Raw genomic sequence first — 55,180 nt, 5'->3', positions numbered from 1 at the left:
GCCTCGGTCAGGCCCTTCGGGTCGCTGTCGCCGAGCGCGCGGTACAGCGCGATGCCCATCAGCAGCGACAGCCCGACGCCGAGCAGGATCGCCACCATCCGCTGGCCGCGCAGCGTCTCGATCAGCGAGTCCGAGGAGTCGCGACCGACCAGCATCAGCACGAACAGGAACAGCATCATGATGGCGCCGGTGTAGACGATGATCTGCACCATGCCGATGAACGGCCCGGCCTGCAGGACGTAGAACACGCCCAGGCACAGCATCGAGATCACCAGGAACAGCGCGGAGTGCACCGCGTTACGGGCCCAGACCATGCCGAGGGCGCCGAGGACCGCGATCGGGGCGAGGATCCAGAAGGTGGCGGCCTCGCCTCCCTTCACGTCTCCGGCGGCGGCCAGCAGCTCCAGGGAGAGGTTCATGCCTGACCCCCCTTGTAGTGCTCGGCACCCGCGGACGTGCCGGGGTTCTCGAGCGCGCCGACGTAGTAGTCCTTCTCCGTCTCGCCGAGACGCATGTCGTGCGGCGGGCGCTCCATGCCGGGCAGCAGCGGCGCGAGCAGCATCTCCTTGGTGAAGATCAGGTCGCGCCGGTTGTCGCGGGCCAGCTCGTACTCGTTGCTCATGGTCAGCGAACGCGTCGGGCAGGCCTCGATGCACAGACCGCAGAAGATGCAGCGGGCGTAGTTGATCTGGTACGTCTGGGCGTAGCGCTCACCCGGCGAGAAGCGCTCGTCCTCGGTGTTGTCGGCACCCTCGACGAAGATCGCGTCCGCGGGGCAGGCCCACGCGCACAGCTCGCAGCCGATGCACTTCTCCAGGCCGTCCGGCCACCGGTTGAGGATGTGCCGGCCGTGGTACCGCGGGGCCGGAGGCTTGCGCTGCTCCGGGTACTCCTCGGTGACCACCGGCTTGAACATGTGCGAGAAGGTGACGCCGAACCCCTTCAGGGTGCCGCCGATGCTCATGCCGCCGCCTCCGCTTCGCTCCAGCGTCGGCCTGAGCCAACCTGCCATCCCGATGAGCGACCCGAGCCGCTCCGCTGGTCGCTCATGCTTTCTCCTTGCCGGTCGAGACAGGCTCGCGCTCGGCGATCACAAGTTTGGCCCGCGGGCTGGGCGGCACCTCGAGGTTCATGGGCGGCAGCGGGAAGCCCTTGCTACCACCGACCCGGCCGCCCGGATGCGCCTTCGGGATCTCGACGACCGTGACGTTGCGGCGCGACATTGCGATCGCGACGAAGCCGAGCGCCAGGGCCGCGACGATGATCGCGACGGAGACGCCGAACTTGCCGGGTCCGCTGAGGCTGTCGCTGTTGATCGTCAGCAGGATGCCGGCGAGCGACAGGATCCAGATCAGGTTGGCCGGGATCAGGACCTTCCAGCCGAACCGCATGAACTGGTCGTAGCGCAGGCGGGGCAGCGTGCCGCGCAGCCACACGAAGACGAACAGCAGCAGCAGGACCTTGATGGTGAACCAGAGGACCGGCCACCAGCCCTGGTTGGCGCCGTCCCACAGCGAGATCGGCCACGGCGCCCGCCAGCCGCCGAGGAACAGCGTCGTGCACAGGCCGGAGACGGTGACCATGTTGACGTACTCGGCGAGGAAGAACAGCGCGAACTTCAGCGAGGAGTACTCGGTGTGGAAACCACCGACCAGCTCCGACTCGGCCTCGGGAAGGTCGAACGGGGCCCGGTTGGTCTCGCCGACCGCGGCGGTGAAGTAGATCAGGAAGCTCGGGATGAGCAGGATGCCGTACCAGGCGGGCAGGTCGGCGTGCCAGCCGCCGATGTTGACGGTGCCGTTGCCGGCCTGCCCCTCCACGATCTGGGAGGTCGACATCGTGCCCGAGACCAGGAAGACCGAGACGATCGACAGGCCCATCGCGACCTCGTACGAGATCATCTGGGCGCTGGAGCGCAGGCCGCCGAGCAGCGGGTAGGTCGAGCCGGAGGCCCAGCCACCGAGCACGACGCCGTAGATGCCCATCGACGAGCAGGCCAGCACCAGCAGGACGGCCACCGGGATGTCGGTGAGCTGCAGCGGGCTGTGCGTGCCGAAGATCGAGACCGTCGGGCCGAACGGGATCACCGAGAACGCGGTGAACGCGCAGATCGTGGAGATCACCGGGGCGAAGAAGAAGACGACCTTGTCCGCGAGGCGCGGCATGATGTCTTCCTTGAACGCCAGCTTCAGGCCGTCCGCGAGGGACTGCAGCAGGCCGAACGGGCCGTTGCGGTTCGGGCCGGGCCGGACCTGCATCCGGGCCACGACCTTGCGCTCGTACCAGATGGCGAAGAGCGTCATGACGACCAGGAACGCGAAGATCACGACGACCTTGGCGAGCACCAGCCACCAGGGGTCTTTGCCGAACTGGTCGAGGTTCTCGGCGAGGATCATGATTTGGTACCCCCAGTGCTGATCTCGACCAGCGCACCTTCGGCGACGCCGAGCGTGCGGCGCAGGGTCGAGCCGGGTGAGTTCGTCGGGACCCAAACGACCCCGTCGACCATGTCGGTGACCAGCGCCGGCAGGGTGATCGCGCCCCGCCCGGTGCCGACCGTCACCGCGTCACCGTCGGCGACCCCGAGGTCGGCCGCGGTGCTCTTGGAGATCCGCGCGACCGGCGTGCGGGCGGTGCCGGCCAGGTGGCCGTCGCCGTCCTGCAGCGAACCGTTGTCGAGCAGGTGGTGCCAGGACGCGAGGACCGCCTGGCCGCTGGTGGGCGCGGCGGCCGCGCCGGCGGCCACCGTCGGCACCGCGACCCGGACACTGCCGCGCAGCGCGGTGCCCGCCTCGGCGGTTCCGGGCAGCGGCAGCTCCGCCAGCGCGGCGAGCTGCGTCCGCGCGGCGGCGACGTCGCCGACTCCCAGCTCGAGGCCGAGCTCGCGGCCGAGCGCGTCCAGGACGCGGGCGTCGCTCATCGCGGCGGTCTTGAGCACCGTGCCGAACGGGCGGACCCGACCTTCCCAGTTGACATACGAGCCGGTCTTCTCGACCGCCGGGGCGATCGGCAGGACCACGTCGGCGCGCTTCGCGACGACGCTGAGCCGCAGCTCCAGGCTGACGACGAAACCGACCGCGTCCAGCGCCTGCTCGGCGGCCTGCGGGTCGGCCAGGTCGGCCGGGTCGACGCCGCCGACGAGCAGCGCGCCGAGCTGGCCGGCCTTGGCGGCGGCGATGATCGCGTCGGTGTCGCGGCCCGAGGCGCTGGGCAGGACACCCGCGTCGAGCTGCCACGCGGCCGCGACCTCGCTGCGGGCGGCCGGGTCGTAGACCGGGCGGCCACCGGGCAGCAGGGTCGGCAGCGCGCCGGCCTCGACCGCACCGCGGTCACCCGCGCGACGCGGCACCCAGGCGAGCTTGGCGCCGGTCTCCTCGGCGATCCGCGCCGCGGTGGACAGGCCGCCCTCGACGCTCGCCAGCCGCTCGCCGACGAACAGGATCGCGCCGTCGGCCGACAGCGCCTCGCGCAGCTGCTCGGACTCGCCGAGCACCTCCGCCTCGGCACCGGGCGTGGTGAGGATGACGGTCGCGCCGAGCTTCTCGAACCCGCGGCTGACGAACGGGGCGACCGCGTAGCTGGCCAGCCCCCGCTTCAGGTAGGTCTTGCGGGCCCGCAGGAAGATGATCGGGCACTCCTCCTCGGGCTCGAGCCCGACGAAGACGACCGCGCCGGCCCGCTCGATGTCGGCGTACGTGACGTCGACCCGACCCGCGACCGACGAGCCGAGGAACTCGGTCTCCTCGCCCGACAGCGGACGGGCCCGGAAGTCGATGTCGTTGGTGCCGAGCGCGACCCGGGCGAACTTCGAGTACGCGAACGCGTCCTCGACCGTCAGCCGGCCACCGGTCAGGACGCCGACGCCGCCGTTGTCCTTCGCGGCGGCGAGCCCAGCGGCCGCGACCGTGAGCGCCTCGGGCCAGCTCGCCTCGCGCAGCTCACCGGTCTTGCGGTCGCGGACCAGCGGCTTGGTCAGCCGGTCGGTGGCCTGGGTGTACTGGAACGCGAAGCGACCCTTGTCGCAGTTCCACTCCTCGTTGACCGCCGCGTCGTCGCCCGCCAGGCGGCGCATGACCTTGCCGCGGCGGTGGTCGGCCCGCTGGTCGCAGCCGGCGGCGCAGTGCTCGCACGCGTTCGGCGTGGAGACCAGGTCGAACGGCCGGGCCCGGAAGCGGTACTGCGCGCTGGTCAGCGCGCCGACCGGGCAGATCTGGATCGTGTTGCCGGAGTAGTACGAGTTGAACGGCGCGTCGTCCTCGGGCGACTCCGGGTTGCCCCGGAAGACGCCGATCTGCTCGTTGGACGAGCGCTCCATGAGGTCGATGAACTTGTCGCCGGCGATCTCGTCGGAGAACCGGGTGCAGCGCTGGCACAGCACGCACCGCTCACGGTCGAGCAGCACCTGGGTGCTGATCGGCAGCGGCTTCGGGTACTCCCGCTTGTGCTCGACGAACCGGCTCTCGGACTGGCCGTTGCTCATCGCCTGGTTCTGCAGGGGGCACTCGCCGCCCTTGTCGCAGACCGGGCAGTCCAGCGGGTGGTTGATCAGGAGGAACTCCATGATGCCCTCTTGGGCCTTCTTGGCCACCTCGGAGGTCATCTGGGTGCGGACCACCATGCCCTCGGCCACCGGCTGCGTGCACGAGGCCACCGGCTTGCGCTGGCCCTCCACGTCGACCAGACACTGGCGGCACGCGCCGGCCGGGGCCAGCAGCGGGTGGTCGCAGAAGCGGGGGATGGAGATGCCGATCTGCTCGGCGGCCCGGATGACGAGGGCGCCCTTGGGTGCCTCGACCTCGATGCCGTCGATGGTCAGCTTGACCGTGTCGACCTTCGGAACGACGTCCGTCATCAGTGGGCTCCTACCAGTTCGCCCTTGAACATCGGGGTCTTGCGGCCCTCGATGTAGTCCAGGTAGTCCTGCTTGAAGTACTTGATCGAGGACGTCACCGGGCTGGTCGCACCGTCACCGAGCGCGCAGAACGAGCGCCCGAGGAGGTTGTCGCAGGCGTCCAGCAGGGTGTCCAGATCCAGGACGGTGCCCTGACCGGCGAGGATGCGGTGCAGGATCCGCACCATCCAGTAGTTGCCCTCCCGGCACGGGGTGCACTTGCCGCAGGACTCGTGGTGGTAGAAGGCGATCCACCGGTACGTGGCATACACGATGTCGTCCTGGTTGGAGAACACCTGGACGGCGGTCGTGCCGAGCATCGTGCCGACGCCCGCCATGCCCTCGAAGTCCATCGGCACGTCGAGGTGCTCGTCGGTGAGCATCGGCGTCGACGACCCGCCCGGCGTCCAGAACTTGAGCTCGTGGCCGGCCTGCATGCCGCCGGCCAGGTCGATGAGCTGCCGCAGTGTGACGCCGAGACCGCATTCGAACTGGCCGGGGTTGTTGACCCGCCCCGAGATCGAGTAGATCTTCGGGCCGGGCGACTTCTCGGTGCCCATGCTGCGGAACCAGGCCGAGCCGCCGAGGACGATGTACGGCACGCTGGCGATCGTCTCGACGTTGTTGACGACCGTCGGCGACGCGTAGAGCCCGTGCGTGGCCGGGAACGGCGGGCGCAGCCGGGGCTGGCCGCGGTAGCCCTCCAGCGAGTCGAGCAGCGCCGTCTCCTCGCCGCAGATGTAGGCGCCCGCTCCACTGTGGACGACCAGGTCCAGGTCGAAGCCGCTGCCCAGGATGTTCTTGCCCAGGTACCCCTTGGCGTACGCCTGCTCGACCGCGGCCCGCAGCCGGCGGGCGGAGTGGACGGCCTCGCCGCGGATGTAGATCGCGGCGAAGTTGGCCCGGATCGCGTAGGAGGCGATGATGACGCCCTCCACCAGCGAGTGCGGGTCGGCCATCATGAGCGGCAGGTCCTTGCAGGTGCCCGGCTCGCCCTCGTCGGCGTTGACCACGAGGTAGTGCGGCTTGCCGTCGTTCTGCGGGATGAAGCCCCACTTCATGCCGGTGGGGAAGCCGGCGCCGCCACGGCCGCGCAGGCCCGAGTCCTTGACCAGCTGGATCAGCTCGTCAGGGTGGGCCTTGAACGCTTTGCGCAGCGCGGTGTATCCGTCGAGCCGCTCGTAGACGTCGATCTTCCACGCGTCGGGCGACAGCCAGCGCTTGGTGAGCACCGGCGTCAGCTTCGACAGCGACTCCTGCGAGGGCTGGTAGTCGAGGGTCACGGCTTCGCCTCCTCTTTCTTCTGAGGCAGCGGGCCGTCACCGGCCGGCTTTCCGTCCGAGGCGGCCTTCGGCAACGTCTCGGTCGGCTTCGGTGCTTCTTCGGCCTTCTTGGTGATCGGCGTTTCCGGGTCGAAGCCGGGGACGGCGATGCCGAACCGCTCCGCGAGCCGGTTGCCGGCCAGGGTCGGCTCGCCCGCGGGGCCGTCGGCGATGACGTCGTCGCCCCGGTCGTCGGCGAAGCCGGCCAGCTGGACCGCCATCTCCTTGAGCGTGCACAGCCGCGTGCCGCGGGTCGGCTGCGGCCGCTCACCGTTCTGCAGCTGCTTGACCAGGGTGAGCGCGCTGTCCTCGGTGATCTGGTCGAAGAACTCGTAGTTGACCGTCATCACTGGCGCGTAGTCACACGCGGCGAGGCACTCGGCGTGCTCGAGCGTGATCTTGCCGTCCGACGACGTCTCGTCGTGGTCGACGCCCAGGTAGTCGCGCAGCGCCTCGAACGCCTTGTCGCCGCCGAGCACGCCGCACATGGTGTTGGTGCAGACGCTGACGAGGTAGTCGCCGGTGGGCTTGCGCTTGTACATGGTGTAGAACGTCGCCACCGCGCCGACCTGCGCCTTGGTGATGTCCAGGACCTCGGCGCAGAAGGCGATGCCCTCCGGCGAGACGTAACCCTGCTCCGACTGCACCAGGTGCAGCAGCGGCAGCAGTGCCGAGCGCGACCGGCCTTCCGGGTACCGCGCGATGATCTGCCGCGCGCGTTCGCGCGTGACCTCACTGAACGCCATTAACGATCACACCCACCCATGACGGGGTCGAGCGAGGCGCCGCCCACGATGACGTCGGCGAGCAGCCCGCCCTCGGCCATCGCCGGAATCGCCTGCAGATTGATGAAGCTGGGCTCGCGGTAGTGCACCCGGTAGGGCCGGGTGCCGCCGTCGGAGACCGCGTGCACGCCGAGCTCGCCGCGGGGTGCCTCGATCGGCACGTACACCTGACCGGCCGGCACCCGGAAGCCCTCGGTGACCAGCTTGAAGTGGTGGATCAGGGCCTCCATCGACTGGCCCATGATCTTCGCCACGTGGTCGAGGGAGTTGCCGAGGCCGTCGCCGCCGATCGCGAGCTGCGCCGGCCACGCGATCTTCTTGTCCGCCACCATGATCGGGCCGGGCTCGAGACGGTCCATGGCCTGCTGGATGATCCGCACCGACTGGCGCATCTCGTTGAGCCGCACCATGTATCGACCCCACGCGTCGCCGGTCGGCTCGGTGGGGACCTCGAAGTCGTAGGTCTCGTAGCCGAGATACGGCTGCTGCTTGCGGACGTCCCAGCCCAGACCGGCGGAGCGCAGCACCGGGCCGGTGATGCCCAGCGCCAGGCAGCCCGTCACGTCCAACACCGCCACGCCCTGGGTGCGCTCGCGCCAGATGGTGTTGCCCGAGAGCAGGTCCTCGTACATGTTGATGCGGTCGGGCATCCAGCCGAGGAACTCACGGATCTTGGCGAGCGCCTCCTCGGGCACGTCCTGGGAGACGCCGCCCGGCCGGACGTAGGCCATGTTCATCCGCAGCCCGGAGATCATCTCGAAGATGTCGAGGATGTACTCCCGCTCGCGGAACCCGTAGATCATCATCGACAGCGCACCGAGCTCCATGCCGGTCGTCGCGAGCCACACGAGGTGGGACGCGACCCGGTTGAGCTCCATCATCAGCACGCGGATCGTCGTGGCGCGGGGCGTGATCTGGTCCTCGATGCCGAGGAGCTTCTCCACCGCCATGCAGTAGCCGGTCTCGTTGAAGATCGGCGCCAGATAGTCCATGCGGGTGACGAACGTGGTGCCCTGGGTCCAGTTGCGGAACTCCAGGTTCTTCTCGATGCCGGTGTGCAGGTAGCCGACGACGGTGCGGGCCTCGATGACCGTCTCGCCCTCGAGCTCCAGGACCAGGCGGAGCACGCCGTGGGTCGACGGGTGCTGCGGGCCCATGTTGACGACGATGCGCTCTTCGGAGCCCGCCTCGTTGACGACCGTGTCCCAGTCGCCGCCGGTGACGGTGAAGACCTTGCCTTCCGTGGTCTCCCGGGCGCTGGCGTAATCGGTGCTCACTGGTAACTCCTCCGCTGGTCCGGCGGTGGGATCTCGGCGCCCTTGTACTCGACCGGCACGCCGCCGAGCGGGTAGTCCTTCCGCTGCGGGAAGCCCTCCCAGTCGTCGGGCATGAGAATGCGGGTCAGGTTGGGGTGGCCGTCGAAGACGATGCCGAACATGTCGTACGTCTCCCGCTCCTGCCAGTCGGCGGTCGGGTAGATCTGCGTGACGCTCGGCAGGTGCGGGTCCTCGGCGGTGACCGCGGCCTCCAACCGGATCCGGCGGCGGAACGTCATCGAGGTCAGGTGGTAGACGGCGTGCAGCCGCCGGCCGTCGGAGCCCAGGTAGTCGACCCCGGACACCGACGAGAGCAGCTCGAAGCGCAGCGCCGGGTCGTCCCGCATGGTCTGCGCGACCTCGGCGATGCGCTCGGGCACCACGTGCAGCGTCAGCTCGCCGCGGTCCACGACGACCCGCTCGATCGCGTCGGCGAAGCCGGGATACGCCTCCTCCAACCCGTCGACGACCTCGTCGAAGTAGCCGCCGAACGGGCGCGGGGAGTCCAGCTCGACCTCCCGGCGCCGGCGCAGACCGCCGAAGCCGGAGGTGTCACCCGTGCCCTGCACGCCGAACATGCCCCGCCCGGCGCCGCTGGACGGCGGAAGCTGCGCCGGGGCGCCGAGCTCGGCACCGGCCGGTTCTACCTCAGTCACTTCGCTCCTCCGGACAGGTTCGCCCGCTCTTCCATCCACTTCTGGATGCGCAGCTGCTCCTCGCGGCCCTGAGCGACGGCCTTGGTCCACTCGGCCCGCTTGGCCTTGTCGAACCGGTAGCTCGACGGCATCGCGCCAGGCGCCACGATCGGCGGCCCGTCGCGCTCGACCCGAGCCTCGATCATGCGGCGGCGACGGTCACCGAGCGGCTCGGCCATCACCTTGTCGTGCAGCCGCAGGATCGCGTCGATCAGCATCTCGGGCCGCGGCGGGCAGCCCGGCAGGTACATGTCGACCGGCACGATGTGGTCGACGCCCTGCACGATCGCGTAGTTGTTGAACATGCCGCCGCTGGACGCGCAGACACCCATCGACAGCACCCAGCGGGGCTCGGGCATCTGGTCGTAGATCTGGCGCAGGACCGGGGCCATCTTCTGGCTGACCCGGCCGGCGACGATCATCAGGTCGGCCTGGCGGGGGCTGGCCCGGAAGACCTCCATGCCGAAGCGCGCCAGGTCGTAGCGGGCGGCGCCGGTCGCCATCATCTCGATGGCACAACAGGCAAGACCGAACGTGGCAGGCCAGAAGCTGGCCTTGCGCGACCAGTTGACCAGCTTCTCGACGGTGGTCAGCAGAACGCCGGTCGGTACCTTTTCCTCGATGCCCATGGCTCAGTCCCAATCCAGCCCGCCGCGCCGCCACACGTAGGCGAACGCGACGAACACCGTGACGATGAACAGGACCATCTCCACGAACCCGAACACCCCGAGCATGCCGAAGTTCACGGCCCACGGGTACAGGAAGATGATCTCGATGTCGAAGACGATGAAGAGCATTGCGGTCAGATAGAACTTGACCGGGAAGCGACCACCGCCGACGGGCTGCGGAGTGGGCTCGATGCCGCACTCGTAGGCGTCGAGCTTCGCCTTGTTGAAGCGGCGCGGCCCGACGAACGGCGCCGCCGCCACCGAGAACAGCGCGAAGCCTGCGGCGAGGGCGAAGAGTCCGAGGATAGGTACGTACGGCGCGAGCGACACTGTGCTGCTCCGTCCTTTCGGCGAGCCCGGCGGGGCTGCCGCCCCTGGGGACCACTCAAGCTGTATGCGGTTTAAACACTATTCGGTGAGGTCCGGACCACTTCGTCCGGGGCTGTGCTTTTGGCTGGTCAGTTGCGCTTTCCGGGTTATGCCCGTGTTTGTCAGGCCGCGGGTGCTATGCGGGTCATCGCGTTGATCACACGGTCCATGGCGTCGCCGCCACGCGGGTCCGTGAGGTTGGCGAGGAGCTTCAGCACGAACCGCATGAGCATCGGGTGCGGCATGCCGTGCTTGGTGGCCATCCGCATCACCTGCGGATTGCCGATGAGCTTCACGAAGATGTTGCCGAGCCGGTAGTAACCGCCGTAGCGCGCCTTGAGCTCGGCGGGGTAGTTGGCGAGCACCCGCTCCCGCGAGGTGCCCTGCGGGCGGGCGAGGGCCTGGATGGCGATCTCCGCCGCCAGCTCGCCGGACTCCATGGCGTAGGCGATGCCCTCACCGTTGAACGGGTTGACCATGCCACCGGTGTCGCCCACCAGGAGGACACCCCGGGTGTAGTGCGGCACCCGGTTGAAGCCCATCGGCAGCGCGGCGCCCTGCGGCTTGCCTTCGGCGTTGGCGGGGTCCGACAGACCCCACTCCGCCGGCGTGTTGTCGACCCAGTCGGACAGCAGCGTCTTGTAGTTGGTCTTGCCATACGCCACGCTGCTGTTGAGCACGCCGAGGCCCACGTTGACCCGGCCGTCGCCGAGCCCGAAGATCCAACCATAACCGGGCAGCAGCTTGTCGCCGGACTCCCGGCTGCGCAGCTCCAGCCACGACTCCAGGTAGTCGTCGTCGTGCCGGAACTCGCTGCGGAAGTATTGCCGGACCGCGACGCCCATCGGCCGGTCCTCGCGCTTGGCGATGCCCAGCGCGAGCGCGAACCGGCCGGAGACCCCGTCGGCCGCGATGACCAGCGGCGCCCGGAACTCCAGCGGCTCCTTGTCGGGTCCGGTCGCGGTCACGCCGACCACCCGGCCCGTGCGGTCGAGGATCGGGCCCGTGACCGGCGTGCCCGTGCGCAGGGTCGCGCCGGCGGCGGTCGCCGCGGTCGCCAGCATGTCGTCGAAGTCCATGCGGGTGCGGGTCAGCCCGTAGTCGGGGTAGCTCGCGAGGTCGGGCCAGTCGAGCTCGAGCCGGATGCCGCCGCCGATGACCCGCAGGCCACGGTTGTGCAGCCAGCCCTTGTCCTCGGTGGTGTCGATGCCCATCTTGATCAGCTGCTTGACCGCGCGGGGGGTCAGACCGTCGCCGCAGACCTTTTCCCGGGGGAACTCGGTCTTCTCCAGCAACAGCACCCGCAGCCCGTGCCGGGCCAGGTGGAACGCGGCCGACGACCCGCCGGGGCCCGCGCCGACGACGATGACATCCGCATCGTTTTGAGTGTCGGTCACAGCCGTCACCTCCTGCCCTTTCGTCACGCTGACCGGTGGTTTCCGGCTCGTGAAAGTCTTCACAAAGTCACTCTGGTGCGAGTCTAGAACCGTTCAGAGGTCGTCTGTCGGTTAGGTGACCCTAAGTTGTCACCCGAGCGGTCACCTAGATCGGCAAATCGGACGACAGGGCAGCGGTCGGTCGGCTCCGACGCTCGACAAGCAGTGATCATGGCGCTGGGTTATCCACAGAAAATTGTTGTGCGTCGACAGTCAGGTCGGGCATGACAATCCTCGGACATCATGAACCCCGGGCAGCCGGACCGTGACCGGCTCGACGCACACGCCTCGGACCAACGCGGACTTTTTACTCGTGCACAGGCGCTGAGCTGCGGATATACGAGTCCGCGAATCAGGACGAAACTGCAGACCGGCGACTGGGCTCCGATCCTCCGCGACGTCTTCGCCGACCGCGGACTGCCGGTCACCCCACGCCTGCGCGACGTCGCCGCCCAACTCGCCCTTCCAAGCGCCGTGCTCGCCGGCCCTTCCGCCGCCCGCTGGCACGGCTGGGACGTGCCGAGCACCGAAACCTTCGTGGCGTTCGAGGCCCGCAGGCCCCGCATCCGGCACGTGCACGTCCTGACGCGGGAAGTGCCGGAGACCGACATCTGCGTCGTTGACGACAGGCGCGTCACGACAGCCGAGCGCACCGTCTACGACTGCGCCCGCCTCCTGCCCGACGGCACGGCCACCGCTCTGCTCGCCACCGCGCTGCAGGAGTGCTGGACGACCATGCCCGACCTGGCCACCCGCATCCGCGACGCCACCGGCCGGCACGGCACCCCACGGCTGGTGCGCCTGATCCGGTCCGTTGCCATGGGCAACCGCACCTCCGCCCAGCAACTGGCCGGCCGGCTCCTGCAGCGGGCGGGGATCTGGGGCTGGTCCCCACAGGAGCCGATCAGCGACCGGTGGGGGCTGATCGGCCTCGGTGACATGGTGTTCCCCGAGGCGAAACTGGTGATCGAGCTCGGCATCGAGGAGCTGGAGCCGTCCACGCCACTGCGAAACCGGCACACCCGCCTCGCCGCCGCAGGCTGGACGGTCGTCAGCTACACCTGGAACGACCTGACGACCCGGCCCTCTGACCTGGTGGCGGAGCTGCGGCAACACCTGGACCGCTTGACCCCGGTCCGCTGGTGACCACGATGCTGTCGCCACACTCCCGAGCGTCACTCCGGCGGGCGCTGCCCTGGCAGGCGTCGGTCCAGGTGCCGTCGGTCCGGCTGCCGTCGTTTTGGGAGGCGTCGCTCTGGCGGGCGTCGCTCCACCGAAGGCCGCACCCGGCGCCCCGCCCACCCCCGACCGCACCCCGGCGCCCCGACGGGCCCGGCGGGCCCGTCGGACGGCACTGGTCAGGCGACGCAGCGCTGACAGCACCGCTGGGACGGCACCGCCCAAGGACACAGCCCGGACGGCGCTGGTCGGACGGGCACTGGTCGGACGGCGCGGGCCGAAGGCGCTGGTCAGGCGACGCAGCACTGACAGCACCGCTCGGACGGCACCGCCAAAGGACACAGCCCAGACGGCGCTGATCGGACGGGCGCTGATCGGACGGGCGCTGGCCGGACGAGCGCTGGTCAGGCGACACAGGGCCGACAGCACCGCTCGGACGGCACCGCCAAAGGACACAGCCCAGACTGCGCTGGCCGAACGGGACAGGGCTGACGGCACCGCCCAGAGGACCCGCCCAGACGGCACCGCTCAGACGGCGCTGGGCGGCCGGCGCTCGTCGTGATCCCGAACGGTTCCGGCAGCCCGGCCGAGACCGCACGGGATCACGGTCGGGTGGGCCACATCGGCACGCCGTTCGGTTCGGCGTGCTCGGCGCAGCGTCCTCGGCCGGGCATCTGGAAGGTCACCGACCGAGCATGGTGCGAGGAGCGGACGGTCAGATGCGGAAGCCTCGGTGCAGGGCCACCACGCCGCCGGTGAGGTTGCGCCAGGCGACCTTGCGCCAGCCGTTGGCGGTGACGCGGGCGGCCAGGCCCTCCTGGTCGGGCCAGGCGCGGATGGATTCGGCCAGGTACACGTAGGCGTCGGGGTTGCTGGAGACGCGCTTCGCGACCTGGGGAATGGCCTTGACCAGGTAACCGAGGTAGGCACCGCGGAAGGGTCGCCAGGTCGGGTGGCTGAACTCACAGATGACCAGGCGGCCGCCGGGCTTCGTGACGCGGGCCATCTCGCGGAGCGCGGCGTCGGTGTCGACGATGTTGCGCAGGGCGAAGGAGATGGTGATCGCGTCGAAGGTTTCGTCGGCGAAGGGCAGGGCGAGGGCGTCGCCGGCGATCAGCGGGACCGCGGGGCGCTTCGCGTGGCCGGCCTGGAGCATGCCGATGGAGAGGTCGAGGCCGACGGCCTGGGCGCCGGACTTGGCGAGCTCCTCGGTGGAGACGCCGGTGCCGGCGCCGAGGTCGAGGACGCGTTCGCCGGGCTTGAGGCCGAGGGCGAGCCTGGTCTCTCGGCGCCAGATGCGGTCCTGGCCGCCCGAGATGACCGTGTTGGTGAGGTCGTACCGCTTGGCCACGCCGTCGAACATCGCGGCTACCTCGTGCGGCTGCTTGTCCAGCGAGGCGCGGCTCATGACGACACGGGGGTCAGCGGGATGGAGCGGCCGGCGCCGCCGCCGGGGATGGCGATCGAGGAGAAGTGTGACTGCACGCGGTCGTCCGTGGGGTCGTCGGCGGGGGTCCAGTGGACCTGCAGGTGGCGGTACTGGGTGTCCCGCTGCGCCGGGATGCGGTCCGAGTCGCGGATCATCTGGACCAGCTCGGTGAGGCGGGAGCGGTGGCGGGCGCCGGCGGAGGAGATGACGTTCTCCTCCAGCATGATCGAGCCGAGGTCGTCGACGCCGAGGTGCAGTGACACCTGGCCGACGTCCTTGCCCGTGGTGAGCCACGAGGACTGCAGGTGGGCGATGTTGTCGAAGAACAGCCGGGCGACCGCGACGATCCGCAGGTATTCGAGGCTGGTCGCCTGGGTGCGGCCCTTCAGGTGGTTGTTCTCCGGCTGATACGTCCACGGGATGAACGACCGGAAGCCACCGACCGTGCCCTCGAGATCCGCTGAGGCGGTGTAGCCGTTGGCAACGGCCTTGTCCTGCACGTCGCGGATCATCCGCAGGTGCTCGATACGCTCAGAATTGGTCTCGCCGGTGCCCATCATCATCGTCGCGGTCGAGGAGACGCCGAGGCGGTGCGCCTGGGTCATGACCTCCAGCCAGCGCTCGCCGGACTCCTTGAGCGGGGCGATCGCCTTGCGGGGGCGCTCGGGCAGCATCTCGGCGCCGGCGCCGGCGATGGAGGCCAGGCCGGCGGCCTTGATCCGCAGGATCGCCTCCTCGATGGAGACGCCGGAGACCTTGGCCATGTGCAGGACCTCGGACGGGCCGATCGAGTGGATCACCAGGGTGGGGAAGGCCTGCTTGACCGCGGAGAACAGCTGCTCGTAGTACTCGACGCCGTAGTCCGGGTGGTGGCCACCCTGCAGCATCACCTGGGTGGCGCCGAGGTCGACGGCCTCCTGGCAGCGGTGCAGGATCTCCTCGGTGCCGTGGGTCCAGCCCTCGGCGTGCTTCGGCGCCCGGTAGAAGGCGCAGAACTTGCACGCCGTCACGCAGACGTTCGTGTAGTTGATGTTGCGGTCGATGAGGTACGTGACGATGTTGTCCGGATACCGGCGGCGACGCACCGTGTCCGCCGCCTCGCCCAGCGCGTGGAACGGGGCGTCGGTGTAGAGCAGCAGCGCCTCTTCCGCGCTGATCCGCCCACCGTCGGCCGCCCGCTGCAGGATGTCGCTGATCACCGGTGTGTCCGTCACGTCATCGAGACTACGTGGGATCACACCGCACGCGGCAGGGCCCCACGATCTCTGGTGCCTAGGATCACCAAGTGACTGACATGCGCTATCGGCGCCTCGGCGCCTCCGGCCTCACCGTCTCGGTCGTCGGCATCGGATGCAACAACTTCGGCGGCCGCATCGACGCGGACCGCGCGGCGGAGGTCGTCCACGCCGCGATCGATCTCGGCGTGACCCTCTTCGACACGGCCGACATCTACGGCGCGACCCCGGGCGCCTCGGAGGAGGCGCTGGGCAGGGCGCTCGGCAAGCGGCGCGACGAGGTCATCGTCGCCACCAAGTTCGGGATGGACGCGCGGGGCTCGAACGGTCCGGACTGGGGCGCGAGGGGCGGCCGGCGGTACGTCGCGAAGGCCGTCGAGGCGTCGTTGTGGCGCCTGAAGACCGACTACATCGACCTGTACCAGCTGCATGCCCCGGACCCGCAGACGCCGATCGAGGAAACCCTCGACGCCCTGAACGCACTGGTACAGGCCGGAAAAGTCAGATATATCGGACACTCCAACTTCGCCGGCTGGCAGGCCGCCGACGCCGCGTGGACCGCGCGGACGCACGGAACGACGCCGTTCGTCAGCGCCCAGAACTCCTACTCGCTGCTGGAGCGAAGCGTCGAGAAGGACCTGGTGCCGGCCCTGGAGCACTACGGGGTGGGGCTGCTGCCGTTCTTCCCGCTCGCCCACGGGCTGCTGACCGGCAAGTACAAGCGCGGCGAGGCCGCCCCCAAGGGCACCCGCCTGGCCCGTGACGGCTTCGACAAGGTCCTCGCCGGCGCGCCCTGGGACACGATCGAGCGCCTCGAGGCGGTCGGCCAGGAGCGCGGCGTCGACCTCCTCGCGGTCGCCATCGGTGGCCTGGCCGCCCGGCCGGCGGTGGCCAGCGTGATCGCCGGTGCCACCAGCGCCGAACAGGTCAGTGCCAACGTCGCGGCCGGCACCTGGACCCCCACCGAGGAGGACCAGGCCGCCATCGAACAAGCACTTACAGCTTGATCTGACCCACGAGCGGCTCGGTAGGCTTGTCCGCGCCGCCCTCGCGCTCCTTGGTGACGCCGAAGGAAGGGGCGAGGCCGTTGATGTATTTACGGCCCGTCCCGCCCGGAATGACGCCAACGCCACGCGCGGTATCCCCGATCATCCACAGCTGGTAGTCCTTGTCGGCACCCGGATCGGACAGGCCGTCCAGAACTGCCACCGCCGCGTTCCGGGACGGCGACACGATCAGCGTCACCCGGCCGCCCGCCATCTCGGAGGAGACCAGGCGGGCGTCCGAGGCGGCGAGCACCGCGTCGATCCGCGCGTTCTCCTGCTGCACCCCGTTCTGCGCGACCGTCCACGTCCCGACGCCCACCCCGACGGCCAACACGGCCGCCGCCACCGCACCGACGGTCCATCGCAACAACCGCGAACGCTGCGACCGCCCGCCACCCACGGCACCGCGCTTGGGTCGTTCCTGAGCGGTACGCCCGATCTCCGCCAGCACGGCATCCCGCAGCCGTGGCGGCGGTGGCGCGGCGACCGCGTGGGTCAGCCAGGACGCGGTCTCCCGCAGCTCGGCGACCTCGACCGTGCACGCGCCGCACTCGCGCAGGTGCCGGTCGAACGCGGCCCGTTCCAGGTCGTCGACCGCGTCGAGCGCGTAAGCGCCCGCCAACGCGTGGATGTCCACCGTCTCGGCCATCAGAACGCCACCCCCAAGCAGTCCCGCATCCGGATCAGCCCGTCACGCATGCGTGTCTTGATGGTCGGCAGGGCGGCGCCGAGCAGGTCGGCGACTTCGCGGTAGCTGTTGCCGTTGTAGTAGGCGAGGGTGATCGCCTCGCGCTGCAGGTCGGTGAGGCCGTCGAGACAGCGGCGGACCTGCTGCTGCTCGATGCGGGCGGTGGCGGCCTCGACCACGTCGTCATACGGCGTGTCGACGCTGCTCGCGGCCACCCGCTGGGCGCGGTCGTTGCTGGCCTGCTCGGCCCGGACCCGGTCGACGGCCCGGCGGTGGGCGATCGTGAAGACCCACGCCGTCGCGGAGCCGCGGGTGCCGTCGAAGCGGCCGGCGTTGCGCCACACCTCGACCATGACCTCCTGCGCGACCTCCTCGGACTGGGCGGGGTCGCGCAGGACCCGGCGGATCAGCCCGTACACGCGCGGCGACAGCAGGTCGTAGAGCTCGGCGAAGGCCCGCTCGTCGCCCCGGGCCACCCGGCTCAGCAGCTCGTCGGCGTCGACGCGCCGCTGCGGGGTCGGCACGGCGACGAGCCGCTGGGTGGGCAGCTCCTCGTATTCGGGTCTCATATCGCTCATTCGGAGCAGCCGCCGCCCTGGATTGGACCAACCCCAAGCCTCATGCGTCGTAGTCCACCACGACCTTGTCCGTGATCGGCAGAGCCTGGCAGGTAAGCACGTAACCGGCGGCGACCTCGTCGGGCTCCAGGGCGAAGTTGCGCGCCATGGAGACCTCACCTTCCACAACGCGAGCCCGGCAGGTCGAGCAGACCCCGCCCTTGCACGCGTACGGCAGCTCGGGCCGCTGCCGCAGCGCCGCGTCGAGGATCCGCTCGTCAGGAGCCATCGAGAGCTGCGACGTCCGCCCGTCGAGAATGATATCGACCGTAACGCCCGAAATATCCGAAGAATGAGCAGCGGGTGAAGCCGGTACATCAGCCACATGGAACAACTCAGTGTGCACGGCGTCGTCCGTCACGCCCCGCAGGCTCAACGCGACCCGGGCGTCCAGGACCATGCCGTGCGGCCCGCACAGGAACCACTCGTCCACGGTGCCCGCCGGCAACAGCGTGTCGAGGATCGCGCCGACCCGCTGCTCGTCGAGGCGTCCGGAGAGCAGCGCGGACTCCTGCGCCTCGCGGGAGAGCACGTGGACGATGTGCAGCCGCTCCCGGTGCAGGTCCTTGAGGTCGGCGAGCTCCTCGGCGAACATGACGGTGCCGGCGGCGCGGTTGCCGTAGACGACGGTGAAGCGGCTCGACGGCTCCACCTCCAGGGCCGTCCCGACGAGCGACAGGACCGGCGTGATCCCTGAGCCGGCCACGAGTGCGGCGTAGTGCCTGGTCCGGGACGGGTCGAACGCGCTGGTGAAGTGGCCCAGCGGGGGCATGACGTCGATCTCGTCGCCGGGGCAGAGGCCGCCGACGGCGTAGGACGAGAACGCCCCGCCGGGCACCGCCCTGATCCCGACCCGCAGGACCCCCTCGGCGGCCAGCCGCGACGGGGTCGAGCAGATCGAATACGAGCGGCGGATCTCGGTGTCGCCGTCCCAGCGCCGGACGGTGAGGTGCTGCCCGGCCTGAAACGCGAACGCGGCGCGCTGCCCGGCCGGCACGTCGAAGGTCACCACGACCGAGTCGTCGGTGAGGGCCTCGACGTCCACGACGGCCAGTCGCTGAAACGTGGGGCGGCGCAGCTTGAGCGGGGTGGTCATATCGCCTTCACCGCGTCGAAGGGCTCGAGGCAGGACGTGCAGCGCCACAGGGACTTGCACGCGGTCGAGCCGAACCGGGACAGCTGCTCGGTCGCCGGCGACCCGCAGCGGGGGCAGCGCACCGACAGTGTGACGAAGACGCGGCCCGGTGGTGCGATCCCGGCCGCGGCCAGCTTCGACCGGCCCTCTTCCGTGATCATGTCGGTCGACCACGGCGGGTCGAGGACGGTCTTGACGGAGATCTCGGACACACCCGCCTCGTGGAGGGCGGACTCGATGTCGGCGCGGATCAGGTCCATGGCGGGGCAGCCGGAATAGGTCGGGGTGATCGTTACCGTGACGGCGTCACCGTCGACCGAGACGTCGCGGAGGATGCCGAGCTCAGCGAGGTTGAGCACCCGCAGCTCCGGGTCCTTGACGGCGGCGACCACGTCGAAGAGCGTCACCAGCGGGCTCCCGGGTGTGCGCGGTGCAGCACCTGCATCTCGGCGAGCAGCTTCGCCAGCGCCTCGGTGTGTTCACCCCTGCGGACAACCGACGAATCGGAATCCAGAGGTCTGGTCAGCGTCGCCTCGGCGAGGACGGCGTCGACCGCCGCCAGCCACGCCGGCCGCAGCGTCGACGGGTCGACGATGACCCCCGCGACGCTCAGTGCGTGCACGTCCGGATCCACCTCGAACAGCTGGTCCGTGTACGGCCACACCAGGTCGACCGCGGCCTGCATGCGCTCGTTCGACTCCTCGGTGCCGTCGCCGAGCCGCACGACCCACCGGGAGCTGTGGTCGACGTGATACGCCGACTCCTTGCGCGCCTTCGCGGCGACGGCGGCGACCCGCTCGTCGCCGACGCCGATCGAACGGTCGTAGAGCAGCCGCTGATACACCGACAGGAACAGCAGCTTGGCCATGGTGACCGCGAAGTCGCCGTTGTCGAGCTCGACCAGCCGCACGTTGCGGAACTCGTGCGCGGAGCGCAGATACGCCAGGTCGTCCTCGGTGCGGCCGGCACCTTCGAGCTCGCCGGCGTAGGTCAGCAGCATCCTGGCCACGCCGAGCTGGTCGAGGGCGATGTTCGCCAGGGCGATGTCCTCTTCCATCTCCGGCGCGCGGGAGCACCACTCGCCGAGCCGCTGCGCGGCGACCAGCGCGTCGTCGGCGAGGCCCAGCACGTAACCGACGTGGCTCATATGTGTGCCGCGCCTTCCGGCACGTCGTAGAACGTCGGGTGCCGGTAGACCTTGTCGGCGGCGGGAGCGAAGAACGCGTCCTTCTCGTCGGGGCTGCTGGCGGTGATCTCCGTGGCCGGGACGACCCAGATCGACACGCCCTCCTGGCGGCGGGTGTAGACGTCACGGGCGTTGCGCAGCGCCATCTCGGCGTCGGGCGCGTGGAGGCTGCCGACGTGGGCGTGCGACAGTCCACGACGCGGCCGGATGAATACCTCAAACAGCATTTTTTGCCCTTTTTTCGGCGTAGGTACGAGCCGCCGCACGCACCCAGGCACCGTCCGAGTGCGCCCGCCGCCGGTGCTCCATCCGCTCCTGGTTGCACGGGCCGTCGCCCTTGATCACGCGCATCAGCTCGTCATAGTCGGGCTGGGTGTAGTCGTGCTGCCCACGCGCCTCGTCCCAACGCAGGTCGGGGTCGGGAATCCGCAGGTCGAGGATGCCGGCCTGCTGCACGCACATGTCGACGAACCGCTGCCGCAGCTCGTCGTTGGTGAACCGCTTGATCTTCCAGGCCATCGACCGCTCGGAGTGCGTCGAGTCGCCGTCGGGCGGCCCGAACATCGCCAGCGACGGATACCACCACCGGTCGACGGCGTCCTGCGCCATCGCCTTCTGCTCCGGGGTGCCGTGCGACAGCGTGTGCAGGATCTCGAACCCCTGCCGCTGGTGGAACGACTCCTCCTTGCACACGCGGATCATCGCCCGCGCATACGGCCCGTAGGAGCACCGGCACAGCGGCACCTGGTTGACGATCGCGGCGCCGTCGACCAGCCACCCGATCGCGCCGACGTCCGCCCAGGTCAGCGTCGGGTAGTTGAAGATCGAGCTGTATTTCTGCCGGCCGTCGATCAGCATCTCGACCAGCTCGTCGCGGGAGATGCCGAGCGTCTCGGCGGCGGCGTAGAGATACAGCCCGTGCCCGGCCTCGTCCTGGACCTTGGCGAGCAGGATCGCCTTGCGCTTCAGCGAGGGCGCGCGCGAGATCCAGTTGCCCTCCGGCTGCATGCCGATGATCTCCGAGTGCGCGTGCTGCGCGATCTGCCGGATCAGCGTCTTGCGGTACGCCTCCGGCATCCAGTCACGTGGCTCGATCTTCTGGTCGGCCGCGACGATCGTGTCGAAGTAGCCCTGAAGGTCGGCTCCGGCCGCCACGTCACGGCCGGCGGCCTGTTGAAGGTCCCGCTCGGCGCTGTCCACCTGCTCGAGGAGCGGGGCGAAGTCGTTGCCGTACACCCTCTCAGTGTTACAGCATCCAACCTTCCCTGCAAGAAGGTGTCACAACCGTCGAGGCAACTACCAGCGACTTTTGAGCGCGTCCGGGCTGCGGCGAATGCGTTGGAAGGAGAGACTGTCCGGGATCATCACGAGGCGTCACCCCTGATCGCTTACGTGGTGGTAACACCGGCAATACCTGCTCATGACCAGCGGTCGATGCAATGGGTGCGACCGCCAGGGAGGGACCACCGACCCATGCGCAAGCGCGTCGGATTCACCGTGTTCATATTGTTCGCCGTCGCAGTGATGGTCGGCGTGCCGTACGTGTGGGGCAGCGAGATGCTGGACGATCACGGCTCCAGCGCGGCCGCCCCGGCCGCCGTCAGTGCACCCGCGTCGCCGCAGACGGAAGCCACCCGCAAGGCCGCACCGGCGGCGCCCGCCGCCCCGAGCCTCCCGCCGGCGCTGCTGCATCCCGCCGCGGTCACCGTCAACGCCACCGGCTTCTGGTCCTGGACCGTGCTCGACCGGCGCACCGGCGCGATGGCCGGCTCCACCAACGCCGCCACCACCCAGCGCACCGCCTCGATGATCAAGGCCTGGCTGGCCGCGGACTACCTCCGCCGCACCCCGAACCCCAGCACCTCGAACCTCCGCCAGCTCACCTCGATGATCCGCAACAGCGACAACACGGCGGCCTCGTACTTCTGGGGGCTCAACGGGCGCTCGGCCAGCATCACGCGGCTGGTGCAGATGTGCGGGCTCACCGACAGCAAGGCCTTCATCGACTGGGCCAGCACCATGGTCTCGGCCCGCGACGCCGCCCGCATGGGAGCCTGCATCGGCGACGGTCGCGCGGCCGGCGCCAAGTGGACCGACTGGGTCCTCACCGAGATGCGCAACGTCAGTGGCAGCCAGGAGTTCGGGGTCGTGCCCGCACTGCCGGCCACGGAGAAGGAGTCAACGGCGGTGAAGAACGGCTGGATCGCCCGCAGCGACGGCAAGTGGCACGTCAACTGCATGGCCATCGGCACCGAGTGGGTGCTCAGCGTGTTGACCGTGTACCCGACGTCGAAGGGCATGAACTACGGCGCCGACATCTGCTCCAGCGTGACCCGGCAGTTGCAGGCGTAGGAGTCGCGTCCAACTGGCACAGCACCGACGTCGTGTCCTCGCCCCGCTTCCCTGACACTAGCACATCCGAAAAAGTAATCTTTCGGTGAGCGTCAACCCACGAAGAACTCAGGCCCACCCAACGGCAGCGCCGGCACAGCACCCCGCTCAGCCGCCCGGCGAGCGAACTCGCGGATCCCCTCGACCTGGCGATCCCCGAGCGAGAAGTCCAGCACCCGGAAGTAGTGCGCCAGCGCCGCAGCCGACAGCGTCTCCCATCGCGCCGCCGCCTCGGCGACCTCGTCCAGCTCCGTCAGGCAGAGATCCTTCGACCGCAGGAACGCCTGGTGCACGTCCTTGACCAGGCCGGGATGGGCCTCGGCGAAGGACCGCCGGACCCCCCACGCCGCGAAGACCATCGGCAGCCCGGTCCAGTCCCGCCAGGCCTGCCCGAGATCCGTGACGGTCCAGCCGTGCTGCGGGGCGTCGTGCAGGGCCCGCAGCGCCACGTCGCCGATGATCACGGCGGCGTCGGCCTCGTCGAGCATGCGGGCCAGGTCGGGCGGGCTCTGGAAGTACGTGGGCGTGACGCCGACCTTCGACTCCAGGTACATCTGCGCGAGCATGACCCCGGTCCGCGACGTGGCGCCCAGGGCGACGCGACGGCCGGACAGCGACGACAGTGGCACCGTCGAGACCAGGTTGACCGAGAGGACGGGTCCGTCGCTGCCGACCGCGATGTCCGGCAGGAGCAGCAGGTCGGCGGCGTTGCGCAGGTATTCGACCAGCGTGATCGGGCCGACGTCGAGGTCGCCGGCGACGAGCGCGGCGCTCAGCCGCTCGGGGGAATCCTTGTGCAGGTCGACGTCGATCAGCGCGCCCGAGCGCATCAGGCCCCAGTAGAGCGGCAGGCAGTTCAGGAACTGGATGTGGCCGACGCGGGGCCGCTGCAGTGCAGGCACACCGCCATGGTGCCCCAGGATCCGTCGCTCAAGCGGGCGGGGCGGCCATTGTCACAGCGCGTACTCTCGTGGGGTGCGACGCCCCCTCGCAGTGCTGGTCTGCGCCATCGTCCTGGCCGGCTGCAGCACGCCTTCGGAACAGAAGCCGCAAAACGCCCAGCAGCAACCGGCGGCGGCGACCAGCGAGGCCGCGGACGGCCCGAGCCCGGCGGCGAGCCCGAGCGCCAGCGGTCCGCTGTTCACGCCGACGCAGCCGGTGACGATGAGCGTCAAGGGCTTCTGGTCCTGGGCGTATTACGACCTGAAGGAAGACAAGCTGTACGGGTCGACGCCGTACACGACGAGCGACACCGCGAGCATGGCCAAGGCGTGGGTGGCGGCGGACTGGCTGCGGCGGCAGGCGGAGCAGAACAAGCAGCCCGCGGCCGCCGCGTTGCAGGAACTATCGCGCATGATCCGTGACTCCGAGACGGAGAACACGTTCAAGTATCACGTCCAGAACGGCAACCTGACCTCGATCAAGCGGATGATCACGACCTGCGGGCTCACGGAGACCAAGGGGACGCAGAACTCGTGGAGCCTCACGCAGATGTCGGCGCGGGACGTGGCGCGGCTGGCGAAGTGCATCGGCGACGGCCGGGCGGCCGGGCCCAAGTGGACCGGCTGGCTGCTCAACGAGATGCGCAACGTGCGCGGGCCGGGGCGGTTCGGGCCGATCGAGGTGCTGCCGGCGGAGGTGCAGAAGACGACCGCGATCAAGAACGGCTGGCTGGCCCGGGACGACGGCCAGTGGCACATCGCGTGCATGGCCGTCGGCGACGGCTGGACGATCGGGATCATGGCGCACTACCCGAGCACGCTGGGGAAGGACTACGGGACGAAGACGTGCCGGGAAGTGACGAAACAACTGCTGACCCAGCCGCCGAGCTGACCCGCCACATCCAGCCGCCGAAGGTCGCGACGGAGAGCAGGCCGGCCACGCCGCAGGCGATGATGATGTGCCGGGGCTCGAAGCGGTCGACGAGGACACCGCCGGCGGCGTAGCCGATCAGGTTGGCGGCGTTGACCACGGCGCCGATGCGGGCGAAGAACGCTCCGCGCACCGCGGCGGGGACGCGCCGGGCGGAGATGACGCCGAGGAAGTTGTTCTCCGCGCCGTTCATCGCCCCGCCGAGCAGCCACAGCGGATAGAGCATCAGCATCGTGCCGGCGAACCCCGACAGCAGCACGACCGCGGCCGTCGTCAGGTGGAGCAGGACCATGATGCGCCCGAGCTGGCCGTCGTCGCGGGTGCGGGCCGCGGCGAGCCACCCGCCGGCCAGCATGCCACCCATCCACGCGGCCTCGACCAGCCCATACTCGGCCGGACTGCCGCCGAGCGTCCCGCGGATGTAGAACACCCCGACGACCATGTTGACGTTGAGCGCGAGCACGATGGCCCCGACCAGGCACACCAGCGCCAACAGGAATCTGTCATCCCGGATTTTCCATGGTGTACGACCAGCGCCCGGCGCCTGGAGTGCCGCCGCCTTCCGGCGGGTGTGCAGCAGCAGCCCCGCGACGACCACCGCCAGGTAGGTGCCGGCATCGATCAGCAGCGGCACCCGCAGGCCGAACGCGCCGACGAGCACCCCCGCCAGTGCCGGCCCGGCGAGCGCGCCGATGGAGTTGGCGGTCTGTCCGATCGCCATCGCCCTGCCGACGCCGTCGGGGCCTGCCATGTCGGGCAGTAGCGCGTTGAACGTCGGCGTCGTGACCGCCACCCCCGCGGCGAGCAGCGCGACCAGCGCGATGAGCAGCCAGGTGCTGGTGGTGAGCGCCATCGCGGCGCAGCAGGCGGCCTGGCCGAGGCCGACGGTGGTCAGCAGCACCCGGCTGTCGACCCGGTCCACGAGCCGCCCGACCAGCGGCGCGAGCACGACGACCGGCAGCACGGAGGCGATGAGGACAGCGGCGACCGCCGGTCCGCCCGCCCCGCGCTCCTGCAACGCCAGCAGGATCGCGGTCGCGGCCGTGAAGTCCCCGAGGAACGAGACACCCCGCGCGGCCGCGAGCAGGTACACGTCACGAGCAGATGTGAAGGACATGCTTCGAAAATAGTCCTTCACATCTCTTGATCGCCAGACGCCGCCCTATGTACGGGGAAAGGTCCGGTACGTCACGTTCACCTGGCGAGACCCCTCCGGCGGATCGACGCGGCGCGATCTGGCGTACCGGTCGAACAGTGCGAGCACCTGGTCGTTGAGCTCCTGCAGCTCGGCCGCGGTCACCTGGATCTGCATGTCGGCCGAGGTCGCGGCCGTGTACCACTCGTACGACTCCTGATCGCGACGGGCCAGCCACGACCGGGCCCGGGCGTCCTCGATCTCCAGGAACATCGCCGACAGCTCGCGGTCGGCGGCCTTCTCCGCCGCCCCGCCCTCCGGGCCGGCCTCGATGGTGAGCCCCTGCAGCTGGCTGCGCCAGACCCGCTCCCGCCCGTCGCCGCGGCTCGGCGCCTGCTCGATGAGCTTGACCTTGGCCAGCTCTCGCAGGTGGTAGCTGGTCGCGCTGGGCGACAGCCCGCAGACCTCAGCCAGCTCCGTCGCCGTCGCCGGTTCACCCCCGTCGAAGAGCCGATCGAGGATCGCGATCCTCGCCGGATGCGCCAGCGCGCGCATGGTCGCCGCGTCCCGGATCTGCGCGCGGCCCGGCTCCAGCCTGACCGGAATCTCATCAGCCGTCTCATCAGCCACGCAACCAGGGTATTCATGGCTCTTCGGATGATCTAAGGTCAGACCTTTTTTCTTATCGTGAGTGATCATTTCTCGATGAGGAGCTGTCGGTGCGAGTACGTGGCTACGCCCCCGCGACACCGTGCTGGACGGTGCTGACCAGCGCCGATCCCGCTGCCTCCGCGGCCTTCTACGGCGGCCTTTTCGGCTGGACGGCCACCGCGGCCGACGACGGAACCACCACGTTCCTGCTGCGCGACCTGGCCGTCGCCGGGCTCGCTCCGGCACCCGGCCGGCCCTCGGCCTGGCTGAGCTACATCTCGACCGAGGACATCGAGGCGACCGCGGGCCTGGTCGGCGACGCCGGCGGCACCGTGCTGATGCCGCCGGTGCAGGCCGGCGCGCGGGGGCGCAGCGCGCTCTTCGCCGACGCGTCCGGGGCGGTCTTCGGCGCGTGGCAGCGCGGGACGTTCACCGGCACCCAGGTCGTCAACGAGTCCGACACGATCTGCTGGAGCGAGGTCGTCACGCCCGACGTGCCCGCCGCGGTCAGCTTCTACGGCAAGGTCTTCGGCTGGACCGAGCGCGCCGGCTCGGCGGGCGCCCACCAGGAGTATCACGAGTGGGTGGCCACGAACCGGGTGGTCGGCGGCATGAGCCCGATGGGCGAGCACTATCCGCCGGGGACGCCCGCGCACTGGCGCACGATCTTCCTGGTCGACGACTGCGCGGCCACCGCGGCCAGGGCCGCCGAGCTGGGCGGGCGGCTGATGGCCGGGCCGGTCGACGCGGGCATCGGCCTGGGCGCCTTCCTGCTGGATCCGACCGGCGCCGCGTTCCTCGCCTTCGAACTGCTGCCCGAGCTGCGCGAGCACTTCTGACGCACCGCTTCGCGCGACTCCGCGTCACTGCGCCAGGCGGGCCCGCAGCGCGGTGGCGAGGTCGCCCGCGGCCGCCAGCTGCTCCGGGGTGAGCGCGTCGACGAACAGCTCCCGGATCGCGCGCAGGTGTGGCACCGTCGCGCCCCGGAACGCCGTCGCGCCCGCGGGTGCCAGCACGACCTCGGCGCCGCGGTTGTCGGTGGCGCACTCCTCGCGACGGATGAGGCCGCGCTTCTCCATGCGGGCCAGGTGGTGGGACAGCCGGCTGCGCTCCCAGCCGACGCCCGCGGCCAGCTCCGACGAACGCATCCGCTGATCCGGCGCTTCGCTCAGCGCCAGGAGTACCGAATAATCCCCTGTCGACAGCGAGGTCTCGCTCTGCAACCGGGACGCCAGCTCCGCCCGGAGCGTGTCCGCGGTCTCGATGAACTCCCGCCAGATCCGCAGCTCATCGACGGTCGGCAGCTGGCGCCCCCGCCGCTGCCGCGGTGTGTCGTCCGTCATGACCCCTCCAATTGACGTGTCAATCATATCGTGCCAATAATTGACACGTCAATCACCGGGGATCCCGGGCAGGAGGAGACATGACGACCTTCCAGCTGGGTCTGAACTCGTTCGGCGAGGTGGCCACCGACGGTGACCGCGTCCTGAGCGACGCCGAGACCCTGCGACTGCTGGTCGAGGAGGCGCGGCTCGCGGAGTCGGTCGGCCTCGACGTGTTCAGCGTGGGCGAGCACTACCGTGCCGGCCACAACGACTCGGCGACACCCGTGCTGCTCGCGGCGGTCGCCACGGCCACCGAGCGGATCGGCCTCGGCACGTCGGTCACGGTGCTCAGCACCAACGACCCCGTGCGGCTGTATCACGAGTTCTCGACCCTGGACGCGGTGTCGAACGGCCGGGCGCAGATCGTCCTCGGCCGCGCGTCGGCGACCGAGTCGTTCCCGCTGTTCGGCTACGACCTGGCCGACTACGAGCAGTTGTTCGAGGAGAAGCTCGACCTCTTCGTGCGGCTGCAGCGGGAAGATCCGGTCACCTGGTCCGGCACCGTCCGCGCCCCGCTCGTCGAGCAGCGGCTGCACCCGCGCATGCGCCCGGGCGGCATCCCGACCTGGATCGGCGTCGGCGGCAGCCCGAACTCGGTGATCCGCGCCGCCCGCTACGGACTGCCGCTCATGCTCGCCATCATCGGCGGCCGGCCGCAACGCTTCGCCGGCCACGTCGAGCTGCACCAGCGCGCGCTGGCCCAGTTCGGGCACGCCACCCTGCCGGTCGGGCAGCACTCGCTCGGCCTGGTCGCCGACACCGACGAGGAGGCCGCGGAGACCTGGTGGCGCCACTGGCAGCCGGTGGTGACCGCGCTGGCCCGCGAGCGCGGCTTCTACGCGCCGACCCGCGAGCGGTATCAGGCCGAGATCGACCACGGGGCCCTGTTCGTCGGCTCCCCCGAGACCGTCGCCCGCAAGATCGCCGCAACCGCCCGCGACCTGCGACTGAGCCGCTTCGACCTCAAGTACGACGTCATGCACCTGCCACTGCAGGCCCGCGCCCGCACGATCGAACTGCTCGGTCGCGAGGTCGCCCCGCGGGTCCAGGAACTGCTCACGATGGAGCCCAGCCATGTCTGATCTCGAGTTCGGCCTCGACACCTTCGGCGACGTGCCGTCCGACGACAACGGCCGACCGGTCTCCTACGCCGCCGCGATCCGGCAGGTCGTGGACGAGGCGGTGCTGGCCGACCAGCTCGGCGTCGACGTCATCGCGCTCGGCGAGCACCACCGGCCGGAGTACTCCGTGTCGACCCCCGAGACCGTGCTCGCCGGCATCGCCACCCGGACGTCGCGCATCCGGCTCGCGTCCGGCGTGACCGTGCTCAGCTCGGACGACCCGGTCCGGGTGCACCAGCGCTTCGCCACGGTCGACGCGCTGTCGCACGGCCGGGCCGAGGTCATCCTCGGCCGCGGCTCCTTCACCGAGTCCTTCCCGCTGTTCGGCTACGACCTGGCCGACTACGACGTGCTCTTCGAGGAGAAGATCGACCTCTTCGTGCGGCTCCTCGACGAGCGGCCGGTCACCTGGAGCGGCACGACGCGCGCCCCGCTCGTGGACGCCGACGTCTTCCCGAAGACCGAGTCCGGCCGCCTCGCCACCTGGGTCGGCGTCGGCGGCTCGCCGCAGTCGGTCGTGCGGACCGCCCGGCACGGTCTGCCCCTCATGCTCGCCGTCATTGGCGGCCAGCCTTCGCGCTTCGGCCCGTACATCGAGCTGTACCGCCGAGCCGCCGACCAGCTCGGCACCACCGCGCACCCCGTCGGCATGCACTCGCCGGGCTTCGTCGCCGACACCGACGAAGAGGCCAAGGAGGTGTTCTGGCCGCACTACCGAGTCATCCGCGACCGGATCGGCGCCCTGCGCGGCTGGCCGCCGATCCGCCGCCAGGAGTTCGACGCCGAGATCGAGCACGGCTCCCTCTACATCGGCGCACCGGAGACCGTCGCCCGCAAGATCGCCCGGACGCTCGGCACCGTCGACGTCGGCCGCTTCGACCTCATCTACACCGCCGGCGCCCAGCCGATCAGCGCCCGCCTGCGAGCCGTCGAGCTCTACGGCACCAAGGTGATCCCGATGGTCAAGGACCTCCTGTCATGACCGCCCCGCAGCGGAGCGACGAGCCGGTCATCATGGGTGCAGCCTTTGGGTCAGGCCGACGCCGGAGCGCAGCGGAGGTGGCGGCATGACCGTCATCGGGATCCTCGGCGCGGGCAAGGTGGGCACCGTGCTCGCCCGGCTCGCCGTCGCCGCCGGCCACCAGGTGCTCATCGCCGGGTCCGGCGATCCGGCGCAGATCGCGCTCACGATCGAGGTGCTGACCCCGGGAGCGGTCGCCACCACCGCCCACGACGCCGCCACCCGCGCCGACGTGGTCATCCTGGCGCTGCCGCTCGGCAAGCACCGCACCATCCCCGCGGACGCGCTCCGCGGCAAGCTCGTCATCGACGCCATGAACTACTGGTGGGAGGTCGACGGCCACCGCCCCGACCTCACCGATCCGAGCACCTCGTCGAGCGAGACCGTCCAGGCGTTCCTGCCCGGCGCCCGGGTGGTCAAGGCGTTCAACCACCTCGGCTATCACGACCTGGAAGAGCGGGCCAAGCTCGCCGGTGCAGACGACCGCACGGCCATCGCGATCGCCGGCGATGACCCGGTCGACCTCAAGACCGTCGCCGACCTCATCGACGAGCTCGGCTTCGACCCGGTGATCGCCGGCCCCCTCCCCGAGGGCAGACACTTCGAACCGGGCACCGAACTCTTCGGCGCCGCCGTCGACGCCACAGAGGTCCGCGCCATGCTCGCCCGCGCTTAATTTCAGCAGGTCCAAGAGACGGCATCATGGCGAGCGATCGGGTCCACACACCACGTCGCCCACGACCTCCGGGCGTTGACAACACCCAGCTATGGGTTGAGGCGACCCCACCGGCTCAGCTCGCGGGTGAACCATCGGGGGAACTCTGACGGTCATCCGGCCGGTCCGCTGGGTCATGCCGAGCGAGCGCTCGCCGGCGTACCAACGAATCAGCGAAACCGTGTCGGTGGTGACGACGCCGTCCTCGGCGAAACCGGGCGGCTGCACGCCGACCTCGCTGCCGCCACGGTCGAGGACGAGCCAGAAGCGGTTGGGCCGGCGCTCGTCGACAAGGTCGAAGCGCACGACGACGCGCGGCCGGAGCAGCGTGGTCAAGCCACCTTGAGCTGCTCGTCGCCGAAATCTGCGATCAACTTCAGGGTGCCGCCGAGCGCCGCGATGTAGCGGCCCAGCACGTCCTGTGTGGAGACACTGCCGGCCTCGATCTGCGACACCCGCGCCACCGACACACCCATCCGGGTCGCAACCTGCTCCTGGGTCATCTCTCGCCGCTTCCGCAGCTCAGCCAACCGCCAGCCCCGAGCCTCGTCCACCATGGCACCGACCGCGGCGTCGAATGCCTCCTGACCACCGGCGGTGTCGACCGCACGCTCGAGGTGATCCGTGTCCCGCCACCGCTTAACGCTGCCCATCGCCGATCTCCCCTTCTCGCTCCTTCAAGTATGTGGCGTAGAGCTGCTCCGCCTCAGGTATGGCCTCGCGATACCAGCGACTCCACTGTCCGGACTTGTCTCCAGCGACGAGCAGGACGGCCGATCGCCACGGGTCGAACACGAACAAGATCCTGACCTCGCTTCGACCGCCGGACGGCGGTCGAAGTTCCTTCATGTTGGTGATCCGCGACGCAGCGATGCTGTCGACCAACGGCCTGCCCTCGGCCGGACCGTTCTGCTCCAGGACGAGAATTGCCTAATTCACAAGCCGGTGAGTGTCACGGTCGGCTTCATGAAGCGCGTCGAGGAACTCCTCAACCTGCGCGGTCATCAGGATCTCCCACTCCACAGCCGCACCTCCACGGTTAACAATATTATTAACATCAAGCACCGTAGCGCACGACAGGGAATCGGTGCAGGGATGGCGGCGGAAGATGCCGGTGTCCGCTTGCCCGCCGCGGTGAGTAGGCACCGCAGCGTTGCCGGCACGGGAAGGCGAGGACGCTGCCGGCGAACGCACCTGGAAGCCACACACAAGGAACCTGCGCAGGACGTCGATGGTTGCCGGCGAGTGGCCACAACGGGCCTGGTCAAGTCGCCACGAGTGCTGCGAAAGCTCGAAGGCGAGCCCGGCGCGTGGGACAGGTGACATGTGGGTACGCGTGGGTAGGGAGGGTGCGTTGCGGGCGAGCCACGAGGAAGGGGGCCGACATGATCGGGACGATCTTGTGGGCAATTATCGGCGGCGCCATCATCGGTGTTCTTGCGCGACTGATCCTGCCCGGCCGGCAGAACATATCGGTCGCGCTCACTGTCGCGGTCGGCATCGTCGCCGCGCTGATCGGAGGTCTTATCGCCACCTGGCTCGGGGTCGGGCAGACCTCGGGCGTCGACTGGATCCGGCACGGCATTCAAATTGCGCTCGCGGTTGTCGGCGTCTACATCGCCGCCCGGGTGACGAGCGGACACGGGCGGCCTGCCGGCACCACCCGCGTGTAATGCGCCGTTGATCGGGTCGAGCTCAAAGGAACTCAGAGGAACAGGCAGCAGGGCTCGTGTGCCCCCGTGGCGCACGAGCCCTGCCGTCCACCGCCCGGGTCAGTTGCCGTAGGTGATGACCATCGGCGCCGGCTGGAGCGCCATGACCTGTTCCTCGGTCATCAGCTTGTTCTTGGACTCCAGCTGGTAGAAGATCTTGAATCCGCCGTACCTGAAGTTCTGGAACCGCTGCATGCCCTGGTCGACCCATTTGGCGTACTGCCCGGTCTTCATCTCGATGTCGCCGGGCCAGCCGCCCACCGAGTCGACGTGGATCACCACGTCCACCCGGCTGTCGTTGATCAGGTTCCGCTTGTCGGCGATGATCGCCGCGCCCGGGTTGTAGGGATCGGGCAGGTCGTCGCCGTCGGGCCGGTACTGGTGGATCATGAACATCTTGCGCGGCACCTGGTATTCCTTCGGCATCCGCGCGACCGCGCTGATGAGCGGGTTGAGGTCAGCGGCGCGCACGTTGGACAGATTGACGCCCGGGACGCCGTTGTGCCGCGGGAACATCCACTCCGGATCGACGGCGACGTGCACGAACGGCAACTTGAGATACGGCCGGAAGAAGTTCAATTCCGCCACCGGGTCGGACCAGCCGAAATTGAGGTCCAGAAACAGCAGCAGGTTGTTCTTGCGACAGAATTCGACGTACTCGTCGATCGTGGCCGCGGGCACATGATGGCTGTACGTGCCGGCCGGCCCCGGCTTCCGGTCCGGCACGCTGACGACGAGATCGATTCCGGCCAGCACGGGATGTGCCGGGTCGAGCCGCTGATACACCGACGCCTGTTGCCTGAGCCGGGCGAGCATCGCCCCGGTGAGCTCATGTGCCGGGCCGGTGACGGCGGCGTCGGGCACCGCATAGAAGGCGACGACGCGGTTGCGCGGCAGCGCCGCACCGGCGTCGGGATCGAACCGCGGCGGCGGCGACGCGGTCGGCGTGGCAACCGGCGCCGAGACGGCGTGGGTCTTGTCGCTACCGGCGTTCATGACGTACGTGGTGATCGACACGATCGTGACGAGCGCGAGCACCGCCGGCACAATCATGATCGGTTGAATCAGGCGGCGTGGTTTCGGTGTTTGAAATTGCGACGGTGCATCGATCATGGAACAGGTGTCCTTTGTTTCTGAAGTCGCACCCGGACCGCGGTCTGCGAATCCGACGTGCGTCCGCTCCAGTCCGGCCTCGAGATGCCGGCGTCGACTCCCCGTTACGCACCGCACCAAACCACCGACGTTGCGGTGACTGTGCCTTCACCCGCGGACCGGTCGCCGTATGAGTTCGCGAGTGACGCATTGCCATTGCCCCGCCGTACCCCCCGCCGACCAATGATTCATTCAAGCGATTTCACCCGGGTGAAGCGGCACCGATTGCCCTGCGACCCCACAACGGCTTCCAGCAAAGTCGGCTCCGCAACCGTCATGAATTCGCGTCCGTCGTGCCGCGTCCCGTCCCGAGTCGACGGTTGATCGGTCACGCGAGCCAGCGGAGACCCCTGAAACCAAGAGGCATGAAAACCGAAGGGCAATGCAGCCGTGCGCTTCAGCCTGACCGACAACATGATTGACGTAGATGATTGACGTCGAGCGCGACGCATCCGGATCCGGCCAGAAGACCGACGGCGACCCCACTGTCGCCGTCCGCGCATTCCCGCGGCAGCGCTCCCGCCATGACCGGCCCACCGCGAAGATCGTCGCGCTGGTTCCCGCATACAACGAATCCGAGACCATCACCGACACCATCCGGGCGCTGCGACGGCAATGGTCCCCGCCGGTCGACCGGATCGTTGTCGTGCCGAACAACTGCACCGACAACACCGCCCAGATCGCCGCCACCGCCGGCGCCGAGGTGTTCGAGTTCCCCGGTCACAACCCCCACAAGAAGGCCGGCGCGCTGAACTGGGCCGTCATCAACCTGTTGCCCGACCTCGCCGACGACGACTTCCTGCTCGTCACCGACGCGGACAGCGTCCTGCACCCGGACTTCACGCAGCATGCCGTCAGGGCGCTCACCCGGCCCCGCACCGGACGCCGTGGGCGGCGACCCGTCGGCGCCGCCTGCGCCAGCTTCCACACGTCGCGCAACGGCACCACCCTGCTCGATCGGCTGCAGCGCAACGAGTACGCCCGGTTCGCGCGGCAGGTCGCCCGGCGCATGGACAAGGCGCTCGTGCTGTCCGGTGTCGCCACCCTGCTCCAGGTCCGCGTGATCCGGGATGTGCTCATCGCCCGCGGTCAGGGCCGGCTCCCGGGCTACCGCGGTGAGCTGTACCACCGCGACACCGCCACCGAGGACATCGAGTTGACGTTCGCGGTGCGGGCGCTCGGCTACCGGCCGATGGCGCCGTCGAAAGCCACCGCGATCACGGAGTCGATGCCGACCTGGAAGGCGCTGAAGGATCAGCGGGTCCGCTGGCAGCGGGGCATGCTGGACAGCCTCCGCCTGTACGGGATGAACCGGCGCACGTTCGGCACCTGGGTCCGCCAGATCGCGATCTACACCGGGTCGCTGCTGGTGCCGGCGTATCTCGCGTTCCTGGCCCTGTTCCTCGCCGTGACGGGCAGCCTGCCGTTCGACCCGCGCTGGCTGCCGTTGACGGGTCTTTTCTTCCTCGAGCGGGTCTGGACGGTCCGGTCGGGTCGTCCCGGTGACATCGCGCTGGCGGCGTCGATGCTGCCCGAGTGGCTGTTCGAACAATGGCGCGCCGGCGTGTATTGGCTGGCGGCGTGGAAGACGGTTCGTGGTGCTGACCGCGAATGGATCAATCACTGAGAAGGAGTGCACATGTACGGAGGAAGTGTCGCCGGTGGAACGGGCGCCGGTGTTGCGACACTGCCGGTGACCGGACTGTCGATCGGCTGGCAGGTGGTGCTCGCCGCCACGTTGATCATGGGCGGCTTCGCGCTGCTCCGGTTGGTGCCCCGGGTCCGGCGGCAGCACTGACGGTCGCCGGGCCGGCGCCGTGCTCATGGACCACAACGGTGGTTGGTCGGGGTACACCGATCAACCACCGTTCTTGAGCACCAGCACGCAGAGCCCCTGTCGCACCACGTGTAACGCGGCGGGCACGTAGAGCGCCACTTCGGAAGTGGCACACCTCCGAAGTGGCATCGGCATCGGCGCGTCCAGCGCCGAATGGCGCTCGCGGCGACGCGGGGCGGACCCGATGGCATCTCGGCCGTCCTCGCCGTCCCAGATCCGCCGATGAGGTGCACCGATGCCTACCACATTGAGCCTGGCCTGCGAAAACACTCCCGATCTCGCGGCCACCATGCAACTGCAGCTCCCTGCCCTGGCCTGGCAGATGATCGGGGCCGGCGCCTGGCAACGCACCTTCCACCTGCACGGGCAGGGCATCCGGGTCCGAGTCGAGAGCGACCGTGGCGGGCTGCGGTTCTCGTTCCGGACCGGCCCGGAAGAAGAGCTGTTGCGGAATCTGCTGACGGCCACGTTCCGTAACGGTGAACAGGTCGGTGCCATGGCCCTTGCGGGCCACCCGGCATTGAGCGCGCTGCGCCGACATCACCAGGGCATGATCCTGCTGGCAGGATCGCCGTTCGAGACGCTCGTGCTGGCCGTCCTGGCCCAGACCCGACCCGCCGCGGCCGTACGGAAGGTGTTCCCCCGACTCGCCGCCGAATGCGGTGGACTCACCCCTCAACGACTTCTCGCCCTGCCGTTGCCCAGACTGACCCAGTTGGTCAGACCGCTCGGCGCGGTCAAGGCCGCCCGCCTGCACGCCACCGCGGCGATCCTCACCAGGCGCGGCACGACGCTCTTCGATCAGCTGATCGGCGGCTCCGACTCGGGCGCACTGAACAACCTCCTGACGTCGCTGCCCGGTGTCGGCACACATACCGCCGCCGTCGTGATGACGATCGTCAACGACGCCGCGGACACGGTGCCGATCGATCAGCACCTGATGCGGGTCGCCTACCGGCTCGGTCTCACCGACTACGACGGCGGCCTCACCAACCCGGGTTGCCGCCGAGTCGCCGCGGACCTGCTCGCCTACGGCCCGGACCTGGCGCGCGTTCACCCGCTGATCCAGCAGGTCGCCTACGACACATGCACCGTGAGCACCCCGGACTGCCGACGCTGCTTCCTCGCCGAGTCCTGCCGCCACGCGGCCCGCACCGCGTGATGCCCGGATCTGATGGAACGCTGCGATATTCGGTGGAGTGGTGGACGCGCCGCGCGTAATGTGAATGACCGCTTGACGGCCGCGGTGAGGTAGGCACCGCAGCGGACGTCCCGACGCGCCGGGCAGCCCCCGGATACGCGAGCGAGCAGCAGCTGAGATTCCCCTGAAGGAAATCAACGTGCCCGCACTGCAAGACGAGCTCGCCGCCGAGCGAGCGCACCTGGAAGCCTCACGCAAGGCCCTGCGCAGGATGCGGGAGCATGCCGAGGACCTCTTCGCCACCGGCAATCAGGTCGCCGGGGACCCGTTCGCCGCCGAGACGCTCGGCCGGCACCTGGCCCGGCGGATCGCCGAGCTGGCCGACAGTCCCGACACCCCACTGTTCTTCGGCAAGCTGGACGTCGCCGCGGTCGACGACGACGAGGGCGGCAGGTTCCACGTCGGGCGGCGGCACGTCACCGACGTGGCCGGGGAGCCGATGGTGCTCGACTGGCGGGCGCCGATGAGCCGGAAGTTCTACCAGGCGAGCGTCAAGGACCCGCAGGACGTCAGCACCCGGCGCCGGTTCGGCTTCGTCAGGGGCGAGCTGACCAGCTTCGAGGACGAGCACCTGCGGGCCGGGGAGGAGCTCGGGACCAGCCGGATCCTGCTCGAGGAGATCGAGCGGCCGCGCGTCGGGCCGATGCGCGACATCGTCGCCACCATCCAGCCCGAGCAGGACGAGCTGGTGCGCGCCGAGCTGGACGAGTCGATCTGCGTGCAGGGCGCCCCCGGCACCGGGAAGACCGCGGTGGGGCTGCACCGGGCGGCGTACCTGCTGTATCTGCACCGGGAGCGGCTGCGCCGGTCGGGGGTGCTCATCGTCGGGCCGAACAGCGCGTTCCTGAGCTACATCGCCAGCGTGCTGCCGGCGCTGGGTGAGATCGAGGTGCAGCAGTCCACGATCGACGGGCTGCTCGGCACCCCGGTGAAAGGCGTCGACGCGGATGCCGCGGCCGAGGTGAAGCACGACCCGAGGATGGCCACGGTGCTCGCGCGGCGGCTCAACGCCAAGATCAAGCGGCCGGAGGAGCCGCTGACCGTGTCGGACGGGTCCTACCGGTGGCGGGTGTCGACGGAGGCGCTGCGCCGGATCGTGGACGACGTGCGGCGGGAGGCGCCGCCGTACGGGATCGGCCGGGAGCGGGTCCGGGCGCGGATCGTGTCGCTGCTGATGCGGCAGTCGGAGGCGCGGCGCGGCGACTCGCCGAGCGAGGGGTGGCAGCGCCGGATGGGTCGCTCGCAGCCGGTGCTCGAGGTGCTGGATCACGCGTGGCCGGCGGTGACGCCGGAGCAGCTGGTGTTCGAGGTCCTCAGCGACCCGGCCGACGAGGTGCTGGAGCCGCATGAGCAGGCGGCGATCGCCTGGGCGAAACCGCCGAAGACCGCGAAGTCCGCGCGATGGACCGTGGCGGATGCGGTGCTGATCGACGAGGCCGCCGGTTTGATCGACCGGGTGCCGTCGTTCGGCCACGTGGTGCTGGACGAGGCGCAGGACCTGTCACCGATGCAGGCGCGGGTGATCGCCCGGCGCTCCGAGCACGGGTCGATCACGCTGCTCGGCGACCTGGCGCAGGGCACGGCGCCGTGGGCGGCCCGGGAGTGGCGGACGCTGCTGGGGCATCTCGGCAAGCCGGGCGCACGGGTCGTGCCGTTGACGACCGGGTTCCGCGTGCCGGCCGTGGTCGTGGCGCTGGCCAACCGGCTGCTGCCCGCACTGGGGGTCGACGTGCCGGAGGCGCGGTCGCTGAGGACCGACGGGGCGCTCACCATCGGTGCCTTTCCGTTGGCGGAGGTGGTACAGCGGGCGCTCGCCTTCGAAGGCTCCATCGGCGTGATCGCGGCTGACGCGACAGTGCCGCAGATCGTTGCCGCCGGCATTGAGAGCGAGCGGGTCACGGTCCTGCCGGCCAGTCTCGCCAAGGGTCTCGAGTACGACCACGTGATCGTGGTGGAACCGGCGGACATTGTGGACGCCGAACCCCGCGGACTCAATCGGTTGTTCGTGGTTTTGACGCGGGCCGTCTCGCGGTTGGACGTCCTCCACGAACGTCCGCTTCCTCCGCCCTTGGATAGGGTTTCGTGATCACTGTCCGGATGTCACTATCTCGAAACACTGTGACAACCGGAGGGACGCGGAATGCGAGTACGGGGTTACGCACCGGGCACACCGTGCTGGGCCGAGGTCGCAAGTCCCGACCCTGTTGCCGCGCGCGCGTTCTACGGCGGCCTCTTCGGCTGGCAGTTCAACGATGACGGGCACTTCACGCTGAACGGTCGTGCGGTGGCCGGTCTGCGCACTGCGACCGGCCGCGGACCGGCCGCCTGGCTGATCTCGATCTCCACCGACGATCCAGCCGGCACCGCGGACGCAGTCCAGCGCGCGGGCGGGACCGTCAAGGTGCCCCCAACCAGCGTGCGGGACCTCGGCACGCTGTCCGTGGTCGCCGACGCGGGCGGCGCGGTCTTCGCCACGTGGCAACGCAGCCGGTTCGGCGGCGCGCAGGTGTCCTTCGAGCCCGGGGCGATCTGCTGGTACGAACTGGCGTCCCACGACCTGGCCCGCACCAGCGCCTTCTACGGCGAGGTGTTCGGCTGGCACTCCGTGGAGACGGAAAACCCGGAGCCCTACTTCGAGCTGCACCACCACAACGACGCCGTCGGTGGGCTCCTGCCGATCGACGACCGGTTCCCCGCCGGCCTGCCGGAGCACTGGACTGCGTGCTTCATGGTCGACGACGCCGTCACGGCATGCGAGCGGGTGACTTCACTGGGTGGCAGCGTCGCGCGCAAGCCGATGCCGTCGTCGGCGGGTTGGTACGCCCGCGTCGCCGACCCGGCGGGCGCACATTTCGCGCTGATCGAGATTTCCGACGAATATCGCTTTTAAGACTTAATGATCATGACGTTGTCCACGGCCGCCTCCACGAGGCTGGCCCCGCCGGCGTCCGTCGCCTCGATCACCAGTTGGATCGTCTTGCCGGCGTAGGCGGTCAGGTCCGCGCTGGCCTCGGCCCAGGCCGCGTCGCGGTCGCTCGCCGCGCCGGCCTGGGCGAACACCGCCGTCTTCGTGCCGCCGTGCAGCACGCTGACCTTGAACAGATCGCTGGCGGACGCGTTGGCGGCGTGGGCGAAGTACCAGGACCAGTCGAGGGTCAGCGTATCGGCGGCCGGCAGCGCGATCGACGGTGATCGCACCGCCGTGGTGCCGCCGTCGACGTCGTAGCTGCCCGCCGACGAACCGGCCTTGCGGCCGGTCACCAGGTCGTTGTCGCCGCTGACGGCCCCGCCGAGCTGCTTCGGGCCGTTCTGCGTGGTCGCCTCGGGATTGCCGCGCTCCCAGAGCCCGCCGGTCGCGGTGCCCTTGGTGACCGTCCAGCCCTTGGCGCTCTCGAAGTCGTCGGACCAGACCGCGTTCGCGGTGCCGCCCTTGCAGTACTGGGCCTGCTTGCCGATGATCCGATACACGCAGTCGGCGAACTCCGCGAGCTGCAGGCTGGCCTCCTTGTTGCGGGCGGTCTGCGCGGTGATCACGCTCGCCGGCGGGTAGAAGCCGTTGCCGCTGGGGTTGGAGCCGGGGTACATCTCGAACGTGTACGCGAAGATCCCCTGCGTCGCCCACAGCCAGTCGATGATCGAGCCGTCGGTGATGTACAGGTCGCTGGACTGCTCGGGCGTGTAGCCGTTGGAGTTGGCCATCCGGGTGCCGAGGCTCTGGAACACTGCCTGCTGGTCGGCGTTCAGCCCGGCCGCCGTGTCGGCGGTCGTGTAGCCGAACGGCCAGAGGATCAGCTCGCTGAACGTGTGGAAGTCGATGCTCGTCCTGATCTGCTGCACCCCGCCGACGCGGCGGCTGAGCACGAAGTCCCGCAGGCGCTGGATCTCGGGCGCGGAGAACGCCGACGGGCCGTGGTACGTCTCCGACGACGGGCTGTCCGAGGAGCCGCCGCAGCAGGCGAACCGGTAGCTCCAGTTGCGGTTGAGGTCGGTGCCGACGCTGCCCGACCCGGCGTTGGGCTGCCGGTTCTTCCGCCAGTTGCGGTAGGAGCCGGTGGCCACGTCGTATTCGCCGCCGTCGGGGTTCAGGTCGGGCACGATCCACAGTTCGCGGCCATCGACCAGCTTCGTGATGCGGGCGTCCTTGCCGTAGCCGTCGGTGTACAGCTTCACCAGGTACAGCGCCATCTCGACCGTGAGGTGTTCGCGGGCGTGCTGGTGGGCGCCGTAGAGGACCTCCGGCTCGTCCTCGTCGACCGCGACGTTGTCCGAGATCTTGATCAGCGGCAGGTCGCGACCCTCATACGACTTGCCGAGGCTGGTCTTGCGGATGATCGCCGGGTGGGCGGCGACCGCCTTGTCGAGCTCGGCGATCATCTCCGCGTAGTTGTGGTACGCCTTGTCGGCGGCCGGGAAGTCCTCCGCCCGCTGCCCTTCCACGACAAATCCCTGGTCGCGGAGCGCGCGGACCTCGGACGGCAGCGCGGTGATCTCGGCCCGGCCGTGGTCGATCGTGTCGATGGCGGCCCCGCTGCGGGCGACCCGGTTGCGGTCGTCCAGGGTGCGCACACCCTCGACCACGTATCGGCCGGACTTCTCGGCGGGCACGGCACTGGCGGGATTGATCCCCACGAGCATCAGCAGGCCGACACCGGCGAGCGTGAGCGATACGGAGAGCCTGCGGCCCATCGAGCCTCCTTGGGTGGTCTTGCACCATCCAAGGTTTAAGCGCTATTAGTCCGCTTTGGTGGTGCTTTCACCCCCATCATCATCCCCGTTGAGCGCGGCGCGCAGTCGTTCACGCTTTTCGGTGCGACGCGTGGCGGCGCCGACCGCCTGCACGGAGGCCTCCTCCCGGAGGCCTTTCAGCAGGAAGAAGGCCAGCGCGGCGGAGATCACCACGGCGATCATCAGCTTCAGCAGGACGCTGATGTCGAGCGGGACGGCGAACATCGCACCGGCCGCGAGAACGAAGAGCCCGAGCCGGGCGAGCGTGTACTTCAACAGCGCAGACATGGTCTGGCCAGGATATCGCCGCCCGCACGGACCACTCAAAGCCGCCCACCGCGGCGCGGCGGTCGGGCGCCTGGCGCCGCGATGAGGGTCAGGCCCAGACCTGCTGCGGCTCGGCGCGACGCTCGGCGAGGGGGGTGGGCTTGTCGTATTCCCTGACGACCTCGTAGCGGGTGTTGCGCTCGACGGGCTGGAAGCCGGCGTCCCAGATCAGGTGGAGCAGGTCCTCGCGGTGCATCGTGTTGGGCGTGCCGTAGCTGTCGGCGTCGTGAGTGATCTTGTACTCGACGACCGAGCCGTCGAGGTCGTCGACGCCGAAGTTGAGGGACAGCTGGGCGACGGACAGGCCGTGCATGACCCAGAAGCACTTGACGTGGGGCACGTTGTCGAACATCAGCCGGGACACGGCGAACGTCTTGAGCGACTCCGCGGGCGAGGCCATCTTCGTGCGCGCCTGCAGCTTGTTGCGGATCTTGCCGTCGGCGGAGTCGACGAAGTCGTGCTGGTAGCGCAGCGGGATGAAGACGGTGAAGCCGCCGGTCTCGTCCTGCAGCTCGCGCAGCCGCATGACGTGGTCGACGCGGTGGCGGGGCTCCTCGATGTGGCCGTAGAGCATCGTCGACGGGGTCCGCAGGCCCTTGCTGTGCGCGAGCCGGTGGATGCGCGACCAGTCCTCCCAGTGGCAGGCGTGGTCGACGATGTGCTGGCGGACCTCCCAGTCGAAGATCTCCGCGCCGCCGCCGGTGAGCGACTCCAGACCGGCGTCCATCAGCTCGTCGAAGATCTCGTCGGCGGGCAGGCCGCTGATCTTCTCGAACCACTGGATCTCCGTGGCCGTGAACGCCTTGAGCTTGACGTTGGGCAGGGCGCCCTTCAGCTCGCGGAGGACCTTCGGGTAGTACTTCCACGGCAGGGTCGGGTGCAGGCCGTTGACGATGTGCAGCTCGGTGAGCTGCTCGTCCTCCATCTCCTTGGCCTTGGCGACCGCCTCGTGGATGCGCATCGTGTATGCGTCCTTCTCGCCCGGCTTGCGCTGGAATGAGCAATATGCGCAGCTGGCGGAACAGACATTCGTGAGATTGAGGTGCCGGTTGACGTTGAACATCACCCGGTCGCCGTTGAGCTCGGTGCGCTTGTGGTGGGCCAGCCTGCCGAGCCAGACCAGGTCGTCGCTCTCGTACAGAGCTACGCCGTCTTCCCTGCTCAGCCGCTCGCCGGCAACGACCTTGGCCTCGAGTTCACGCTTCACACCTGCATCCACGTCGCCAGCGTACGTCGGGCCCGGCCCGGCCTCACCGGCCCCCGCGCGAGTGCGGTGTTCATCTCCCTGTTCACCTCTTTGCGAGCAGACTGACATTGATCAGCTCTCGACGTCGATTGCTTCCGTGAGGTAAACAAAAGTGGGCAGAAACACGGTCGGGCGGCAGACCGACTGATCGATCGATCGCGATCGACCATTGGCGGGGCTTACCGACTGGGGACGGTGGCATGGACGGACTGGTACTGAGGGCGGCGAGTTATCCCGGCGACAGCTGGGTCCCGCCTGCCGAAGCTGAGGCATCCGCGCAGGTCGCGGCGATGATCCCCCGGCAGCGGGGAAGGCACAGGCGTGGGCCGATGTTCGTCGCGGCCGTCGTCTGCACCTTGCTGTGCTCGTTGGTTCCCCGCCCGGCGTACGCCGACCCGGGTGGCGCGATCCCCGACACCGGCTCCCGGCCCATCGCGTCCGGCACACTGCTCATGCCCGGCCAGAGCGGCACCACCGCGCCCGCGTCCGTCGGCGGGAGCACCGCCACACTGCGTGGCCCGCTCGCGACGCAGCTCGCCTCGCTCGAGGTCACCGTCAGCACACTGGGGCAGAAACGCCTCCAGGCGCAGATCAACCTGGAGACGGCACAGGCCGCGGCGTCCGACGCCCAGGACAAGCTGCGCGCCGCCACCGCCCAGGTCGCGGAGCTGCGCGACCGGGCCGACACGGCCGCCGCGGAGGCATACAAGCGGGCGACCGGCCTGGGGCCGCTCGACGGGTATGCGCACGACCTGCACCAGTTCGGCCTGCTCGCGCCGGGCCTCGGTCAGCAGCCGGGCAGCCAGCAGGACGCCCGTGACCTGCTGCGCGCGGAGCAGGAGGAGGCGGCCGCCAAGCAGCAGTACGAGCTGGCCCAGTCGACCTATCTCAGCGCGCAGAGCGTGTTCACCCCGATCGACGCGGACTTCAAGGTCCAGGACGCCGCGTTCCAGAAGCTCAAGGCCGACAACGAGCAGGCGGTCCTGCAGATCGCCGCGCAGGAGGCGGCCGCCGAGCAGAGCCGCGGCACCGTCTCCAACGTGCCGGTCGACGGCATGGTCGCCAACCCGAAGGCCGTCCAGGCGCTGAACTTCGCCATGGGCAAGATCGGCAGCTGGTACGTGTGGGGCGACGAAGGCCCGAACACCTTCGACTGCTCAGGCCTGGCGTACTGGTCCTATGGGCAGGTCGGGGTCCGCGTGCCGCGGGTCGCCAACGACATGTACCACGGCACCCCCGCCATCCAGGCCACCAAGCTCCGCCTCGGCGACCAGCTGCTCCCCGGCGACCTGGTCTTCTTCGCCAGCGACTCCAGCGACTGGCGTTCGATCTACCACATGGGCATCTACCTGGGCGGCGGCCAGATGGTGCACGCGCCGACCACCGGCGAGAAGGTGAAGATCGGGCAGGTGAAGTGGTCGCGGTTCTTCGGCGCGACGCGGATCTTCCCGGCCGTGAAGGCACCGAACTCGACCGCCACCGCCACACCCACCGCGACGGCCACCGCGTCGGCGTCGTCCACCGCGTCGCCGTCGGCTTCGGCTTCGGCTTCGGCCAGCGCTTCCGCCTCGGCTTCCGCGTCGACGTCGACCTCCGCTCCGGCGGGTGGGTCGTCATCCTCGGCACCGGCGGGTGGGTCCTCGTCAGCACCGGCGGGTGGATCGTCATCGGCGCCGGCGGGAGAGTCGTCAGCACCGGCGTCGAAGCCCGCGGAAGAGGAGTCGAAGGCGCCGAGCAAGCCGGCGTCGGCCGCGGCAACGACGAAGCCGGCCGTCGAGCCCACGACCACCGGGGCGAGCACGGCCGCACAGACCACGGCGACACCGTCGGGCGACTGACGTCGGTTCACCGGACCGGCTCGCGGGGTAGCCCGCGGGCCGGTTCGTTCGTTCCCGGAGGATCTTCGCCCGGCGGTGATCCTGGACGTGATACCGGACGTGATCCTGCGCGGTGATCCAAAACCCGACGCAGTCCGGTCCAGCGTTCCGTGACTCGATGTGGCACCGTGGAGCCGTGACTGGCGGAGGGGGCACGCCGGGAACGCGGTGACGCCCAGGCAGGGCACAGTCATGGAGGGCAGCAATGGACGAGCGGGAGACACGGGACGGCGCACGCAACGAGGGGGTGCGACCCGACTCCCCATTCGGGTTCACGCCCGGCGTGCAGCCACAGGCGACCAGTCCGGAGCCCGACGCGCTCGACGGCGATCTGCCGCCGCTGCCGCCACCGCCACCGGTCGGCGCCGAGCTGCCTCCGGACACGCCGCAGGAGGTTGTCCCGGACCAGGCCTACGAGCTCCCGCCGACGCCCACCGACGGCGCCCTCTGGCCCGGCGGCGACCCGTTCGCGGACTCCGACGACGACGGCGAGGACGACCCGGAGGTCGCGGCGATGGTCGCGGCGTTCAACTCGACCGACACCGGAGCAGCTCCCAGCGGCGACTCGTCCGGTCTTGCCGAAGCTCCCTTCGGTGTGGACGCGGGCGTGAGCACCGCAACGCCTTCCGGGCTGGATTCCGGGGTGAGCGCCGCGGGTGGCGGTACCCCCGCCGCCACGAGCGGGCTGAGCGAGGCGCCCGATCAGCCGGCCCCCGGTCCTGACGGGCCGCGCCGCCGAGCCGAGCCCGAGGCGGACGTCATCGCGGCCGCACTGGCCAGCCCGACACCGGCGTACCAGCTGCCGAACTTCGACTCCGTCGCCGGGACCTACGGTCCTCCGCCCGGGGAGTCCACGCCGTACTCCGGCATCCACCCCGCCGAGCCGGTGTCCTCCGATGTGGCGGCGCCTCCGTTCGCGCCGATCCCGGTTGCGGGGTTCGGCGAGCAGGTCTCCTCAGCTCCGGTTTCGCCGCCGCCGGTCTCGTCGCCGCCTGCCGTGCCGCCGGTCTCGTCGCCTCCTGCTGTGCCGCCGGTCTCGCCGCCTCCGGTCGACGAGGCGCTGCCGCCGCTGCCGAGCCGGGCCCGGGCGCCCCGGCAGCTGCCGGAGTCGTCGTGGGACGCGTTCGCACGGCCGTGGAGCGCGCCGGAGACGCCCGCGGCGGACGTGGAGCCGGCGTCGGCCAGCTCGTCCTCCCCGCCGGCGTTCGCACCGCCCCCGGTCGAACCCGCCTCCTCGGCCCCGCCGGCGTTCGCGCCGCCCGCCGCCTCGCCGGCTTCGGAGCCGGCGGTGGTGCACCCGTTCGCGGTGCAGGGCCGGCCCGCTGGTGATGCCGCCGAGCCCGTCCTGGCGCCGATCGACCGGCGTGTCGTCGACGTGCCGGCCGAGCCCTTGATGGCCCCGGCCGCTTCGACGCCGCCGGTCGTGCTGCCGGTCGCCGGGGCGTTCGCCGCCGCCGTGGTCGCGGCCCGGGCGAGCGCTTCCGTGCCCGGCATCCACTCGGTGAGCGCCGAGGAGGCCGAGCAGGCCGCCCGCGCCACCACGACGCCGACCCCGACCGTGTACCGCACCTCCATGGCCCTGCCGCACTCGATGGCCACCGGCTCCGCCTCGGTCGGCCTCCCGGCCGCCGGTGCCGCGGACTCCGACGTCGAGCCCGCTCCGGCCGCACCTCTCGAGCCGGCGGTCGCACCCGTCGAGCCGGCGGTCGCACCCATCGAGCCGGCCGCTCCCGTCGAGCCGTTCCCGAGCCCTGAGCCCTCGCCGTTCCCGAGCCCGGAGCCGGTGCCGGCGCCCGAGCCGATGCCGTTCCCGCCGGCGCCGGAGCCTGAGCCGATCCCGACGCCGTACCCACCGGCGCCGGCACCACCCGCTCCCGTGCCGACCCCGGAGCCGCCGCCGTTCCCGCAGCCGCCCGTCCCGCAGCCACCTGTGCCGCAGCCGCCGGTGCCGCCGGCTCCGGCGCCGTTCCAGGCGCCGACGCCGTACACAACGCCGTCCTCGCAGCATCCGTGGGGCACCGGCGACTCCGGCCAGGCCGCGGCGGCCGCCGGTGGGCAGGGCGCCGCTCCCAGCTGGGCTCAGCCGGCCGCGCAGGGGTGGGCTCCGCCTCCCGCCGGCCCGCAGCAGCCGCCGGCCGGGGTGCCACAGCCCCCCGCCACGCCGCAGCAGTGGCCGTCGGTCGGTCAGCAGCCTGTGTCGACGCCGCCCGCGCAGGGATGGAACCAGCCGCCCGCGCCGCAGCAGTGGCCGGCTCCTGGCCAGCCGAACCCCACCCCTGGCGTGTACGGCACCCCAGCCCAACAGCCACCGGCGCAGTACGGCCAGCCGGCACAGGGCCAGCCGGGCCAGTACGGCCAGCCCGCACAGGGGCAGCCAGGGCAGTACGGCCAGCCCGCACAGGGGCAGCCAGGGCAGTACGGCCAACCCGCACAGGGGCAGCCGGGGCAGTACGGCACGCCCGGCCAGCCGGCGCAGGGGCAGTACGGCACCCCTGGGCAGCCCGGGGTGTACGGCGCTCCGGGGCAGCACGGCACGCCGGTTCAATACGGCACGCCGGGACAGCAGCCAGGGCAGTACGGCCCGGCCGGTCAGCAGCCGCCCGGCCAGCACGGCACGGCACCCGGTCAGCAGCCGCCCGGTCAGTACGGCACGCCACCCGCCGGCCAGTACGGCACGCCGCCCGGTCAGGCACCCGCCGGCCAGTACGGCACGCCGGCTGGGCAGCAGGCGCCGGGCACGTACGGGACGCCTGGGCCGCAGCCGGGGCAGTACTCCGCGCCGGGACAGCCGGGCTGGGCTCCTCCGCCGGGCCAGGGCGCACCGGGGCAGCAGGGTTGGGCGCCACCGCCCGGCCAGCCGGTGTCCACGCCGCCCGCTCAGCAGGGTTGGGCCGCGCCGCCGGCGCCCGCACAGCCCAGTTGGCAGCAGCCGCCCGCCGCCACGCCGGGCGAGCAGGGCTGGGCCAGCACGCCTGGTCAGGGCTGGGCCCCGCCGCCCGCCTCCGCGCCACCCGCGTCGTCTCCGCCGGTTTCGGGCGGCCCGGCGTTCGCACCGCCCGCGTCGGCACCGCCAGCGTCAGGTGGGCCGGCCTTTGCCCCGCCCGCGTCGGCGCCCCCCGTGTCGGGTGGGCCGGCGTTCGCCCCGCCCGCGTCGGCACCGCCGGTGTCGGGTGGTCCGGCGTTCGCACCTCCGGCCGCGGGCGGTCCGGCGTTCGCACCGCCGTCGTCGGCGCCGCCAGCCTCCGGGCCACCGGCGTTCGCACCTCCCGCCTCCGGGCCGCCCGCGTTCGCGCCGCCCGCCTCCGGGCCGCCGGCGTTCGCGCCGCCGCCTGCGGGGCCGCCTTCGTACACCGTGCCGGCCGCCACGCCGTCGGAGTCCACGCCACCGGTCTCCGGGCCGCCCGCGTTCGCACCTCCCGCCTCCGGGCCATCGGCGGTTGGGGGGCCGGGTGCGGGGGCACCGGCGTACACCATGCCGAATGCGACACCGTCGGAGTCGACGCCACCAGTCTCGGCCCCTCCGGCGTTTTCCATTCCGTCGGCGAGTCCGTCGGAGTCGATGCCGCCCGTCTCGCCGCCGCCTGCCTTCGCGCCACCGAGCTGGGCGCCGGCCGGGCAGGCCTCGGCTCCGCCCGCGTGGGCACAGCCTGCCGACAGCCAGGTGTCGGCGCCCGGCGCGCCGAGTTGGGCCCAGCCGTCGCCGGCCGGTGAGTCGGTGTCGGCACCGTTCGCGCCGAGCTGGGCGGCGGCGCCGGCCGCGGAGCCCGCGGCGGAGCCGGAGCAGCCGGCAGAGGGGCAGCAGCCGATGTACTCGGTGCCGACCGCGCAGTCCGACCTGCCGCCGGTGCAGCAGGCGGGGTGGGGTGCGCCGGCGTGGGGAGCCCCGGAGCCGCCGTCAGCGGGGCCGGCACGGGACGACCGGCCGGCCAGCGACAGGGCGCCCGGGACGGTGTATCCGTCGAGCGGGGCGCCCGCCAACCCGGCTCCTCCGGCGCATCAGCAGCCGCCCGCGATCCCTCCGCCCGGGGAGGATGAGGATGAGGTGGTCGACGACGCGGGTCCTTCGCCCGCGGCCGAAAGCTACGGAAATTGGGCACGGAACCAGCGCAGCTCTGCGGGCACAGTCTATGGCGGGCAACGCGTCACTCCGGTGGCGACGGTCTCGGCCGACGGCGGCAGCAGCCCTCTGGAGAACTCCGGCTCACTGACCGGGCACATCTTGAGTCAAGGCACGCAGGAAGCGGACGAGGACGACGAGGAAGAGCCGGCCAAGTCCAGCAATCTGAAAGTGATGATCATCATCGCGATCATCGTGGTGGTGCTTCTGGTGGGTGGCTACCTCGCCGTCACGTTCTCAAAGGCGTTCATCGAGGACATGTTCAGCGGCGTACCACAGAAATAGTGAACCGCGACACCTCGGCGCGGGGTCAGCGGGCGAGATCGGATAAGCTGAAGGGTCTCCAATCGGAAGGTCCCAGCTCCTTGCTGCTCGCTGACCCCAGTTCGTACCCCTCCATCTTCGAAGCTACCGACGAGTTCGAAGCCGCAGAGGAAATCCAAGGGCCCGGTTTCGCCGGGCTCGGCCTGCCCAACAAGTTGGTGCGTGCACTTGCCAACCAGGGCATCAATGACCCGTTCCCGATCCAGGCCGCCACGATCCCCGATGTGCTCGCGGGCCGTGACGTGCTGGGCCGGGGACGCACCGGCTCGGGCAAGACGCTCGCCTTCGGGCTGCCGATGCTTGCCCGGCTCGCGGCGAGCGGACGGTCCCGTCCGCATGCGCCCAAGGCCTTGATTCTCGTGCCGACGCGCGAGCTCGCCATGCAGGTCAACGACGCGTTGACCCCGCTGGCGAAGACGCTTGGCCTGTTCTGCAAGACCGCCGTCGGCGGTGTGCCGTATGACCGGCAGATCTGGTCCCTCGAGCGGGGGGTCGACGTGCTCGTCGCGACGCCCGGCCGCCTCGGTGACCTGATCAAGCGCGGCGTCTGCCGGCTCGACTCGGTGGAGATCACCGTGCTCGACGAGGCCGACCAGATGGCCGACATGGGCTTCCTCCCGGAGGTCACGGAGATCCTCGGACAGACGCCGGCCACCGGTCAGCGCCTGCTGTTCTCCGCGACCCTCGACAAGGACGTCGACTCGCTGGTCAAGCGGTTCCTGGTCGACCCGTCCACGCACTCGATCGAGCCGGCGACGGCCTCGGTGGAGTCCATGGACCATCACATGTTGCTGGTTCCGCCGAACGACAAGTTCGCCATCGCGGCGTCGATCGCTGCCCGTAAGGGCCGCACGATCCTCTTCGTGAAGACGCAGCTGGCCGTCGACGAACTGGTCGACCAGTTCGCTGCCGTCGGCGTGCGGGCCGGTGCCCTCCACGGCGGCAAGACGCAGCGGGTGCGCACGCGCACCCTCGCGGAGTTCAAAGAGGGCACGTGCGACGTGCTGGTGGCGACCGATGTCGCCGCTCGCGGTATCCACATCGACGACGTTTCGCTGGTCGTGCACGTCGATCTCCCGAGAGACCAGAAGGACTACCTGCACCGCGCCGGTCGGACCGCGCGGGCCGGGGCAACGGGCACGGTCGTGACGTTGGTGCTGCCACGGCAGCGTCGGCGGGCGACGGCACTGCTCGCGAAGGCCGGGGTCACCCCGACCGAGCTCCGGGTGCGGGCCGGCGACCCGGCGTTGGCCGAGGTCACTGGCGCTCGGCAGCCCAGCGGCGTGCCGGTGCGGATCCAGCGCAGCGCGCCTTCGCATGGCGGCTCGTCGCACGGCGGCTCGGCGCATCACGGCCGGCCCGGTCGGCGGCCGCAGCACGAACATGATCGTCGTCCACGGCGTTAGGTGACGACAGGGCGGTCCGCAGAATGGTGCGGACCGCCTTTTTGTCGGCCCCGGTTTTTGTCGTACCCGTGGGCTAACTTCGATGCATGACGGTGCTTCCACGGGCGTTCGCCTGGCAGCGGACTGACACGACCGGCGGTGAGTTCGTCACCCTCGACGACCGCCGGGGGCTGTATGCCAAGGGCACGGCGTTCGCCGCCGACAATGCGCTGTATTCCTGCCGGTATGACCTGCACACCGACGACGGCTGGGCCAGCACGCGGCTCGAGGTGACGGCCGAGGGCGCGGGCTGGCGGCGGACGCTGCGGATGGAGCGGGCCGCGGGCCGCTGGCGGGTCACCACCGGCGAGCAGGGCGACCTCGAGCGGGTGCTGCCGACGGCACCGTTCTCCGGCATCGAGGATCCCGACCGCTTACACCAGGTGCTCGACGTCGACCTGTATAACTCCCCGCTGACCAACACGCTGCCGGTGCGCCGGCTGGGCCTGCACCGCGCGGAGCCCGGCACGGTCTCGACGATCGAGGCGGCCTGGGTGTTGCTGCCGAGCCTGGCCGTGATCCCCGTCCAGCAGGTATACGAGGTGCTGCCCGACCGACGGGTCCGCTATTCCTCGGAGGGTTTCACGGCGGTGCTGCAGCTCGACGCGGAGGGCTATGTCGTGGATTATCCGGGGCTGGCGGCGCTCGCCTGACGTTCCATCGAGGCGGACTGTGAGCGGCCTTCCCACTTGGTGGAAAGGGCGATGGCGGTGCGCGTGCGGGCGACGCCTTTGACCCGGTTGAGTTCGATGATGAGCCGTTCGAGGTCGCTGATGGTCTTCACCCGCGCCTTGCACAGAAACGATTCCTCACCCGCCATGAAGTAGCACGACTCGATCTCTCGATGCTCGCGCAGGGCTTCGAGGATGCCGTCGGTGTCGCCGCTGCTGTCGTGCACGATGCCGATGACCGCGGTCAGCGGCAGCCCCACGGCCTCCGGGTGGATCTCGGCCCGGTAGCCCTGGATGACGCCGGAGGACTCCAGTTTGCCGACCCGTTCGTGCACGGCCGGCGCGGACAGGCCGACCTGCCGGGCCAGCTCCGCATATGGAAGGCGGGCGTTGTCTCGAAGAAGGTCGATGAGTTGTCGATCGATCGCGTCCATCGCGTCCAGCCTAATGGTCGGGGTTTTAGCACGGCTAATTGCCCAACACGTGCGATTTCCTCGTTTCCCGGACACGGCACGCTAGCGGTGCTGTAATGGGCGTACATCCCAGGATGACTCGTGCTTTCAGCTTGCCGCATGGGGGTGCGCGGGCCCGATCGAGCCACCCATGGGTTAAGGAGGGGCCGTGGAGACGGGAGATCGTCTGCTGACGCCCGGCGAGGTCGCTGCCTTGTTTCGTGTGGATCCTAAAACGGTGACACGCTGGGCGGCGGCCGGCCGGATCAGCAGCATCCGAACCCCGGGAGGACACCGGCGGTTCCGGGAATCCGAGGTGCGGGCGCTGCTCGAAGGAGACGACGCGCTCGACGACACCTCTAACGGGAATGGCCGAGTTCACCCGACCAACGAGTGAACAAGGTATGAGACACGCCGGCAGCGTCGAGGACTTTGCCGGCGATGAAGTCGACGAGTTGGGCGGCCGTGGCCGCCGCTCCGGCCGAGTAGAAGCCGGGGCTGGCGGGGAGGACCACGGCGCCGGCGTCGTGCAGGGCGATGAGGTGCTCCAGGTGACTGCGGGTCACCGGGGTCTCCCGTGGGACGACGACCACCGGTCGGCGCTCCTTGAGGTTGACCTCGGCGGCGCGCTGCAGCAGGTCCTTGGACAGGCCGATCGCGATGCCGGCACAGGCAGCGGTGCTCGCCGGCACGACGAGCATGCCCTTGACCTGATACGAGCCACTGCTCGGACCGGCGGCGAGATCCCCGGCGGGCCAGTAGGTGACGTCGTGTATGGGGCTTCCCAGCCAGGTCGCCAGGTCGTCCTTCCAGTGCGCGTCGCGGAAGGGTGCGCCGGTCTCGTCGAGGATCGTGAGCCGGGCGGCGCGTGACACGACCAGGTCGACCGCCTCGCCGGCGTCGAACAGGGCCCGGATCACCGCGGCCGCATACGGCGTGCCGGACGCCCCGGACACCCCGACGACCCACGGCCTGCGCTGATCAACCACGCCGTCAACTCTGCCACAACTGACCAGCCCGCTCGGGAACTGTCATACCGGGTTGGCAGGATGGTGTCCATGGCACGCGGCTTTCCATACGCAGACCTCAACGAGTTCCTCGCCGCCCTGCAGCGGGCGGGTGAGCTGCATCGCGTGTCCGCGCCTGTGGACCCGCACCTGGAGATCAGCGAGATCGTCACCAGGACGGTCCGGGCCGGCGGCCCGGCGCTGGTGTTCGACCGCCCGACCCGCGGGGACATGCCGGTCGCGATCAACCTGTTCGGCACCGAGAAGCGCATGGCGATGGCGCTCGGCGTCGCCCACCTCGACGAGGTCGGCGAGCGCATCGGGGCGCTGGTCAAGCCGGAGCTCCCGGTCGGCTGGGCCGGCATCCGCGACGGCATCGGCAAGCTGCTCCAGCTCAAGGCGGTGCCCCCGAAGCACGTGAAGACCGCGCCGTGCCAGGAGGTCGTCTACAAGGGCGACCAGGTGGACCTCAACCGGCTGCCCGGCCTGCAGATCTGGCCGGACGACGGCGGGATCTACCACAACTTCGGCCTGACCCACACCAAGCACCCCGAGACCGGCAAGCGCAACCTCGGGCTCTACCGCCTGCAGCAGCACTCCCACAACACGCTCGGCATGCACTGGCAGATCCACAAGGACTCGACCGCGCACCACGCCGTGGCCGAGCGGCTCGGGCAGCGCCTGCCGGTCGCGATCGCCATCGGCGCCGACCCGGTCGTCTCGTATTCGGCGAGCGCCCCGCTCCCCTCCGACATCGACGAATACCTGTTCGCCGGGTTCCTGCGCGGTGAGCGGGTCGAGATGGTCGACTGCCTCACGGTGCCGCTGCAGGTGCCGGCCAACGCGCAGATCGTCCTCGAGGGCTATCTGGAGCCCGGCGAGCGCCTGCCCGAGGGGCCGTTCGGCGACCACACCGGCTTCTACACGCCGGTCGAGGACTTCCCGGTGCTGCACGTGGAGTGCATGACCACCCGCAAGCAGCCGATCTACCACTCGATCATCACGTCGAAGCCGCCCCAGGAGGACCTCGGCCTCGGCAAGGCGACCGAGCGGATCTTCCTGCCGCTGCTGAAGATCATGATCCCGGACATCGTCGACTACGACCTGCCGGCGGCCGGCGTCTTCCACAACTGCGTGATCGTGTCGATCCGCAAGCGCTACCCGAAGCACGCGCAGAAGGTGATGAGCGCCATCTGGGGCGCCCACCTGCTGTCGCTGTCGAAGCTCATCGTGATCGTCGACGACGACTGCGACGTGCACGACTACGCCGAGGTCGCCTTCCGCGCCTTCGGCAACGTCGACTACAAGCACGACCTGCTGCTCACCGAAGGCCCCGTCGACCACCTCGACCACGCGTCCTATCAGCAGTTCTGGGGCGGCAAGGCGGGCCTGGACGCGACGCGTAAGGGTCCCACGGAGGGCTACCATCGCGGCTGGCCGGAAGAGATGGTCATGTCCCCCGACGTCGTGGCGCGGGTCGACAAACGCTGGAGAGAGTATGGGTTCAAGTGACGCTCGTTGAGGCACCCCGGAGCCGGGTCAAGGCATTCCTGCGGCTCGTCGCGATCGAGCACTCGGTGTTCGCGCTGCCGTTCGCCTACCTGTCGGCGCTGACCGCGATGACCGTGCACGGCGGCCGCGTCAACTGGACCGACCTGTTGTTGGTGACGGTCGCGATGGTCGGTGCCCGCACCTTTGCCATGGCCGCCAACCGGATCATCGACCGCCACATCGACGCCCGCAACCCGCGCACCTCCCAGCGCGAGCTCGTCACCGGCGCCGTCAGCGTCCGCACCGCGTGGACCGGCGCCGCGGTCGCGCTGGTCGTGTTCCTCGGCGCCGCCGCCCTGCTCAACTGGCTCTGCCTGTTGCTCGCCCCGCTCGCCGTGGTCCCGCTGGTGCTCTACCCGTATGGCAAGCGCTTCACCAACTGGCCGCACGCCCTGCTCGGCGTCGCTCAGATGGTCGGCCCGGTCGGCGCCTGGCTCGCCGTCACGGGCGACCTGCGCGGCTCTGGCGCGGCCTGGGTCCTCGGCGCCGCCGTCGGCCTGTGGATCGGCGGCTTCGACCTCATCTACGCCTGCCAGGACGCCACCGTCGACCGCGAGATCGGCGTCCACTCCGTCCCGTCCCGCTACGGCATCCCGTTCGCCCTGCGCCTGTCGACCGCCGCCCACGTGGTGACCTTCGGCCTGTTCGTCTGGTTCGGCCAGCTCGTCGACCTCGGCTGGCTGTGGTGGATCGGCCTCGCCGTCACGGTGGCCGCTTTCATCTACGAGCACGCCATCGTCCGGCCTGACGACCTGTCCCGCGTGAACCGCGCGTTCTTCACGGCGAACGGGTTCGTGGGGATCGCCTTGTTCGTGTTCGCCCTGCTCGACCTGACCATCCTGGGCGGCCTGCGCCCCTGACCCGACCGATCCGACAGCCGCCTCGTCCCGCGCTCGGACACGCCGGCGCGGTCCGAGCTGCCGGACTCGTCATGGTCGACCGGTGGTGGCGGCTGTAGGTGTCGCCTGGGTTCGCGGCGGGCATGCATCGCGCTGAGTCCGCCGGGGTGCACGGCCTGCTGGTCCACCGCTCGGCATCCGATGTGCCTGATCGAGGGAGCCGTCTGGTCGCCTGTGCGACCGGTGCCGTCCTTTGATCAAGCGCGCAAGATCGTTCGATGGTGTGGCGCTACCGGGCTCCTGCTCAAACCCGTCGCGGCGCGGCGAAGCGGCTGGCGGCCTGCTGGATGCGTTGCGGTCCGCGGGGGTTTTGCTGGTTGTCCAGACCTTCAAATATTCAGCTCCAGGC

The 55,180-nt window shown here is 70.1% G+C and carries 54 protein-coding genes and 1 pseudogene (1 of these 55 cut by a window edge); 22 read left to right on the top strand and 33 right to left on the bottom strand.

What is annotated here, in order from left to right; translation table 11 throughout:
• From Dsi01nite_RS29375 to Dsi01nite_RS29325, 11 genes are all read right to left on the bottom strand, one after another.
• Positions 1-419 carry the 5' portion of an NADH-quinone oxidoreductase subunit J gene (locus Dsi01nite_RS29375; protein ID WP_203849529.1) on the bottom strand. 355 nt of this gene lie to the left of the window's left edge, so the window shows 419 of its 774 coding nt (coding positions 1-419); its start codon is at positions 417-419; the stop codon falls past the left edge of the window.
• On the bottom strand, positions 416-964 hold the full coding sequence (gene nuoI, locus Dsi01nite_RS29370) for an NADH-quinone oxidoreductase subunit NuoI (protein WP_203849528.1): 549 nt from the start codon (positions 962-964) through the stop codon (positions 416-418). The genes Dsi01nite_RS29375 and nuoI overlap by 4 nt, the downstream gene beginning before the upstream one ends.
• Positions 965-1,046: 82 nt before the next feature.
• Positions 1,047-2,396: an NADH-quinone oxidoreductase subunit NuoH gene (gene nuoH / locus Dsi01nite_RS29365; protein WP_203849527.1), complete on the bottom strand. Its 1,350-nt coding sequence runs from the start codon at positions 2,394-2,396 to the stop codon at positions 1,047-1,049.
• Entirely contained in the window at positions 2,393-4,852 is a 2,460-nt protein-coding gene (locus tag Dsi01nite_RS29360; protein ID WP_203849526.1) for an NADH-quinone oxidoreductase subunit G, read from the bottom strand. Before Dsi01nite_RS29360 ends, nuoH begins: the two co-directional genes overlap by 4 nt.
• A complete protein-coding gene (gene nuoF / locus Dsi01nite_RS29355) occupies positions 4,852-6,174 on the bottom strand; it encodes an NADH-quinone oxidoreductase subunit NuoF (RefSeq protein WP_203849525.1) in 1,323 nt (440 codons plus the stop codon). Before nuoF ends, Dsi01nite_RS29360 begins: the two co-directional genes overlap by 1 nt.
• Entirely contained in the window at positions 6,171-6,959 is a 789-nt protein-coding gene (gene nuoE / locus Dsi01nite_RS29350; protein ID WP_203849524.1) for an NADH-quinone oxidoreductase subunit NuoE, read from the bottom strand. The genes nuoF and nuoE overlap by 4 nt, the downstream gene beginning before the upstream one ends.
• Positions 6,959-8,275: an NADH-quinone oxidoreductase subunit D gene (locus Dsi01nite_RS29345; protein ID WP_203849523.1), complete on the bottom strand. Its 1,317-nt coding sequence runs from the start codon at positions 8,273-8,275 to the stop codon at positions 6,959-6,961. The genes nuoE and Dsi01nite_RS29345 overlap by 1 nt, the downstream gene beginning before the upstream one ends.
• Complete coding sequence (locus Dsi01nite_RS29340; RefSeq protein WP_373318862.1) at positions 8,272-8,970, bottom strand: NADH-quinone oxidoreductase subunit C; 699 nt, start codon at positions 8,968-8,970, stop codon at positions 8,272-8,274. The genes Dsi01nite_RS29345 and Dsi01nite_RS29340 overlap by 4 nt, the downstream gene beginning before the upstream one ends.
• Positions 8,967-9,638, bottom strand: a complete 672-nt coding sequence (locus Dsi01nite_RS29335; RefSeq protein WP_203849521.1) for a NuoB/complex I 20 kDa subunit family protein — start codon at positions 9,636-9,638, stop codon at positions 8,967-8,969. The genes Dsi01nite_RS29340 and Dsi01nite_RS29335 overlap by 4 nt, the downstream gene beginning before the upstream one ends.
• Positions 9,639-9,641: 3 nt before the next feature.
• The gene (locus tag Dsi01nite_RS29330) at positions 9,642-10,007 is read right to left on the bottom strand and encodes an NADH-quinone oxidoreductase subunit A (protein ID WP_203849520.1); all 366 of its coding nucleotides are present in this window, start codon (positions 10,005-10,007) and stop codon (positions 9,642-9,644) included.
• Between the two features lie 161 nt (positions 10,008-10,168).
• Positions 10,169-11,443 carry a geranylgeranyl reductase family protein gene (locus tag Dsi01nite_RS29325; RefSeq protein ID WP_203849519.1) on the bottom strand — a complete coding sequence of 425 codons (1,275 nt, stop codon included), beginning with the start codon at positions 11,441-11,443 and terminating at the stop codon, positions 10,169-10,171.
• A 282-nt stretch (positions 11,444-11,725) separates the two neighbouring features.
• Between Dsi01nite_RS29325 and Dsi01nite_RS29320 the strand changes: the two genes are divergently transcribed.
• Positions 11,726-12,628: a PDDEXK family nuclease gene (locus Dsi01nite_RS29320; RefSeq protein ID WP_203849518.1), complete on the top strand. Its 903-nt coding sequence runs from the start codon at positions 11,726-11,728 to the stop codon at positions 12,626-12,628.
• Between the two features lie 748 nt (positions 12,629-13,376).
• Here the strand turns inward: Dsi01nite_RS29320 and Dsi01nite_RS29315 are convergent.
• Positions 13,377-14,069, bottom strand: coding sequence for a demethylmenaquinone methyltransferase (locus tag Dsi01nite_RS29315; protein ID WP_203849517.1), 693 nt, complete (start codon positions 14,067-14,069; stop codon positions 13,377-13,379).
• A complete protein-coding gene (mqnC, locus tag Dsi01nite_RS29310; protein WP_203849516.1) occupies positions 14,066-15,304 on the bottom strand; it encodes a cyclic dehypoxanthinyl futalosine synthase in 1,239 nt (412 codons plus the stop codon). The genes Dsi01nite_RS29315 and mqnC overlap by 4 nt, the downstream gene beginning before the upstream one ends.
• 80 nt (positions 15,305-15,384) lie before the next feature.
• Between mqnC and Dsi01nite_RS29305 the strand changes: the two genes are divergently transcribed.
• The gene (locus Dsi01nite_RS29305; protein WP_203849550.1) at positions 15,385-16,332 is read left to right on the top strand and encodes an aldo/keto reductase; all 948 of its coding nucleotides are present in this window, start codon (positions 15,385-15,387) and stop codon (positions 16,330-16,332) included.
• On the opposite strand, the gene Dsi01nite_RS29300 is transcribed toward Dsi01nite_RS29305, so the two are convergent.
• The 7 genes from Dsi01nite_RS29300 to paaA are packed head-to-tail and all read right to left on the bottom strand — an operon-like array spanning position 16,322 to position 21,233.
• Entirely contained in the window at positions 16,322-17,020 is a 699-nt protein-coding gene (locus tag Dsi01nite_RS29300) for an anti-sigma factor (RefSeq protein ID WP_203849515.1), read from the bottom strand. The two genes, Dsi01nite_RS29305 and Dsi01nite_RS29300, sit on opposite strands and share 11 nt — an antisense overlap.
• On the bottom strand, positions 17,020-17,628 hold the full coding sequence (locus Dsi01nite_RS29295) for a sigma-70 family RNA polymerase sigma factor (RefSeq protein ID WP_203849514.1): 609 nt from the start codon (positions 17,626-17,628) through the stop codon (positions 17,020-17,022). The genes Dsi01nite_RS29300 and Dsi01nite_RS29295 overlap by 1 nt, the downstream gene beginning before the upstream one ends.
• 49 nt (positions 17,629-17,677) lie before the next feature.
• Entirely contained in the window at positions 17,678-18,772 is a 1,095-nt protein-coding gene (gene paaE, locus Dsi01nite_RS29290) for a 1,2-phenylacetyl-CoA epoxidase subunit PaaE (RefSeq protein WP_203849513.1), read from the bottom strand.
• On the bottom strand, positions 18,769-19,221 hold the full coding sequence (paaD, locus tag Dsi01nite_RS29285; protein ID WP_203849549.1) for a 1,2-phenylacetyl-CoA epoxidase subunit PaaD: 453 nt from the start codon (positions 19,219-19,221) through the stop codon (positions 18,769-18,771). Before paaD ends, paaE begins: the two co-directional genes overlap by 4 nt.
• On the bottom strand, positions 19,215-19,958 hold the full coding sequence (gene paaC, locus Dsi01nite_RS29280) for a 1,2-phenylacetyl-CoA epoxidase subunit PaaC (protein ID WP_203849512.1): 744 nt from the start codon (positions 19,956-19,958) through the stop codon (positions 19,215-19,217). The genes paaD and paaC overlap by 7 nt, the downstream gene beginning before the upstream one ends.
• Positions 19,955-20,224, bottom strand: a complete 270-nt coding sequence (gene paaB, locus Dsi01nite_RS29275; RefSeq protein ID WP_203849511.1) for a 1,2-phenylacetyl-CoA epoxidase subunit PaaB — start codon at positions 20,222-20,224, stop codon at positions 19,955-19,957. Before paaB ends, paaC begins: the two co-directional genes overlap by 4 nt.
• Positions 20,214-21,233, bottom strand: a complete 1,020-nt coding sequence (gene paaA, locus Dsi01nite_RS29270) for a 1,2-phenylacetyl-CoA epoxidase subunit PaaA (protein ID WP_203849510.1) — start codon at positions 21,231-21,233, stop codon at positions 20,214-20,216. The genes paaB and paaA overlap by 11 nt, the downstream gene beginning before the upstream one ends.
• A 237-nt stretch (positions 21,234-21,470) precedes the next feature.
• On the opposite strand from paaA, the gene Dsi01nite_RS29265 reads away from it, so the two are divergent.
• A complete protein-coding gene (locus Dsi01nite_RS29265) occupies positions 21,471-22,349 on the top strand; it encodes a serine hydrolase (RefSeq protein ID WP_203849509.1) in 879 nt (292 codons plus the stop codon).
• A gap of 92 nt (positions 22,350-22,441) precedes the next feature.
• On the opposite strand, the gene Dsi01nite_RS29260 is transcribed toward Dsi01nite_RS29265, so the two are convergent.
• The gene (locus Dsi01nite_RS29260) at positions 22,442-23,290 is read right to left on the bottom strand and encodes a menaquinone biosynthetic enzyme MqnA/MqnD family protein (protein ID WP_203849508.1); all 849 of its coding nucleotides are present in this window, start codon (positions 23,288-23,290) and stop codon (positions 22,442-22,444) included.
• 73 nt (positions 23,291-23,363) lie between these two features.
• Between Dsi01nite_RS29260 and Dsi01nite_RS29255 the strand changes: the two genes are divergently transcribed.
• Complete coding sequence (locus Dsi01nite_RS29255) at positions 23,364-24,221, top strand: hypothetical protein (RefSeq protein WP_203849507.1); 858 nt, start codon at positions 23,364-23,366, stop codon at positions 24,219-24,221.
• Here the strand turns inward: Dsi01nite_RS29255 and Dsi01nite_RS29250 are convergent.
• Both Dsi01nite_RS29250 and Dsi01nite_RS29245 read right to left on the bottom strand, forming a co-directional pair.
• On the bottom strand, positions 24,127-25,377 hold the full coding sequence (locus Dsi01nite_RS29250; protein ID WP_203849506.1) for an MFS transporter: 1,251 nt from the start codon (positions 25,375-25,377) through the stop codon (positions 24,127-24,129). The two genes, Dsi01nite_RS29255 and Dsi01nite_RS29250, sit on opposite strands and share 95 nt — an antisense overlap.
• Positions 25,378-25,422: 45 nt before the next feature.
• On the bottom strand, positions 25,423-26,025 hold the full coding sequence (locus Dsi01nite_RS29245) for an ArsR/SmtB family transcription factor (RefSeq protein WP_239136261.1): 603 nt from the start codon (positions 26,023-26,025) through the stop codon (positions 25,423-25,425).
• A gap of 89 nt (positions 26,026-26,114) precedes the next feature.
• Between Dsi01nite_RS29245 and Dsi01nite_RS29240 the strand changes: the two genes are divergently transcribed.
• A complete protein-coding gene (locus tag Dsi01nite_RS29240; RefSeq protein ID WP_203849505.1) occupies positions 26,115-26,885 on the top strand; it encodes a VOC family protein in 771 nt (256 codons plus the stop codon).
• A 24-nt stretch (positions 26,886-26,909) separates the two neighbouring features.
• On the opposite strand, the gene Dsi01nite_RS29235 is transcribed toward Dsi01nite_RS29240, so the two are convergent.
• The gene (locus Dsi01nite_RS29235; protein WP_203849504.1) at positions 26,910-27,389 is read right to left on the bottom strand and encodes a MarR family winged helix-turn-helix transcriptional regulator; all 480 of its coding nucleotides are present in this window, start codon (positions 27,387-27,389) and stop codon (positions 26,910-26,912) included.
• Between the two features lie 80 nt (positions 27,390-27,469).
• On the opposite strand from Dsi01nite_RS29235, the gene Dsi01nite_RS29230 reads away from it, so the two are divergent.
• The 3 genes from Dsi01nite_RS29230 to Dsi01nite_RS29220 all read left to right on the top strand — a co-directional run bounded on the left by Dsi01nite_RS29230 (position 27,470) and on the right by Dsi01nite_RS29220 (position 30,249).
• Complete coding sequence (locus tag Dsi01nite_RS29230) at positions 27,470-28,513, top strand: LLM class flavin-dependent oxidoreductase (protein ID WP_203849503.1); 1,044 nt, start codon at positions 27,470-27,472, stop codon at positions 28,511-28,513.
• Complete coding sequence (locus Dsi01nite_RS29225) at positions 28,506-29,534, top strand: LLM class flavin-dependent oxidoreductase (protein WP_203849502.1); 1,029 nt, start codon at positions 28,506-28,508, stop codon at positions 29,532-29,534. Before Dsi01nite_RS29230 ends, Dsi01nite_RS29225 begins: the two co-directional genes overlap by 8 nt.
• A gap of 85 nt (positions 29,535-29,619) precedes the next feature.
• Positions 29,620-30,249, top strand: coding sequence for an NADPH-dependent F420 reductase (locus tag Dsi01nite_RS29220; RefSeq protein WP_203849501.1), 630 nt, complete (start codon positions 29,620-29,622; stop codon positions 30,247-30,249).
• A gap of 24 nt (positions 30,250-30,273) precedes the next feature.
• Here the strand turns inward: Dsi01nite_RS29220 and Dsi01nite_RS29215 are convergent, their stop codons facing one another.
• From Dsi01nite_RS29215 to Dsi01nite_RS29205, 3 genes and pseudogenes are all read right to left on the bottom strand, one after another.
• Positions 30,274-30,624: a hypothetical protein gene (locus Dsi01nite_RS29215; RefSeq protein WP_203849500.1), complete on the bottom strand. Its 351-nt coding sequence runs from the start codon at positions 30,622-30,624 to the stop codon at positions 30,274-30,276.
• Positions 30,621-30,941 carry a helix-turn-helix domain-containing protein gene (locus Dsi01nite_RS29210; RefSeq protein WP_203849499.1) on the bottom strand — a complete coding sequence of 107 codons (321 nt, stop codon included), beginning with the start codon at positions 30,939-30,941 and terminating at the stop codon, positions 30,621-30,623. The genes Dsi01nite_RS29215 and Dsi01nite_RS29210 overlap by 4 nt, the downstream gene beginning before the upstream one ends.
• Positions 30,928-31,293 (bottom strand): annotated as a pseudogene (locus Dsi01nite_RS29205) (type II toxin-antitoxin system RelE/ParE family toxin). The gene Dsi01nite_RS29210 and the pseudogene Dsi01nite_RS29205 overlap by 14 nt, the downstream one beginning before the upstream one ends.
• On the opposite strand from Dsi01nite_RS29205, the gene Dsi01nite_RS29200 reads away from it, so the two are divergent.
• Both Dsi01nite_RS29200 and Dsi01nite_RS29195 read left to right on the top strand, forming a co-directional pair.
• A complete protein-coding gene (locus Dsi01nite_RS29200) occupies positions 31,255-31,611 on the top strand; it encodes a hypothetical protein (protein WP_203849551.1) in 357 nt (118 codons plus the stop codon). The pseudogene Dsi01nite_RS29205 and the gene Dsi01nite_RS29200 sit on opposite strands and share 39 nt — an antisense overlap.
• 62 nt (positions 31,612-31,673) lie before the next feature.
• Complete coding sequence (locus tag Dsi01nite_RS29195) at positions 31,674-31,961, top strand: GlsB/YeaQ/YmgE family stress response membrane protein (RefSeq protein WP_203849498.1); 288 nt, start codon at positions 31,674-31,676, stop codon at positions 31,959-31,961.
• A 99-nt stretch (positions 31,962-32,060) separates the two neighbouring features.
• Here the strand turns inward: Dsi01nite_RS29195 and Dsi01nite_RS29190 are convergent, their stop codons facing one another.
• Complete coding sequence (locus Dsi01nite_RS29190; protein WP_203849497.1) at positions 32,061-33,230, bottom strand: hypothetical protein; 1,170 nt, start codon at positions 33,228-33,230, stop codon at positions 32,061-32,063.
• A 349-nt stretch (positions 33,231-33,579) separates the two neighbouring features.
• Between Dsi01nite_RS29190 and Dsi01nite_RS29185 the strand changes: the two genes are divergently transcribed.
• The 5 genes from Dsi01nite_RS29185 (at position 33,580) to Dsi01nite_RS29165 (ending at position 39,080) form a co-directional block, all read left to right on the top strand.
• Positions 33,580-34,779: a glycosyltransferase family 2 protein gene (locus tag Dsi01nite_RS29185; protein WP_203849496.1), complete on the top strand. Its 1,200-nt coding sequence runs from the start codon at positions 33,580-33,582 to the stop codon at positions 34,777-34,779.
• A 12-nt stretch (positions 34,780-34,791) separates the two neighbouring features.
• Positions 34,792-34,950 carry a hypothetical protein gene (locus Dsi01nite_RS29180; RefSeq protein ID WP_203849495.1) on the top strand — a complete coding sequence of 53 codons (159 nt, stop codon included), beginning with the start codon at positions 34,792-34,794 and terminating at the stop codon, positions 34,948-34,950.
• 274 nt (positions 34,951-35,224) lie between these two features.
• A complete protein-coding gene (locus Dsi01nite_RS29175) occupies positions 35,225-36,151 on the top strand; it encodes an endonuclease III domain-containing protein (protein WP_203849494.1) in 927 nt (308 codons plus the stop codon).
• A 172-nt stretch (positions 36,152-36,323) separates the two neighbouring features.
• Complete coding sequence (locus Dsi01nite_RS29170; protein ID WP_373318865.1) at positions 36,324-38,276, top strand: HelD family protein; 1,953 nt, start codon at positions 36,324-36,326, stop codon at positions 38,274-38,276.
• 54 nt (positions 38,277-38,330) lie between these two features.
• Positions 38,331-39,080 carry a VOC family protein gene (locus Dsi01nite_RS29165; protein WP_203849493.1) on the top strand — a complete coding sequence of 250 codons (750 nt, stop codon included), beginning with the start codon at positions 38,331-38,333 and terminating at the stop codon, positions 39,078-39,080.
• On the opposite strand, the gene Dsi01nite_RS29160 is transcribed toward Dsi01nite_RS29165, so the two are convergent.
• The 3 genes from Dsi01nite_RS29160 to mqnE form a co-directional block, all read right to left on the bottom strand.
• Entirely contained in the window at positions 39,077-40,876 is a 1,800-nt protein-coding gene (locus Dsi01nite_RS29160; protein ID WP_203849492.1) for a M14 family metallopeptidase, read from the bottom strand. The genes Dsi01nite_RS29165 and Dsi01nite_RS29160 overlap by 4 nt on opposite strands.
• 45 nt (positions 40,877-40,921) lie before the next feature.
• Entirely contained in the window at positions 40,922-41,203 is a 282-nt protein-coding gene (locus Dsi01nite_RS29155; protein ID WP_203849491.1) for a DUF4229 domain-containing protein, read from the bottom strand.
• Positions 41,204-41,291: 88 nt separating this feature from the next.
• A complete protein-coding gene (gene mqnE, locus Dsi01nite_RS29150; protein ID WP_203849490.1) occupies positions 41,292-42,461 on the bottom strand; it encodes an aminofutalosine synthase MqnE in 1,170 nt (389 codons plus the stop codon).
• Positions 42,462-42,817: 356 nt separating this feature from the next.
• On the opposite strand from mqnE, the gene Dsi01nite_RS29145 reads away from it, so the two are divergent.
• The 4 genes from Dsi01nite_RS29145 (at position 42,818) to Dsi01nite_RS29130 (ending at position 50,904) form a co-directional block, all read left to right on the top strand.
• Positions 42,818-44,326: a C40 family peptidase gene (locus tag Dsi01nite_RS29145; protein ID WP_203849489.1), complete on the top strand. Its 1,509-nt coding sequence runs from the start codon at positions 42,818-42,820 to the stop codon at positions 44,324-44,326.
• A gap of 244 nt (positions 44,327-44,570) precedes the next feature.
• Positions 44,571-48,767 carry a hypothetical protein gene (locus Dsi01nite_RS29140; RefSeq protein WP_203849488.1) on the top strand — a complete coding sequence of 1,399 codons (4,197 nt, stop codon included), beginning with the start codon at positions 44,571-44,573 and terminating at the stop codon, positions 48,765-48,767.
• A gap of 113 nt (positions 48,768-48,880) precedes the next feature.
• On the top strand, positions 48,881-50,212 hold the full coding sequence (locus tag Dsi01nite_RS29135) for a DEAD/DEAH box helicase (protein WP_203849546.1): 1,332 nt from the start codon (positions 48,881-48,883) through the stop codon (positions 50,210-50,212).
• An 86-nt stretch (positions 50,213-50,298) separates the two neighbouring features.
• Positions 50,299-50,904: a putative glycolipid-binding domain-containing protein gene (locus tag Dsi01nite_RS29130; protein ID WP_203849487.1), complete on the top strand. Its 606-nt coding sequence runs from the start codon at positions 50,299-50,301 to the stop codon at positions 50,902-50,904.
• Here Dsi01nite_RS29130 and Dsi01nite_RS29125 read toward each other — a convergent pair.
• Complete coding sequence (locus Dsi01nite_RS29125) at positions 50,877-51,356, bottom strand: Lrp/AsnC family transcriptional regulator (protein WP_203849486.1); 480 nt, start codon at positions 51,354-51,356, stop codon at positions 50,877-50,879. The two genes, Dsi01nite_RS29130 and Dsi01nite_RS29125, sit on opposite strands and share 28 nt — an antisense overlap.
• A 187-nt stretch (positions 51,357-51,543) precedes the next feature.
• Between Dsi01nite_RS29125 and Dsi01nite_RS29120 the strand changes: the two genes are divergently transcribed.
• The gene (locus Dsi01nite_RS29120) at positions 51,544-51,771 is read left to right on the top strand and encodes a BldC family transcriptional regulator (protein WP_033363294.1); all 228 of its coding nucleotides are present in this window, start codon (positions 51,544-51,546) and stop codon (positions 51,769-51,771) included.
• Here the strand turns inward: Dsi01nite_RS29120 and Dsi01nite_RS29115 are convergent.
• Entirely contained in the window at positions 51,734-52,363 is a 630-nt protein-coding gene (locus Dsi01nite_RS29115) for a UbiX family flavin prenyltransferase (RefSeq protein ID WP_203849485.1), read from the bottom strand. The two genes, Dsi01nite_RS29120 and Dsi01nite_RS29115, sit on opposite strands and share 38 nt — an antisense overlap.
• Positions 52,364-52,432: 69 nt before the next feature.
• On the opposite strand from Dsi01nite_RS29115, the gene Dsi01nite_RS29110 reads away from it, so the two are divergent.
• Positions 52,433-53,893 (top strand): menaquinone biosynthesis decarboxylase, encoded by a 1,461-nt coding sequence (locus tag Dsi01nite_RS29110; protein ID WP_203849484.1) that lies wholly within the window; start codon positions 52,433-52,435, stop codon positions 53,891-53,893.
• A complete protein-coding gene (mqnP, locus tag Dsi01nite_RS29105; RefSeq protein WP_373318861.1) occupies positions 53,890-54,792 on the top strand; it encodes a menaquinone biosynthesis prenyltransferase MqnP in 903 nt (300 codons plus the stop codon). The genes Dsi01nite_RS29110 and mqnP overlap by 4 nt, the downstream gene beginning before the upstream one ends.
• Positions 54,793-55,180: the final 388 nt, after the last annotated feature.

The sequence above is a fragment of the Dactylosporangium siamense genome (assembly GCF_016862795.1).
GTDB lineage: Bacteria > Actinomycetota > Actinomycetes > Mycobacteriales > Micromonosporaceae > Dactylosporangium > Dactylosporangium siamense.
The sequence above is the reverse complement of the archived record's forward strand: the minus strand, read 5'-3'. Positions and strand labels throughout refer to the sequence as shown.

Excerpts from the sequence above, each read along its gene's own strand:
- Dsi01nite_RS29250 (WP_203849506.1), bottom strand. The coding sequence starts at position 25,377 with ATGTCCTTCACATCTGCTCGTGACGTGTACCTGCTCGCGGCCGCGCGG.
- nuoH (WP_203849527.1), bottom strand. The coding sequence starts at position 2,396 with ATGATCCTCGCCGAGAACCTCGACCAGTTCGGCAAAGACCCCTGGTGG.
- Dsi01nite_RS29165 (WP_203849493.1), top strand. The coding sequence starts at position 38,331 with ATGCGAGTACGGGGTTACGCACCGGGCACACCGTGCTGGGCCGAGGTC.
- Dsi01nite_RS29320 (WP_203849518.1), top strand. The coding sequence starts at position 11,726 with ATGAACCCCGGGCAGCCGGACCGTGACCGGCTCGACGCACACGCCTCG.
- paaC (WP_203849512.1), bottom strand. The coding sequence starts at position 19,958 with ATGAGCCACGTCGGTTACGTGCTGGGCCTCGCCGACGACGCGCTGGTC.
- Dsi01nite_RS29155 (WP_203849491.1), bottom strand. The coding sequence starts at position 41,203 with ATGTCTGCGCTGTTGAAGTACACGCTCGCCCGGCTCGGGCTCTTCGTT.
- Dsi01nite_RS29185 (WP_203849496.1), top strand. The coding sequence starts at position 33,580 with ATGATTGACGTCGAGCGCGACGCATCCGGATCCGGCCAGAAGACCGAC.
- Dsi01nite_RS29315 (WP_203849517.1), bottom strand. The coding sequence starts at position 14,069 with ATGAGCCGCGCCTCGCTGGACAAGCAGCCGCACGAGGTAGCCGCGATG.
- nuoE (WP_203849524.1), bottom strand. The coding sequence starts at position 6,959 with ATGGCGTTCAGTGAGGTCACGCGCGAACGCGCGCGGCAGATCATCGCG.
- nuoI (WP_203849528.1), bottom strand. The coding sequence starts at position 964 with ATGAGCATCGGCGGCACCCTGAAGGGGTTCGGCGTCACCTTCTCGCAC.
- Dsi01nite_RS29225 (WP_203849502.1), top strand. The coding sequence starts at position 28,506 with ATGTCTGATCTCGAGTTCGGCCTCGACACCTTCGGCGACGTGCCGTCC.
- Dsi01nite_RS29130 (WP_203849487.1), top strand. The coding sequence starts at position 50,299 with ATGACGGTGCTTCCACGGGCGTTCGCCTGGCAGCGGACTGACACGACC.
- Dsi01nite_RS29335 (WP_203849521.1), bottom strand. The coding sequence starts at position 9,638 with ATGGGCATCGAGGAAAAGGTACCGACCGGCGTTCTGCTGACCACCGTC.
- Dsi01nite_RS29200 (WP_203849551.1), top strand. The coding sequence starts at position 31,255 with ATGAAGCGCGTCGAGGAACTCCTCAACCTGCGCGGTCATCAGGATCTC.
- Dsi01nite_RS29140 (WP_203849488.1), top strand. The coding sequence starts at position 44,571 with ATGGACGAGCGGGAGACACGGGACGGCGCACGCAACGAGGGGGTGCGA.
- Dsi01nite_RS29175 (WP_203849494.1), top strand. The coding sequence starts at position 35,225 with ATGCCTACCACATTGAGCCTGGCCTGCGAAAACACTCCCGATCTCGCG.
- Dsi01nite_RS29160 (WP_203849492.1), bottom strand. The coding sequence starts at position 40,876 with ATGGGCCGCAGGCTCTCCGTATCGCTCACGCTCGCCGGTGTCGGCCTG.
- Dsi01nite_RS29180 (WP_203849495.1), top strand. The coding sequence starts at position 34,792 with ATGTACGGAGGAAGTGTCGCCGGTGGAACGGGCGCCGGTGTTGCGACA.
- Dsi01nite_RS29265 (WP_203849509.1), top strand. The coding sequence starts at position 21,471 with ATGCGCAAGCGCGTCGGATTCACCGTGTTCATATTGTTCGCCGTCGCA.
- Dsi01nite_RS29305 (WP_203849550.1), top strand. The coding sequence starts at position 15,385 with ATGCGCTATCGGCGCCTCGGCGCCTCCGGCCTCACCGTCTCGGTCGTC.
- Dsi01nite_RS29210 (WP_203849499.1), bottom strand. The coding sequence starts at position 30,941 with ATGGGCAGCGTTAAGCGGTGGCGGGACACGGATCACCTCGAGCGTGCG.
- Dsi01nite_RS29230 (WP_203849503.1), top strand. The coding sequence starts at position 27,470 with ATGACGACCTTCCAGCTGGGTCTGAACTCGTTCGGCGAGGTGGCCACC.
- Dsi01nite_RS29295 (WP_203849514.1), bottom strand. The coding sequence starts at position 17,628 with ATGAGACCCGAATACGAGGAGCTGCCCACCCAGCGGCTCGTCGCCGTG.
- paaB (WP_203849511.1), bottom strand. The coding sequence starts at position 20,224 with ATGCTGTTTGAGGTATTCATCCGGCCGCGTCGTGGACTGTCGCACGCC.
- Dsi01nite_RS29300 (WP_203849515.1), bottom strand. The coding sequence starts at position 17,020 with ATGGCCGAGACGGTGGACATCCACGCGTTGGCGGGCGCTTACGCGCTC.
- Dsi01nite_RS29110 (WP_203849484.1), top strand. The coding sequence starts at position 52,433 with ATGGCACGCGGCTTTCCATACGCAGACCTCAACGAGTTCCTCGCCGCC.
- Dsi01nite_RS29220 (WP_203849501.1), top strand. The coding sequence starts at position 29,620 with ATGACCGTCATCGGGATCCTCGGCGCGGGCAAGGTGGGCACCGTGCTC.
- Dsi01nite_RS29125 (WP_203849486.1), bottom strand. The coding sequence starts at position 51,356 with ATGGACGCGATCGATCGACAACTCATCGACCTTCTTCGAGACAACGCC.
- Dsi01nite_RS29235 (WP_203849504.1), bottom strand. The coding sequence starts at position 27,389 with ATGACGGACGACACACCGCGGCAGCGGCGGGGGCGCCAGCTGCCGACC.
- Dsi01nite_RS29195 (WP_203849498.1), top strand. The coding sequence starts at position 31,674 with ATGATCGGGACGATCTTGTGGGCAATTATCGGCGGCGCCATCATCGGT.
- paaE (WP_203849513.1), bottom strand. The coding sequence starts at position 18,772 with ATGACCACCCCGCTCAAGCTGCGCCGCCCCACGTTTCAGCGACTGGCC.
- Dsi01nite_RS29145 (WP_203849489.1), top strand. The coding sequence starts at position 42,818 with ATGTTCGTCGCGGCCGTCGTCTGCACCTTGCTGTGCTCGTTGGTTCCC.
- Dsi01nite_RS29360 (WP_203849526.1), bottom strand. The coding sequence starts at position 4,852 with ATGACGGACGTCGTTCCGAAGGTCGACACGGTCAAGCTGACCATCGAC.